The following is a 56,533-nucleotide window of genomic DNA, read 5'->3' as shown; positions in this document are numbered from 1 at the left end:
CGCCGCGGCCACCCGGTGGCCGCCTTCGGACGCGTCGCCGCGGCGGCCGAACGCGCCCTGTGGCGCGGCCACCGCGGCCTCGGCGCGCTGCACACCGCGCTGTGCGCGGGCGGCGCCGCCGCGGGGGCCGCGCTGCTCGCCCGTACGGTACGGACCGCGCCCGCGCCCCGCGTCGCCGAGGCGGCGCTGACCGCCGCCGCCACCTGGGCCGTGCTCGGCGGCACCTCCCTGGGCCGCGAGGCGCGCGCGGTCGGCGACGCGCTGGCCGCCGGGGACCTCGCGGCGGCGCGGGAACGGCTGCCGCATCTGTGCGGGCGCGACCCCCGGGAACTGGACGAGGGGCAGATCGCGCGCGCGGTGGTGGAGTCCGTCGCCGAGAACACCTCGGACGCGGTGGTCGGCGCGCTGGTGTGGGGGGCTCTGGGCGGGGTGCCGGGGCTGGTCGGCTTCCGCGCCGTCAACACGCTCGACGCCATGGTCGGCCACAAGTCGCCGCGCTACCGCCGGTTCGGCTGGGCCGCCGCCCGCCTCGACGACGTCGTGGGCTGGCCGGGCGCCCGGCTGACCGCCGTACTCGCCGCCGTCGCCGGCCCCGACCCGCGCGGCGCCCTGCGCATCGCCCGCCGCGACGCCCGCAAGCACCCGAGCCCCAACGCCGGACCGGTCGAAGCCGCCTTCGCCGGCGCCCTCGGCGTCCGCCTCGGCGGCACCCTCGCCTACCAGGGCCGCGTCGAACACCGCCCCATCCTCGGCGCGGAACTCCGCCAAGTCGCTGTCGCGGACATCGAACGAGCGGTGCGGCTCTCGCGCCGGGTGTCGCTGCTGGCGCTGTGCTGCGCGATAGCCGGACGGGCGGTAGTCACGGCGACTACGGGCCGCGGGCCCGGCGGCGGACCGGCCCGGGGAGAAAACGGCCCGACGCGGGCCGCAACGGCCGGAACGAGCAGCGTCATGGGCTCGGCGGAGAGGGCAGCGGGTGTGCTGAGCCGTACCAGGGCCACGGGCGCGGCGGCTGAGGTGGCGGGTGTACTGGGCCGTACCGGCGTGACCGACGGCCGTACCGGGATCGCGAGCACTGCGGCGGGCGCGGCAGCGGGGGTGCTGAGCCGCACGGGCTCGGCGAGCGGCGTCACGAGCGTGACCAGCCGAACGGGAGCCGGCAACCGCCGTAGCCGCGCCGCCGGCGGGCGAACCGGCGCGGCGAGCGCTGCCGGAGGCGACGGGGCCGGCGCGGCACGAGACACCACGGGCGTAAGCAGCCGTACGGGCGCGGCGGGCCGTACGAGCACGGCCCGCCGTACCCGCATCGCCGACCGGCCGACCAGCGCGGGGCGCGGGGGTGTGCTGCTTCGCGGGGTTGCGGGAGTGGTTGGAGTGGTGGCGGTGGTGGGTGTTGTGGGCAGGCTCGCAGAGGGTTGTCGGGGGCGGGCGTGATGGCGCGGAGCGAGGAGGCAGGGGTGACTGGGGACGGACGCGGGCCGGCAGGCCCGCTCGGCGGGGGGCTGCTCGTCGCCGGGACCACGTCGGACGCGGGCAAGAGCGTGGTGACGGCCGGGATCTGCCGGTGGCTGGCCCGCAAGGGCGTCAAGGTCGCGCCGTTCAAGGCGCAGAACATGTCGCTGAACTCCTTCGTGACCCGCGAGGGCGCGGAGATCGGGCGGGCGCAGGCGATGCAGGCCGCGGCGGCGCGCGTGGAGCCGAGCGCGCTGATGAACCCGGTGCTGCTCAAGCCCGGCAGCGACCGCAGCAGCCAGGTCGTGCTCATGGGAAAGCCCGTCGGCGAACTCAGCGCGCGGGGCTACTTCGGCGACGGCGCACAGGCCCGGTACACCGGGCGGGAGCAACTGCTCGGCACCGTCACCGACTGCCTGGCGGAGCTGCGGCGCACGCACGACGCGGTGATCTGCGAGGGCGCGGGCAGCCCGGCCGAGATCAATCTGCGGCGCACCGACATCGTCAACATGGGCATCGCGCGCGCCGCGCGGCTGCCCGTCGTCGTGGTCGGCGACATCGACCGCGGCGGCGTCTTCGCCTCCTTCTTCGGCACCACGGCCCTGCTCTCCGAGGCGGACCAGCGGTTCATCGCCGGCTATCTGGTCAACAAGTTCCGCGGCGACGTGTCGCTGCTCGAACCCGGCCTGGACATGCTGCGCGGCCTCACCGGACGCCCCACGGTCGGCGTCCTGCCGTACGCGCACGGGCTCGGCATCGACGAGGAGGACGGGCTGCGGGTCTCGCTGCGCGGCGCGGTGCGCGAGAGCGTCGTCGCGCCGCCGCACGGCGCGGACGTGCTGCGCGTCGCCGTCGCCGCCGTCCCGCTGATGTCGAACTTCACGGACGTGGACGCGCTCGCCGCCGAGCCCGGCGTGGTCGTGCGGTTCGTGGACCGCGCGGAGGAACTGGCCGACGCCGACCTCGTGGTGCTGCCGGGCACCCGCGGCACCGTACGGGCGCTGGCCTGGCTGCGCGAGCGCGGGCTGGCCGACGCCGTGGCGCGCCGGGCCCGCGAGGGCCGGCCGGTGCTGGGCATCTGCGGCGGCTTCCAGATGCTGGGCGAACTCATCGAGGACGACGTGGAGTCGAAGGCCGGGACGGTGGCGGGGCTGGGGCTGCTGCCGGTACGGGTCCGGTTCGCCGCCGCCAAGACCCTGGCCCGGCCGGTCGGCGAGGCGCTCGGCGAACGCGTGGAGGGGTACGAGATCCACCACGGCGTCGCCGATGTGTCGGGCGGGGACGAGGGGTTCCTGGACGGCTGCCGGGTGGGGTCCGTATGGGGCACGCACTGGCACGGGTCGCTGGAGAGCGACGGGTTCCGGCGGGCGTTCCTGCGGCGGGTCGCAAAGGCGGCGGGCCGGGCGTTCGTACCGGCCCCGGACACGAGCTTCGCGGCGCTGCGCGAGGAGCAGTTGGACCGGCTGGGCGACCTGATCGAGGAGCACGCGGACACGGACGCGCTGCTGCGGCTGATCGAGGACGGCGTGCCGGACGGGCTGCCGTTCATTCCGCCGGGGGCGCCATGACGCCACCCCTTTACCTCACCCACCCCGAACACCAACGCATCAATCGCCAAAGGCCACTCGAAGGAGTGATCACCGGATGAGCACCACCTACCCGTTCACCGCGGTCGTCGGGATGGCGGACATGCGGCTGGGACTGCTGCTGAACGCCATCTCGCCCGCTATCGGCGGTGTGCTCGTACGGGGCGACAAGGGCACCGCGAAGACCACGACCGTGCGCGGTCTCACGGCGCTGCTGCCCGGCGTCGCGGTCGTGCCCGGCTGCCGTTTCTCCTGCGACCCCGCCGCCCCCGACCCCCAGTGCCCGGACGGGCCGCACGAGAGCGGCGCCGGGGAGACGGAGGCGTCCGGGACGCGCGGCGCGAAGATGGTCGAGCTGCCCGTGGGAGCCTCCGAGGACCGGCTCGTCGGCGCGCTCGACATCGAGCGGGCGCTGTCCGAGGGCGTGAAGGCGTTCGAGCCGGGGCTGCTGGCGGCGGCGCACCGGGGCGTGCTGTACGTCGACGAGGTCAACCTGCTGGGCGACCACCTGGTGGACGCGCTGCTGGACGCGGCGGCGACGGGCGCCTCCTACGTGGAGCGCGAGGGCGTGTCCGTACGGCACGCGTCCCGTTTCCTCCTCGTCGGCACCATGAACCCCGAAGAGGGCGAACTGCGCCCGCAGTTGCTGGACCGGTTCGGCCTGACGGTGGAGGTCGCGGCCTCGCGGGACACGGACGAGCGGGTCGAGGTGGTGCGCCGCCGCCTCGCGTACGACGAGGACCCGGCGGCGTTCGCCGCGAAGTGGGCGGCCGAGGAGGGGGCGCTGCGGGAGCGGATCGCGGCAACGCGGGCGCTGCTGCCGTCCGTACGGCTCGGGGACGGCGCGCTGCGCCGGATCGCCGCCGTGTGCGCGGGGTTCGAGGTGGACGGCATGCGCGCGGACATCGTGACCGCGCGGACCGCGACGGCGCTGGCCGCGTGGGCGGGCCGGTCCGACGTGCTGACCGAGGACGTGCGGCAGGCCGCGCTGCTCGCGCTGCCGCACCGGCGGCGGCGGGCGCCCTTCGACGCGCCGGGGCTGGACGAGGACAAGCTCGACGAGATCCTGCGGCGGTTCGAGGAGGACAACCCCGAGCCCGACCCGGAGCCCGAGCCGGAGGGACCGGACGACGGCGGGCCCGACGACGGCGGCCCCGGTGACAGCGGGCCGGAGGACGACGGCCCCGGCGGCGGGGGGCCGCGGGACCAGGACCACCAGGACGGGGCGGCCGGGCCCGACAGCCCGGAGCTGCCCTCCCAGCGCGAGTCGGGCGCGGATCAGCAGGACGCGCCCCAGTCGCCGTCGCAGGGACAGGAGCCGCGCGGGGACCACGGCCCCGAAGCGGACGCCGGGGACGGCGACGAGGGCCCGTTGGCGGTGGCCGTCGCCGCCGACGAGCCGTTCAAGGCCCGTCGGCTGGATGTGCCGGGGCTCGGCGAGGGCGCGGACGGGCGGCGCTCGCGGGCCCGTACCGCGCACGGCCGTACGACCGGTTCGCGCCGCCCGCGCGGCGCGCTGTCCAAGCTGCACCTGGCGGCCACCGTCCAGGCCGCCGCGCCCCATCAGCGGGTGCGCGGGCGGTCCGGGCCGGGCCTGCTCGTACGCCGGGACGATCTGCGGGAGGCGGTGCGCGAGGGGCGCGAGGGCAACCTCGTGCTGTTCGTCGTGGACGCCTCCGGGTCGATGGCGGCGCGGAAGCGGATGAGCGCCGTCAAGGGCGCGGTGCTGTCGCTGCTGCTCGACGCCTACCAGCGCCGGGACAAGATCGGGATGGTGACGTTCCGGGGGTCGGGGGCGGCGGTCGCGCTGCCGCCGACGTCCTCGGTGGAGGCGGGCGCCGCGCGCCTGGAGCAGTTGCCGACCGGCGGCCGGACGCCGCTGGCCGCCGGGCTGCTGACCGCGCACGACGTGCTGCGCGTCGAGCGGATGCGGGACCCCTCGCGCCGCCCGCTGCTGGTCGTGGTGACCGACGGCCGGGCGACGGGCGGGCCGGAGCCGGTCGTACGGGCCGCCCGCGCGGCGCGGCTGCTGGCCGGCGACGGCACGGCGTCGGTGGTCGTGGACTGCGAGGCCGGGCCGGTGCGGCTGGGGCTGGCGGGGCGGCTCGCGCGCGAGCTGCGGGGCCCGGCGGTGACGCTCGACGAACTGCGCGCGGACAGCGTCTCCGCGCTCGTACGGAACGTACAGAACTCACGGAAGGCCGCGTAATGCCCAAGGGACAGCCGTCAGTCGTGCCCGAGGACGGGCTCACCACGCGCCAGCGCCGCAACCGGCCGCTGGTCTTCGTGCACACCGGCACGGGCAAGGGGAAGTCGACGGCCGCGTTCGGGCTCGCGCTGCGGGCCTGGAATCAGGGCTGGCCGGTGGGGGTCTTCCAGTTCGTGAAGTCGGCGAAGTGGAAGGTCGGCGAGGAGCGCGCGCTGAAGGTCCTCGGCGACAGCGGCGAGGGCGGGGCCGTGGCCTGGCACAAGATGGGCGAGGGCTGGTCCTGGGTGCAGCGCGACATGACCTCCAGCGAGGAGGCCGCGCGCGAGGGCTGGGAGCAGGTCAAGCGGGACCTGGCCGCCGAGACGTACAAGCTGTACGTGCTCGACGAGTTCGCCTACCCCATGCACTGGGGGTGGGTGGACGTGAACGAGGTGGTCTCCGTGCTGCGCGACCGGCCGGGCGCCCAGCACGTCGTCATCACCGGGCGCAACGCGCCGCGCGAACTGGTCGACTTCGCCGACCTGGTCACCGACATGACGAAGGTCAAGCACCCCATGGACACCGGCCAGAAGGGCCAGCGGGGCATCGAGTGGTGAACGCCCCCCGGAGCACCCCCCGCGCCGTCCCCCGCCTGGTCATCGCCGCCCCCGCCTCCGGGAGCGGCAAGACGACCGTCGCGACGGGCCTGATGGCGGCCTTCGCGGCGGCCGGGCTCGCGGTCTCCCCGCACAAGGTCGGGCCGGACTACATCGACCCCGGCTACCACGCGCTCGCCACGGGCCGGCCGGGCCGCAACCTGGACGCGTACCTCTGCGGCCCGGAGCGGGTGGCCCCGCTCTTCCTGCACGGCGCGCGCGGCAGCGACCTCGCGGTGGTCGAGGGCGTCATGGGGCTCTTCGACGGAGCGAGCGGTCAGGGCGAACTGGCGTCGACCGCGCACGTCGCGAAGCTGCTGCGGGCGCCGGTCGTCCTCGTCGTCGACGCCTCGTCGCAGTCCCGCTCGGTGGCGGCCCTGGTGCACGGCTTCGCCTCGTGGGACCCGCGGGTACGGCTCGCGGGCGTCATCCTCAACAAGGTCGGCACCGACCGCCACGAACACCTCCTGCGCGAGGCCCTCGACGGCGCGGGCGTCCCCGTCCTGGGGGCGCTGCGGCGCGTACGGACCGCCAGCACCCCCAGCCGCCACCTCGGCCTCATCCCGGCGGCCGAACGCCACGCCGAGGCCGTCGAAGCCGTGGCCGCCCAGGCCGCCCAGGTCCGCGACGGCTGCGACCTCGACGCCCTGATGGCCCTGGCCCGCAGCGCCCCACCCCTGACGGAAGAGGCTTGGGACCCGGATTCGGCGGCACAAGCGGCGACGCCGCCCGCCTCCGCTTCGGGCGCCTCGCGCAGGAACGGCCCGTCAGCTTCGACCGTGGCCGCCGTACACGGGCTCCCCCAGGCCGGCGGGCCGATCGTCGCCGTGGCGGGTGGGGCCGCGTTCTCCTTCTCGTACGCCGAGCACGCCGAGCTGCTCGCCGCCGCCGGGGCCGAGGTGGTGCCGTTCGACCCGCTGCGGGACGAGGAGCTGCCGCCGGGCACCGGCGGCCTGGTCATCGGCGGCGGGTTTCCCGAGATGTACGCGCCGGAGCTGTCGGCGAACGAACGGCTGCGCAAGGCGGTGGCGGAGCTGGCCGCGTCCGGGGCGCCGATCGCCGCCGAGTGCGCGGGGCTACTCTATCTGGCGCGCTCGCTGGACGAGAAGCCGATGTGCGGGGTGCTGCCCGCCGCCGCGCGGATGTCGGAGCGGCTGACGCTCGGGTACCGGGAGGCGGTGGCCGTCGCGGACAATCCGCTGGCGGCGGCCGGGCAGCGGGTGCGCGGGCACGAGTTCCACCGCACGGTGATCGAGCCGGGCGCGGGCACGGACCCGGCATGGGGGATCACCCACCCGGAGCGGCGCGTGGAGGGCTTCGTACAGGGCTCGGTGCACGCCTCGTATCTGCACGTGCACTGGGCGGGCGCGCCGGGGACGGCGGGGCGGTTCGTGTCGCGCGTGGCCGGGCCGCGCCGGTGATCATGCGGGTGACCGTACGCGCCCCGGCGGGAACGGCGCCGGTGACCGTGCGGGTGGCCGTACGCGCCCCGGCGGGAGCCGCGCCGGTGATCACGCGGACCGCCCTACGCCCCCCGGCGGGCGCCGCGCCGGTGATCACGCGGACCGCCGTACACGCCCCGGCCGCAGCCGCCCCCGTGATCATGCGGACGGCTGTACACGCCCCGGCCGTAGCCGGGCCGGCGTCAGGCGGCGATGCCGACGACCAGCCAGATGAAGCCCACCCCGGCCGCCGTGCAGGCCAGCGTGGACAGCGCCGGGTGGTCGTGGTGGGCCTCGGGGAGGATGTCCGAGGTGGCGAGGTAGAGCAGCACGCCGCCGAAGAAGCCGAGGTAGATGCCGAGCAGTTGCTCCGGAAGGGTGAACAGGAGCGTCGAGGCCGCGCCGGCGAGGGGGGCCAGCGCGTCCGCGCAGAGCATCAGGACGGCCTTGCGCCGCGCGTTCCCGTAGAGGCTGGTGATCGTGTACGTGTTGAACCCGTCGGCGAAGTCGTGGGCGATCACGGCGAGCGCCACGGCCGCCGCCACGCCGCCGCCCACCTGGAAGGCGGCGCCGATGGCGACGCCGTCCATGACGCTGTGCCCGACCATCGCGGTGGCGGCGGTCAGCCCGACCTGCGGTACGCGTTCGTCGGGGTCGAGTCCGTGGGCGGCCTTGCGGACGGCCAGCAGCCGTTCCAGGACGTGGGCGGCGAGGAACCCGAGCACGAAGCAGAGCAGGGCGGTCGGGACTCCGAAGACCTCGTTCCCGGCGGCCTCCAGCGCCTCCGGCAGCAGGTCGAGGCCGACGACGCCGAGCATCAGGCCGCCCGCGAGTCCGAGGATCAGATGGCGCCGGTCGGTGACGCGCTGGGCGGTCCACCCGCCGAGCAGCGTCATCAGGACCGCCCCCAGGGCTATGACCACGGGCACGAGCGCACCTCTTCTCCGAGCCGCCGCGGCTGCTGCGAGCCGCCGCGGCTCCATCGCCGGTTGATCGCTGCTCACTGATCCCTGCTTACTGACCTCGGCCCTTCCTCGCATGTCCGACGAGCGTGATTCCATCTCTTCCGTCCCCCTCCCCGCCCCGCTTCCACGAGAGGAGCCGCCCCTCATGCCGCCGCCGTCCGCCCACGCGGCCTCGCTCTTCGTGGGGCTCGGCGCCTCCAGCGGGGCGACCGTCGCGGAAGTGCTCGGGCTGATCGGCCGGGCCCTGGCCGAGGCGGGGGCCGGGCCCGGCGACGTCGCCGCGCTGGCGACGGCCGAGGCGAAGGCGGCCGATGCCGCCCTGACGGCCGCCGCCGCGCGCCTCGGGGTGGAGCTGCGCGGGTACGGGACCGGGGCGCTCGGCCGCGTCGCGGTGCCGCATCCGTCCGGCAGGGCGCTGGCGGCCGTGGGGACGCCGAGCGTGGCCGAGGCCGCGGCCCTCCTCGCCGCGGGGCCGGGCGGCGCCCTCGTGGTGGGCAAGCGGAAGTCCGCCCCGGCCGCCGGTCCCGCGAGGGTGACCTGCGCCGTCGCGCGCGGCGCGGACCACGAGCGGAACGGAACGGACCACGGACCTGCCCGCACGCCCCCGGCGGGGCGAAAGTAACGTCGGGGGCGGCCGTACGCCCGTACCCACGCCCGTACGGCCGCGAAAGCCCCCGCCCCGGGGACGGCCCCAGCACGCGACGTCACACCAGCACGGAGGAGATCGAGTGACCACCCCGCCAGCGCTGCTCACCGCCGGTCACGGCGCCCCGGACGACGCGGAGGCCGAGGCGGTGGGCGGCGATGCGTAGAACGGCGGCGGGGACCGGCGGCACGGCGGCCGGGACGCACGACCTGAGGCACCACGGTGACGCCGAAGTACGGGGCGACGGCGCGGAGTTGACGGACCTGGCCGTGAACGTGCGGTCCGGCACCCCGCCGGTCTGGCTCAAGGAGCGGATCGCCGCCTCGCTGGACGGGCTCGCGGCCTACCCGGACGGGCGCGCGGCGCGGGACGCGGTGGCGGCGCGGCACGGGCTCCCGGCCGAGCGGGTGCTGCTGACGGCGGGCGCGGCGGAGGCGTTCGTCCTGCTCGCGCGCGCCCTGCCGGCCCGGCGGCCGGTCGTCGTGCACCCGCAGTTCACGGAGCCGGAGGCGGCGCTGCGGGACGCCGGCCACGACGTCGTACGGGCGGTGCTCGACGAGCGCGACGGGTTCCGTCTCGCGCCGGACGCGGTACCGGACGACGCCGACCTCGTCGTCATCGGCAACCCCACCAACCCCACGTCCGTACTGCACCCGGCCGACGCCGTCGCGCGGCTCGCCCGGCCGGGGCGGACCCTGGTGGTGGACGAGGCGTTCATGGACGCGGTGCCCGGCGAGAGCGCGTCTCTGGCGGCGCGTACGGACCTGCCCGGCCTGGTCGTGCTGCGCAGCCTCACCAAGACGTGGGGGCTGGCGGGGCTGCGCATCGGCTACGTACTGGCCGCGCCCGGCACGATATCCGCGCTGGCGGGCGCGCAGCCGCTGTGGCCGGTGTCGACGCCCGCCCTGGCGGCGGCCGAGGCGTGCAGCGCTCCCCCGGCCCTCGCGGAGGCCGGGCACGCCGCGCACCGCGTCGCCTCCGACCGGGCGCACCTGGCGGCGCGGCTGGCGGAGTTCGAGGAGGTGCGCGTGTACGGGCCGGCGGCGGGGCCGTTCCTGCTGATCCGGCTGCCGGACGCCGCCCGCGTCCGCGCCCGCCTCCGCGAACTGGGCTTCGCCGCCCGCCGCGGCGACACCTTCCCGGGCCTCGGCCCGGACCACCTCCGCCTCGCCGTCCGCGACCGCGCGACGACCGACCGCTTCGTGGTGGCCCTGGCCAAGGTGCTGGGCGAGGGGTGAGGGAGGCGGCGGCCGGCGGGGTCGTGCCGGGCCGCGCCCCGCGCCCCCGAGGGGCCGCTCCCGGCCCGCCGCCGAGCGGCCGGGCCGGCGAGCCGGGTGCCAGTCTCGCCCCAAGCGCGGGCGGGCCCGGCCGGTGAGCCCGGCGCTCAGGCCGTCGGGCCTCTGCACCCTGCCGGGTGCCGCCGCCGATCACCGGCTCCTACGGCCCGGCGGGCCGCACCGCGACGGCTGGCGCCGCGCGGCGCACGGACCCCTCGGCCCGGTGGCGGCGGGCTCAGCGCTCTCCGGCCGCCGCGGGCCCCCGGGGCCCCGGGTCTCAGCCCCGTCCCCCCGCGGCGGCGGACCGGCGGCGGAGGGCGATGAGGGTGCCGGCGCCCGCGGCGACCAGCAGGGCCGCGCCGCCGGCGAGGTACGGGGTGAGGGCGCTGCCGCCGGTCTCGGCGAGGTCAGCGGGGGCGTGTCCCGAGCCTGTCTGCGGCTTGGGCGCCGGGCCCGCGGGGGTGCTGGGGGCGGGGGCTGACGGGCTCGGGGTGGCGGGCGCCTGGGGCGAACGGCAGGTGGCCTGGGCGAGGGTGACTCTGCCCTTCACGTCGGCCACGTTGAGCTTCAACGGGTTGACCGCGACGTCGAGTTCGAGCGCCGTGGCCGCCGCCGTACGCGACGTGGTCGAGGTCTTCGACAGGTCGAGCCGTACCTCGCCGACGCCCGGCACCTCCACCTTCGTCGTGCCGGCCGCCGAGAGAGTGGTCTTCTTGCCGAGCACCGTCACGTCCCCGAGCACGTTCGAGGAGGCGGTCGGCTTGCGGCCCGCCTCGCACACGGCCTTGGACGTGACCTGCCGCACCTCGACGAGCGGGAGCAGCGGCAGGCCCGGTACGTGCAGCCGGGCGTGCGCGAGGTCGGCGTAGCCGCGCGCGGCGTGCCGGTCGGCCGTGGCGCGGGCCGTGGCCGCGTCGGCGCGGAGCACGTGGACGGGCTTTCCGCCGTCGACGCCGTCCACGGTGACGCTGAGCGCCGTCTTCGCCGCCTCGGCGGGCGCGTGGACCTCGTTCAGGGACGTGGTGAGCGGTACGTCGATCGCCTTGTTCAGCAGCGAGACGTCGAGCCCCGCCCGCAGGACGACCGCGTCGGCCTTGCCTTCTCCGCCGGCAGTCGCGGGGGCGGCGTACGCCGGTGCGGCGCCGGAGAGGAGAACCGGCCCGGCGGCGAGCGCGGTGGCCATGGCGGCCGACGCGAGGCGGCGTACGGGCAGGCCGAAGGGGGTGCTGATGGTGCTGGGCATGTGCGGGGAACCTTCACATGAGACATGGAGCCGTCGGCGCGGCCAATGGGGGACATCGCGCGCCGACGGCCTCGACCCCGTCATGTTTGACGTACCGAGGGTGAACGGGCAGCTACCTGACGTCAGTTCATTCAAAAGGGTGTTTCTCGCACCCAGATTCGATTCTTCCTGCATCTACCTCCGCCCCCGGCGGACCACATGGGCCGCCGGACGAGGGCGCGGTCCACGATGCGGAACCACTTGTTCGATATACGCAGGTCATCGCTAAAGTGCCGTTCTGTGGCACATGAGCAGACGGACCAGCGCACCGAGACCCCGCCGGCAGCCGCCCCCGAGGGCGACTCCCCCGAGGGCGGCTCCCCCGCCGCCGACCGGGCCGCGCGGCTCGCGGTGACGGTCTTCCCGCTGCTCGTGGTGGCGGCCGGGGCGCTGGGGCTCGCCTTCCCCTCGCCGTTCACCGGCTGGGCGCCCGCGGTCCCGTACCTGCTGGGCATCGTGATGTTCTCGATGGGGCTCACGCTGACGCTGCCGGACTTCACGGCCGTCGCCAAGCGCCCGTGGGCCGTCGCGATCGGCCTGGTGGCGCACTACGTGATCATGCCGGGGCTGGGCTGGCTCATCGCCACCGTGCTCGACCTGCCGCCGCAGCTCGCCGCCGGGGTGATCCTGGTCGGCTGCGCGCCGAGCGGCACGGCCTCCAACGTCGTCACCTATCTGGCGCGCGGCGACGTGGCCCTGTCGGTGTCGGTCGCCACCGTCTCGACGCTCGTCGCCCCGCTGGTCACGCCGCCGCTGACGCTGCTGCTCGCGGACCAGTTCCTGCACGTGGACGCGGGGGCGATGGTCACAGACATCCTCAAGACGGTGCTGCTGCCGGTCCTGCTGGGGGTGCTGGTCCGGCTGGCGGCGAGTCGCTATGTGGACAAGGCGCTGCGCGTCCTGCCGTGGATCTCGGCGGCCACCATCGCCGTCATCGTGCTGACGGTGGTCTCCGGGAGCGCGCAGCTCATCATGGACGCGGCGGCGCTCGTCTTCGTCGCCGTCATCCTCCACAACGGCCTGGGCCTGGCCCTCGGCTACGCCTCCGGCAAGCTGGCCCGGCTCGGCCGGCCCGGCAGCAAGGCCATGGCGTTCGAGGTCGGCATGCAGAACTCCGGGCTCGCCGCCTCCCTGGCCACCGCCCACTTCAGCCCGGCGGCGGCGCTGCCGGCGGCGGTCTTCTCCGTCTGGCACAACATCTCGGGCGCGCTGGTGGCGGCCTGGATGGCCCGCTCCTCCCGCCGGACGAAGTAGCCCCTCCGCCCCCGAGGACCAGCCGCCCCGCTACGGCTCCCCCGGCGCGACCGACCCCACCCACTCGTCGACGGTGACGACGTCCGCCCACTGCGGGAACAGCCGCTCGACGAGCGCCCGGTGCAGCTCCGGGTCGGTGTCCAGGCAGCCGTCGGAGAGCACGGTGAGGCCGAAGTCCAGGTCGTTCGCCTGGCACAGGGTCGACAGCACGACGGCGCTGGTGGCGATGCCGGCGAGGACGAGGCTGTCGATGCCGCGCGCCCTCAGCACCACATCGAGGTCGCTGCCCGAGAACGCGCTCGCCCGCCGCTTGGCGACCACCACGTCGCCCGGCCGGGGCGCGACCTCGGGGTGGATCTCGGTGCCCGGGGCGCCCTCGACGAAGAGGCCGGCGCGGGCGATGGCGGCGAGCGGCTTGTTGCGCGTGCCGACTTCCGGGAAGCCGGAGCGCAGGGCGATCACCACGTAGATCACGAGGATGCCCGCCGCCCGGGCCCCGTCGATGGCCTTGCGCAGGCGCGGCAGATAGCCGGAGCCGTCGTCGGCGATGTCCACGACGGCCTGCTGGACGTCCATCACGAGAAGAGCGCTGCTCATGTCGTCCCCCACGAACGAAGTCCGCCGCGTGCCGTGACGGGTGACGGGCGATGGGATCGGGCCTTGGCGGACCGGCTCAACGGATCACCTTTCCCCGCAGCACCACCCGGTCCGGCGCCCCCAGGACCCGTACGTCCGCGCGCGGGTCCGACCCGTAGACGACCAGGTCGGCCGGGGCGCCCTCGTCCAGGCCGGGGCGGCCGAGCCACTGGCGGGCGCCCCAGGCGGTGGCGTGGAGGGCGGCGGCGGGCGGTATGCCGGCCTTGACGAGTTCGGCGACCTCCTGGCCGACGAGCCCGTGGGCCAGCGCGCCGCCCGCGTCCGTGCCGACGTAGACCGGTACGCCCGCGTCGTACGCCGCGCGCACGGTCTCGTACCGCCGCTCGTGCAGCCGGCGCATATGGGCGGCCCAGCGCGGGAACTTCCGTTCGCCGCCCTCGGCGAGCTTCGGGAAGAGGGCGATGTTGACGAGCGTGGGGACGATCGCGACGCCGCGCTCCGCGAACAGCGGGATCGTCTCCTCCGTCAGCCCGGTGGCGTGCTCGACGCAGTCGATGCCCGCCTCGACGAGCGGGGCCAGGGTCTCCTCGGCGAAGCAGTGCGCGGTGACGCGCGCGCCGAGCCGGTGCGCCTCGGCGATGGCGGCCTCGACCTCGCCGCGCGGCCAGCAGGCGGACAGGTCGCCGGTCTCGCGGTCGATCCAGTCGCCGACGAGCTTGACCCAGCCGTCGCCGTTGCGGGCCTCCCGCGCCACGTAGGCCACGAGGTCATCCGGCTCGATCTCGTGCGCGTAGTTGCGGATGTAGCGGCGGGTGCGGGCGATGTGGCGGCCGGCGCGGATGATGCGGGGCAGGTCGTCCCGGTCGTCGATCCAGCGGGTGTCGGAGGGCGAGCCGGCGTCGCGCAGCAGCAGCGCGCCCGCGTCGCGGTCGGTGACCGCCTGCTTCTCGCTGGTGGACGCGTCCACCGGGCCGTGTTCGTCGAGGCCGACGTGGCAGTGGGCGTCGACCAGGCCGGGCAGTGTCCAGCCCTCGATGACGGTGACATCGCGCGCGCCGCGCGGCCGTTCGTAGGTGACGCGCCCGTCGATCACCCATAGCTCGTCGCGCACGTCCTCCGCGCCGACCAGCACCCGCCCCTTGATGTGCAGCACCGGCCGCGCCGGTGAGACCGCGCTATCGCTCATGGCGGCACTGTACGAGCCCGGACGCGCGTGTGCGTAGGGCGCCCGGGCGGGGGCCCGCGGCGTGCGCGAGGCCGCCCCCCACGCTTCCGGGGCCGTTCCGAGATCTTTCCGGGCTCCTTCCCGCAAGCAGCCCTCCAATCCCTATTGATGAATTATTCATTCCTTTCCTAGAATCCTATTAAGCGCAGCTTCCCGGATTCTTCTGCCCGCTTTCCCCGACCTTAAACACCAAGATTCCGCTAACGCCGGATGGCGTAATTCCAGCGAATCTCAAGACCGTTACGCAGATGTGACACACTCCACAAGACGCCCGTATTGCCCAGAAAATACCGGGCAAATCGCCACATCTTGCCGACGATTCGCGCGCTCGCGGGCCCCCGCGCGTTAACACAGACACGCATCCGACGTAACCCCTACTCGCGATGCAATTTCGAATTTAGCTCGGTAAATTCAATCCGCATGACCGCCGCACAAGCAGACCTTGCACGTGGCCGCTGCGAATTTCTCGAAATGCCGGAGGGACTGCGGCTCGACACTCCATGCCTGGAGGACGGAGCCGCGATCTGGCGCATCGCCCGCGACTCCGAGGTACTGGACCTCAACTCCTCGTACAGCTACCTCCTGTGGTGCCGCGACTTCGCCGCCACCTCGGCGGTGGCGCGGTCCGCGGGCGGCGAACCGGTCGGCTTCGTCACCGGCTACATACGCCCCGAGCGCCCGCGCACCCTGGTCATCTGGCAGATCGCCGTCGACCGCGAGCAGCGCGGCCGGGGGCTGGCCGCCGCCCTGCTGGACGGACTGGTGGAGCGGACGGCCCGGGAGCCGGGCGTGGACGAGGTCGAGACCACCATCACCGCCGACAACGCCCCCTCCAACCGGCTGTTCGCCTCGTTCGCCGAGCGGCACGGCGCGCGCGTGGAGCGCGAGGACCTCTTCGCCGCCGAGATGTTCCCGGACACCGGGCACGAGACCGAGGTGCTGCACCGCATCGGCCCGATCGTGGTCTGAGGCCGCCCCCCGCGCGGCCACCCCCACCGCTTCTCACTCACCCCCGCGATTCGTCTCCCAGGAGAACGCTGTGACCATCACCCCGCCCGCCCTGAGCGTCTTCGAGACCCTGGAGTCGGAGGTGCGCAGCTACTGCCGAAGCTGGCCCGCCGTCTTCGACCGTGCCCAGGGCAGCTACATGTACGACGAGGACGGCCACACCTACCTCGACTTCTTCTCCGGCGCCGGCGCCCTCAACTACGGCCACAACAACCCCGTGCTCAAGCGCGCGCTGATCGACTACATCGCGCGGGACGGCGTCACGCACGGCCTGGACATGGGCACCACCGCGAAGCGGGCGTTCCTGGAGTCCTTCCAGAACAAGATCCTGCGCCCGCGCGACCTGCCGTACAAGGTCATGTTCCCCGGCCCGACGGGCACCAACGCCGTGGAGGCCGCGCTCAAGCTGGCCCGCAAGGTCAAGGGCCGCGAGTCGATCGTGTCGTTCACCAACGCCTTCCACGGCATGTCGCTCGGCTCGCTCGCGGTCACCGGCAACGCCTTCAAACGGGCCGGCGCGGGCATCCCGCTGGTGCACGGCACCCCGATGCCGTTCGACAACTACTTCGACGGCCGCGTCCCGGACTTCCTGTGGTTCGAGCGGCTGCTGGAGGACCAGGGCTCCGGGCTGAACCAGCCCGCCGCCGTCATCGTCGAGACGGTGCAGGGCGAGGGCGGCATCAACGTCGCCCGCCCCGAGTGGCTGCGCGCCCTCGCCGACCTGTGCAAGCGCCGCGACATGCTGCTCATCGTCGACGACATCCAGATGGGCTGCGGCCGTACGGGTGGCTTCTTCTCCTTCGAGGAGGCGGGCATCACCCCGGACATCGTGACGCTGTCGAAGTCCATCGGCGGCTACGGGATGCCGATGTCGCTGACCCTCTTCAAGCCGGAGCTGGACGTCTGGGAGCCGGGCGAGCACAACGGCACCTTCCGCGGCAACAACCCGTCCTTCGTCACCGCCGCCGCGGCCCTGGACACCTACTGGGCCGACGGCCAGACGGAGAAGCAGACCCTGGCCCGCGGCGAGCAGGTCGAGCAGGCGCTGCGCGCGATCTGCGAGGAGCATGTGCGGCTCGGCGCCGAGTACCGCGGCCGCGGCCTGGTCTGGGGCCTGGAGTTCACCGACAAGTCGCGCGCCTCGGCGGTGGCCCGGCGCGCCTTCGAACTCGGCCTGCTGATCGAGACGTCCGGCCCGGAGAGCGAGGTCATCAAGCTCCTCCCGGCCCTGACCGTCACCCCCGAAGAGCTGGACGAGGGTCTGCGGACCCTCGCCCGAGCGGTCAACGAGACCGCCTGACCGCCGTACGCGCGATGAGCGCGGCAGCCGCGGCCAGCGCAGTATGTACGTACGAGAGAAAGGCAGCACCGCACCGTGATCGTCCGATCCTTCAAGGACATCGAGGGCACCGACCGGCACGTCAAGGCGGCGACCGGCACCTGGGAGAGCAAGCGCATCGTGCTGGCCAAGGAGCGGGTGGGTTTCTCGCTGCACGAGACCATCCTCTACGCGGGTACCGAGACGTCGATGTGGTACGCCAACCACATCGAGGCCGTGCTGTGCGTGGAGGGTGAGGCCGAGCTCACCAACGACGAGACCGGCGAGAAGCACCTCATCACCCCCGGCACCATGTACCTGCTCGACGGGCACGAGAAGCACACGATGCGCCCGAAGACCGACTTCCGCTGCGTGTGCGTCTTCAACCCGCCGGTCACCGGCCGCGAGGACCACGACGAGAACGGCGTGTACCCCCTGCTCACCGAGGAGGAGCCGGCTCCGCAGACCGTGGCGAGCTGAAACCCGAGCCCCGCAGGCCCAAGAGAGGAGAGATCATGACCACCGCCCCCGAGCGCACCACTGACCTGTACCCGACCCGTGGCACGACCGAGGTGACCACCCAGCGCCAGGACCCGGTGGTGTGGTCCGACCCTGGGGCTCCGGGGCCGATAGACCCCACGGACCTGGGCAACTACGAGCGCGACGGCTTCCTCGCGATCGATCAGCTCATCACCCCGGACGAGGTCGAGACCTACCGGGCCGAGCTGGACCGGCTGATCGCCGACCCGGCCGTACGGGCCGACGAGCGCTCGATCATCGAGCCGAAGTCGCAGAAGGTCCGGTCCGTCTTCGAGGTGCACCGGCTCAGCGAGGTCTTCGCCGGCCTGGTCCGCGATCCACGGGTGGTGGACCGCGCCCGGCAGATCCTGGGCTCGGACGTGTACGTCCACCAGTCCCGGATCAATGTGAAGCCCGGCTTCGGGGCCAGCGGCTTCTACTGGCACTCGGACTTCGAGACCTGGCACGCCGAGGACGGGCTCGCGAACATGCGGACCGTCTCCGTCTCGATCGCGCTGACGGAGAACTACGACACCAACGGCGGCCTCATGATCATGCCGGGTTCGCACCGGACGTTCCTGGGGTGCGCCGGGGAGACGCCGAAGGACAACTACAAGCAGTCCCTGAAGATGCAGGACGCCGGCACGCCCTCGGACGAGGCCCTGACCGGCTTCGCCGAACGGCACGGCATCAAGCTCTTCACGGGCCCGGCCGGCTCCGCGACCTGGTTCGACTGCAACTGCATGCACGGCTCGGGCGACAACATCACGCCCTTCCCGCGCAGCAATGTCTTCATCGTCTTCAACAGCATGGAGAACCCGGCGGTGGAGCCCTTCGCGGCCCCGGTCCCCCGCCCGTCCTTCATCGGCGCGCGGGCCCCGTTCACGCCCGTGAAGTAGCGCTCGTAGCGCCGTAGCCGGTGCTTTGTGGGGCGGTCCCCGGTCGGGGCCGCCTCACAGGCGTGGCCGCCGTCAGTCCGTGCCGACCGTCTCCAGCAGGCGGTCCACGTCGGCGCCGGTGTTGTAGAGGTGGAAGGCCGCGCGCAGGTTCCCGGCCCGGTCGGAGACCTGGATGCCCTGCTCGGCGAGGCGGGCGGCGTGGTGGCCGAGGCCGGGGACGGAGACGATGGCCGAGCCCTCGGCGGGTACGGGCGTGTGGCCGAGGTCGGCCAGCCCGGTCCGGAAGCGGTCGGCGAGGGCCCGGTCGTGGGCGCCGATGGCCTCGACGCCCAGTTCCTCGACGAGGGCGAGCGAGTGCCGGGCGGCGACGTACGAGTAGAGGCTGGGGCTCTCGTCGAAGCGGCGGGCGGAGCGGGCGAGTTCCGCCACGGCCCCGTAGCAACTGTCCCAGGGGCGCTCGCCGGAGACCCAGCCGGCGAACAGGGGGGTGAGCGGTGTGCCGGCGGGGCCGGTGAGGTCGGCGGGGGTGGTGAGGAACGCGGTTCCGCGCGGGCAGAGCAGCCACTTGTAGCAGACCGCCGCCGTGTAGTCGTAGTCGTCCGCCTCCAGCGGCAGCCAGCCGGCCGCCTGGCTGACGTCGATGAACGTCCGGGCCCCGTGGGCCCTGGCCGCGGCCGCGACGGCGGCCAGGTCGGCGATCCGGCCGTCCGCGGACTGGACGGCGCTCACCGCGACGAGGGCCGTGCCGGGCCGTACGGCGTCGGGAAGCTTCTCCAGCTCCATGGTGCGCACGGTGAGATCGGGGCGCATGTGGAAGGGGTTGACGAGGGAGCTGAAGTCGCCCTCGGCCACCAGGACTTCGGAGCCCGCCGGCAGGGACTGGGCGATCAGCCCGCTGTAGACGGCGACGGAGGCACCCGCCGCGACGCGCTCCACCGGCACGCCGACGAGCCGCCCGTACGAGGCGCGCGCGGCCTCGACCGCCTCGTAGTGGACGGTGAGGGAGCGGCCGGCCGCGGTGTCCTCGATCGCCCCGGTCATGGCGGCGACGGCGGGGGCGGGCAGCAGGCCCGCGGAGGCGGTGTTGAGGTAGGTCGTCTCGGGCGCGAAGTGCGTGGCTGCGAGTTTCTCCATGGTGGCGACTATGCGCGGCGGGCCGCCGCCGCGTCCACGGTCCCCTCCCCTACGGCGTACCGGCCGGTTCACGAAGCACCAGCCGGTCCGTTACGAGCCCGCCGGTCCGTTCACGAGCCCGCCGGCCGCGGGAGGGTGAACTCGTCGCCGAGGCCGAGGCGGCGCAGCACCGCCGAGATGTGCCGGTGCAGCAGCTCGCGGGCCTCCGCGCCGTGGCCCGCGCGCATGGCCAGGGCGATGGCCTCGTGCTCCGCGATGTCCTCGGCCGCGTGGCCGGGGTCCGCGATGGAGGCGGCGGAGACGCGCCGCCCCTGCGCCCATAGGGTGGCGTGCATCGAGGCCAGGACCGTGTTGCCGCAGGCCTCGACGAGCCCGGCGTGGAAGGCGCGGCCGATGACGAGGGCCTGCGCGGAGGACGGCGACGGGCTCAGCGGCACGTCCCCCTCCAGGGCGCGCAGCCGCTCGCCCAGCCGGCGCAGCTCGTCGTGGCCGCGCGCCGCCACCGTGTCCAGCGCGAACAGCTCGATGAGCAGCCGCGCCTCCAGGACGCACCGGGCCTCGTCCAGCGATACGGGCGCCACGAGCGCGCCGCGCTCCGCGACCAACTGGAGGTACCCCTCTTCGCTGAGCCGCCGGAACGCCTCCCGGACCAGCTCCGGGTCGGCCCCGAGCCGGTCGGCCACGGCCTGCACCGAGAGCACCGCGCCGCTGAGGAAGGTGCCGTCGAGCACCCGTGCCCGCAGCTCGGCATGAACCCTGTCAACACTGTCCACACTGCCCGCACGGTCCACCGGGGCGCTCTCCTGCGACATGTGTCCAGTGTGCACCGATGTGGCCCACGCCACGCCTGGCACCGGCCCCAAGCGGGTGGCACCACGCCGCGCCGCCCGCCCCGTGCCCGTGCGGCCGGTACGCCCGCAGGCCCCACGCCCGTATGCCTGTGCGCCCGTACGCCCTGCCTCGCCGGACACCGATTCGCCCGTACGTTCGCATGGGCCCGAACGTCCCTCCGTACGCCCGTACGGGCACGGCTCGCGCCCCTCCGGACGTACTCCCCGAGCGGCGCGCTTCCCGGTAACGTCCCGGCGCATGACGCAACCCCGCGACGTACGGCGGACCGGGCGCACGCGCGCGTACTGGGAGACCACCGGGGCCGCCCACACCTTCACCCACCCGCTCGACCCGGAGCTGCTGGCCGCCCATCTGCCCGTGGAGGGGCGGATTCTCGACTACGGCTGCGGGTACGGCCGGCTGGTCCTCGAACTCACCGAACGGGGCTACCGCGACGTGCGGGGCGTCGACCCGTCGGCGGCGCTCGTCGCCCGCGGCCTCGCGGACCACCCGGAGCTGCGCCTGACGCGGCTGCGCGAGCTGCCGCTGCCGTTCGCGGACGCGTCGTTCGACGCGGCCCTCCTCTTCGCCGTCCTCACCTCGGACCCCGACCCGGTCGCGCAGGAGTCGGCGGTCGCGGAGCTGGCCCGGCTCGTGCGGCCCGGCGGCGTGGTGTACGTCAGCGACGTGCCGCTCCAGACCGACGAGCGCAGCCGGGCCCGCTACCGCGCGCAGGAGGCGAGCACCGGCACGTACGGCGTCTTCCGCATCGAGGACGGCGGGACCTTCCAGCACCAGCCCCTGGAACGGTTCCACGAACTCTTCGGCCGGCACGGCTTCGCGGTGGCCGAGGAGCGGCGGGACGTGACGCCTACCCTCGACGGCCACACCGACCTCAGAGTCCAGCTCATCGTGCGCCGCCGCACGGCCTGAGCGCATCGAAAATGCGTACGCCGTCGCTCGCGCGGCCTCTGTATCGTCAGCCGAGTGATGATCAATGCGGGCGTGGTCGAACGGATCTGGCGGTATCCGATCAAATCGACCGGGGGCGAGCTGATCCCCCGGGCGGGCGTGGAGGCGAGGGGGCTCGTCGGCGACCGGCTCTTCGCCGTGCGCGACGCCCAGGGCAAATTCGGCTCGGGGAAGAACACCCGCCGCTTCCGCAGGATGCCGGGCCTGCTGCGGCTCCGTTCCCGGTACGCGGACGGCGACGCCGGCGAGCCCGAACTGCTGGACCCGGAAGGCACGGTGGTACCGGACGCGAGCGCCTACCTCCGTCGCTACCTCGGCCGCGAGGACGTCGAGGTGGCCCGCGAGGGGGACGTCTCCCACTTCGACCAGTTGCCTCTCAGCGTGCTGACCACGGCCACCCTCGACTGGGTGCGTTCGGCGGTGCCCGGCGTCCCCGTCGACGAACGGCGCTTCCGGCCGAACCTCCTGGTACGGACACCGCCTGGCACCCCTCCCTTCGTCGAGGACCAGTGGTTCGGGAGCAAGGCGCGGATCGGCGACGCGGTGTGCGTCGAGTTCGTGCGGTCGAGTGAGCGCTGCGTGATGACCAACGAGGCGCAGCAGGACCTCCCCCACTCCTCGCTGATCCTGCGGGCCATCACCGAGGCGCACGACATGCGGCTGGACGGACTCGCCACGGTCGTGTCACCAGGAGAGATACGGGCCGGGGACCCCCTGGTCCTGCTCTAGCCCGCTTCTGACGACGGCCCGAGTCGGAGGCGCCCTAACGCTCCGGGCGGCCGTCCACGCGGCGCGGCAGGCCCAAGGGGTTGTCATCGCGCAGCTCGGGCGGGAGGAGGGCGGCCGGGGCGGACTGGTAGACGACGGGGCGCAGCCAGCGTTCGACGGCGGTGGCGCCGACGGAGGTCGAGGTGGAGGTGGTCGCCGGGTACGGGCCGCCGTGGTGCTGGGCCTCGGTGACGGAGACGCCGGTGGGCCAGCCGTCCACCAGCACGCGGCCCGCGAGCGGTACGAGCGCGGCGAGCAGTTCCGCGCCCTGCCCGGCCTTCCCGTCGGCCTCGTCCGCGCCGAGGTGGACGGTGGCGGTGAGGTTCCCGGAGAGCCGGCCGAGCACCGCGCCGATCTCCGCCTCGTCGGCGTAGCGGGCGACGACGGTGACCGGGCCGAAGCACTCCTCCAGCAGCAGGCCGTACGGGTCGCCGGAGGCGAGGAGGTCGGCGGGGACGGCGAGGAACCCGGCGCTGACGGTGTGCTCGCCCGCCGCGCCCGGCACCACGGGGGCCTGGACGCCGGGGAGTTCGGCCCGCTCCCGTACGCCCGCCGCGAAGGCGTCCCGCATCCGGGCGTCGAGCAGGACGCCCGCGCCCGTGCCGCCGACGGTGTCGGCGAGGGACTTCAGCAGCCGGTCGCCGCCCTCCCCGGCCGGGGCCAGGACGAGGCCGGGCTTGGTGCAGAACTGGCCGACGCCCATCGTCATGGCCCCGGCGAGCCCCGTCCCGATCTGCTCGCCGCGCTCCTCGGCGGCGGCGCGGGTGACGACGACGGGGTTGAGGCTGCCGAGTTCGCCGTGGAAGGGGATGGGGTGCGGCCGGGCGGCGGCCGCGTCGAACAGGGCCCGGCCGCCGCGCACCGAGCCGGTGAACCCGGCGGCCGCGACCAGCGGGTGCCGCACGAGTTCGAGGCCCGCGTCGAAGCCGTGCACGACCGTGACGACGTCCTCGGGCAGCCCGGCCTCCGCGGCGGCGCGGCGCAGCAGGGAGCCGCACAGCTCGGAGGTGGCGGGGTGGTCGGGGTGGGCCTTGACGACGACGGGGCAGCCGGCGGCCAGCGCGCTCGCGGTGTCGCCGCCGGGCACGGAGAAAGCCAGCGGGAAGTTGCTGGCGGCGTAGACGGCGACGACGCCGAGCGGCACCTTGTAGCGGCGCAGGTCGGGGCGGGGCACGGGCTTCGCGGACGGGTCGGCGTGGTCGACGATGACGTCGAGGAAGGCCCCCTCGTCCACGGTGTCCGCGAAGGCCAGGAACTGGTAGGTGGTACGGGCCAGTTCGCCGGTGAGGCGGGCCGCGCCGAGCGCGGTCTCCGCGTCGGCGGCGGCGACGAGCCGCTCGCCCGCCTCGTCGAGGAGGCCGGCGGCGGCGCGCAGCAGGGCGGCCCGCGCGGTGCGGTCGGCGAGCGCGGTACGGGCGGCGTGCGCGGCCCGTACGGCGCGGTCCACCTCGGCCGGGCCCGCTTCCTCGGCGACCTGCTCGTACTGCTTCCCGGTCCGGGGGTCGACGCTCCACACTGGTGCTGCCACCGCGGGCTCCTCCTTCTGCTGGTTCTCCTGCTGGTTCTGGTTCGCCTGCCGGTCGCGGCTCGGTCTGCCGATCGCGTTCGGTTTGCTGGTCACGGCTTGCCTGATGGTCGGGTGCTACGCGCTGGTGCGCCTGCTGGTCGCGGTTCGCACACTGGAGGTTGTTCGATATGCTGAACGCTGTCCCTGGTGGTGAATATCCTGGGGACTCTATGGCGCGTCGAACAGAGGGGTCAAGGGCGATGTCAGCAGCCGAGACGGGCGGAGCCCAGGTCAAATCCGCGGTCCGCACGGTCGAATTGCTCGAATTCTTCGCCGGACAGCCGGGCATGCACAGCCTCGCCGCCGTCCAGGAGGCCGTGGGCTACCCCAAGTCCAGCCTCTACATGCTGCTGCGCACCCTGGTCGAGCTGGGCTGGGTCGAGACGGACGCCACGGGCACCCGGTACGGCATCGGCGTCCGCGCCCTGCTGGTCGGCACGTCCTACATCGACGGCGACGAGGTCGTGGCCGCCGCCCGCCCCACCCTGGACCGGCTCGCCGACGACACCACCGAGACCATCCACCTCGCCCGCCTCGACGGCACCAACGTCGTCTACCTCGCCACCCGCCAGTCCCAGCACTACCTGCGCCCCTTCACCCGCGTCGGCCGCCGGCTGCCCGCCCACTCCACCTCGCTGGGCAAGGCGCTGCTCGCCACCTACACCGACGAGCAGGTCCGCAAGCTGCTCCCGGAGTCCCTGGCGCCGCTCACCGAGCACACCATCACCGACCGCGAACAGCTCATCGAGGAACTGCGCGCCATCCGCGAACAGGGCTACGCCGTGGACCGCGAGGAGAACACCCTCGGCCTGCGCTGCTTCGGGATCGCGATCCCGTACCGCACCCCGGCGCGCGACGCGATCAGTTGCTCCGTCCCGGTGGCCCGGCTGACCCCGGCGCACGAGCAGATGATCAAGGACGCCCTCTTCGACGCCCGCGACCGCCTGACGCTGGCCACGCGGCGGCTCTGAGGCGGTTCTGAGGCGGCTCTCCCACGGGTCCGGCGCTCAAGAGGCGTTCGGGCCGCCCGGTAGCGGGGCGACCGAACGCACGCCGTAAGGTCTGCACATCAACGCGGGCCGCCCCAAGGGGAGTTGCGGCCCGCTCGGCATGCCGATCGCGCCCTGGAGTACCCCTCATGTCCGGCTTCCCGCCGATTCGTACGCCCCGTTCACCGTCCGGCTGGACCATGGCGGTCTTCGGGGCCCTCGCCGCGCTGCTGGGCGTGGTGGGGCTCGTCGCCCCGGAGTCGCTGATCGCGGCGATGGGCCTCGAACCCCTCGGCTCCGCGCACCGCGCGCCGACCGACCACACGCGCACGTTCATCACGGCGTCTTCGATGGCGGCGCTGAACATGGGCGTGTACTACGTGCTGGCGGCCTTCGCCAACTGGCGCGCCTTTTTCATCTGGACCGTTCCCTTCCGGCTTCTGACCTGCGCCGTCTTCACCCTCGCCGTCGTCTCCGGCCGCGCCCCCACGCCCTTCGTCGGCGTCGGCGTCTGGGAGGGCGCGGGCGCCCTGGCCACGGCGATAGCCCTGCGCGCCGAACACCGCCGCCGCCTCGCGACCCTCCCGGAACCGGCGCCGACGGCACGGCGGGAGAGCTGACCGGCTCAGTTCAGCTCAGCTCGGCTTATCTCAGCCGAGCCGCGCCAGCGCCGTCCGTACCGCCGCGAGGTCGGCGTCGGAGGCCAGCCCCGCGTGGTAGAGCCGCAGTTCGTGCGCGCCGAGCGCCGCCGCGTGGGCGGCGTCGGCGGCGAGGGTGGCGGGGCTGCCGCCCATGCCCGAGACGACGGTGAGGTTGGCGGCGAGCGTGCGGTCAGGGCGATCCGGGCGATCCGTGGCGCCGGGGCCGGTGAAGGGCCGCAGGATCTCTTCACGTGCGGCGTCGGGGCCCGTACAGGGGAGTACGACGCCGTCGGCGTGGCCGAGCACGTCGGCAGGGACGACGCCCGCGTTGGCCCCGCAGCGGTGCGAGGCGGGGTCGGCGTGGAGCATGACGCGGAAGCCGGGGCGGTCGGCGCCCGCCGCGGCGCGTACGGCCGCCACGCACGCCCGCTGGAGCGCGGTCGCGGCGGACTCGCGCCAGGCTCGTACGGCCTCGGCGAGGTCCGGACCGAGGAGCCCGCGCACGGCGGCCCACTCCCCCGCCCGGCCGGCCCCCCGGCCGGGCGTGCCGGTCGTCGCCCCGCCTCCGGACCAGTACGGACGCAGGGCGCGTACGACCGTGGCGCGCAGCTCCTCGGCGTCCACGCTATGCTCGGCGTAGCCGGCGGCGCAGGCGTCGCAGAAGCACAGCGACATCAGGTACTGCCCCGCGCCGTCCAGCTCCACGCCGCCGGTCTTGTCGTGGGCGTGCAGGTGCGCCAGGCCGTACCAGCCGCAGGACTCCAGGTCGGTGCCGGTCGCGCCGGGCCGGGTCGCCGCCTCCGCCGCCAGGTCGACCAGGTACGTACGGACGTCGGGCCGGGCGATGCAGGGGGCCCAGGGGTAGCGGTCGCCGTAGGCGTTGCGCACGGAGGTGTGCGGGTGCTCGTCGCCGAGGCGCGAGTTGTGCGCGAGGACGACCCAGGTGTGCACGTCGAGCCCGGCGTCGGCCAGCGCGCTCGCGGCCTCGCCGAACGGGTCTGCCCCGGCCACCCAGGACTGCTCGTACGGGCGCAGCTCACGGCCGCGCCAGCGGTCCGCGTCCGGCGGGTAGAGGACGGCGGCGTGGCGGGCGGTGACGATGCGGCGGGCGGGGTGACGGGGCGTCAGGGCACGGGTGGAGTGGTAGGCGGAGGCGAGGGTGACGCGCTGCACGCCGAGTTCGGCGACGCGGCGGGCGGCGTCCGGGTCGCCGACGATGTCCCAGGGGTAGAGGAACGCGGAGGCGATCATCACTTCGCGCTCGCACTCGCGTTGGCGGCCGCGCCCGCCCTCGCCAGCAGCGCGTGCCCCCGCTGGATGAGTTCGGCGAGCCGTTCGACGTGGGCGGCGGTCGGTTCGGTGAGCGGGGGCCGGACCTCGCCGACGTCGAGGCCGCCGAGGCGGACGCCCGCCTTGACGAGGGAGACCGCGTAGCCGCGCCCCTGGTTGCGGAGTTCGACGAGCGGTACGTAGAAGCCGTCGAGGAGCTTGGTCACCAGCGCGTCGTCACCGGTATCGAGGGCCCGGTGGAAGGCGAGGGCGATCTCGGGCGCGAAGCAGAAGGCGGCGGAGGAGTACAGGCGCACGCCGATGGCGCGGTAGGAGAGGCCGGTGAGTTCGGCGGTGGGCAGCCCGTTGAAGTAGAGGAAGTCCTGGCCGGGGAGACCGGTGCGGACCGCGGTCACGATGCGCTGCATCAGATCGAGGTCGCCGTGGCCGTCCTTGAGCCCGATGATGCCGGGGGTGCGGGCGAGTTCGACGACGGTCTCGGGGGTGAAGATCGCGTTGTCGCGCTGGTAGACGATCACGTCGAGGGAGGTGGCCGCGGCGAGCGCGGTGTAGTGCCGCAGCAGCCCTTCCTGGCCGGGCACGACGAGGTACGGGGGCATGGCGAGCAGGCCGTCCGCGCCCGCTTCCTCGGCGTGCCGCGCGTACTGCTCGGCGAGCGCCGTCCCGTAACCGGCCCCGGCGACCACCGGCACCCGGCCGCCCGCCTCCTCCACGGCCGCCGCGACACACGCCCGGAACTCCTCCCCCGTCAGCGCGTGGAACTCCCCCGTCCCGCAGCACGCGAAGACCGCCGCCGCCCCCGCCTCCACCCCCGCGCGCACATGCGCCCGAAACGCATCGAGATCAAGCCCCCCACCGGGCCCGAACGCGGTCACCGGAAAGAACAACAGGCCGTCGAGGCGCTCGGCGAGTGCGGCAGAGGTCACGGGCTCTCCCTGGCGTATACGTGCACGTTTCTGATTGGCGTCCATATTTCTGAACGCGGCTACGCTAAGGCAGCCACCGGAGCCGGTCAAGTGCCGGGGGCCGCACCGCTTTTGCCGGCGCCGCGCCGGTGCCATCGCTGTTGCCATCGCCGTTGCCTGTGCCTGCGGGCCGTCCTAGGGTCGCCACGCATGAACGCTTCCGATGATCAGCGCTTCGGCGTTCGCATCGACGTCCGCGTGCGCCAGGCCGACCTCGGGCGGGACGGCTCGGCGAGCACGATGGGTATGGCCCGCCGGCTGGAAGACGCCCGGAGCCGGCTGCGGCTGCGCCGCTTCGAACGCCTCGTCGGTACGGGCGGGTTGGGCCCCTTCCAGGTCCTGCTCGTCGGCCAAGGGGTCGACCGGCTCGCCCCGGGCGGCTACGAGATCGGGCTCGCGGTCCGATCCGCCGACGCCGAGTCCGTGCGCTACGAACTCAGTGTCTTCCGCGACAGCACCTGTCTGGGCGTGGCCGACGCCGTCGGCCTCCGCGGAACGCTGACCGCCGAGGCCCTGGAGGCGGCACGGGTGGCGGCCTGACCGCGGGTTTTCGAGGACGGGCAGGGGCACGAGGCGTCCCGACGACACCACGGGCCGGCCTCTTTCAGCCGGACGCGGGGGCGGTCAGTTCCACCCGGTCGCTCTCCTTGTCCGAGAGGAAGGAGGCCAGGGCCTGCCCTTCGTCAGCGACGGCGTCGCTTTCGGCTCCGGAGAAGGGGCGGAGCGGGGTGATGGTGACGGTGTCCTCCTTGACGGTCCAGGTCGCGGCGACCCGGCCGTCGACCAGGACGAAGCGGGCGCCGGTGACGGAGAGGCCGCGGTGGGCGTCGTCGATGATCCGGCCGCGGTCCTGGAAGCCGAGGACGGCGTTGTCGAAGGCGGGCAGGAACCGCACCGGGGCCGGAGTCCCGGGCTCAGGACGCGGCGCGTCAGGCAGGTCCAGCAGTTCCCGGCCCCGCTCGTCGCGGAAGCTGACCAGTTCCTCGCGGAGGGCGGCGACGGCGGCCGGCAGTCCGGCGAGGCCGGACCAGGCGCGCAGGTCGGCCGAGGCGGCGGGGCCGAACGCGGCGAGGTAGCGCCGCACCAGCGCCTGCCCGACGGGGTCGGCGCCGTCCCCGGGAAGGGGCTCCGCCTCGCGCCCGAGCCACGAGGCGAACGGCAGGTTCCGCACCCTCCCCTTCTCGCGCCAGAGCCCGCGCGGCGGCAGTTGCACCACGGGGATGAGGGCGGCGACCAGCATCTCGCCCAGCGCCCTCGGGCCCGGGTCCGGCCAGCGGTCGGCCACCGCCCGCGCGAGTTCCGACATCGAACGGGCCTCCCCGTCGGCGAGCACCGCCCGGCCCGCCGCGGCGAGTTCGTCGAGGTCGACGCCTTCGAGCTCACGGCGGTACGTCCCGAGCACCCGCTGCCGCAGCATGGCATCGTGCCGCGCCCGCCAGGCCAGGGCGTCGGCGGCGGTGACCAGGTGGACGGTACGGCGCATGAGATGGGTCCGTACCACCTGCCGCCCGACCAGCAGGCCCGACAACTCCGCCGGATCGAACGCCCGCAACCGCGACCACAGCCCCACGAACGGCTCCTGCGGCTCCTGCGCCTGCATCCCGCCAAGACGCGCCACAGCGTCCAGCGCCGGTATATCGGCGCGTTCAAGCAGCAGTTGGCGCGCCAACGTGGCCCGGTTCAACGCCCGCGCACCGAGAACGGCAGCCGTCATCGAACCACCGCCCAGCACGGCGCCGACCAGTCAGGGAGTCGCTTCATGTGGCCCTGTTCCTTTCGAGTACGTACGACTGGGTTAGAGGGGTGCGGGGGTGCGGGGGTGCGGGGGTGGGCGAGCCGGTCCGAGATGGTACGTGTCCGGTTCCGGCAAGGCCGCCGACGGACGGGACGGGACACGGGCCGGGTGGCCCGTACGAGAGCTTGGACCGGCTGAGTCGGAACAGGTCGTTCTCCTTGTGGTGCGGACGCGCCCACACTGCCAGGGGTAGCGGACAGGTAGTGGCCGCTTCTCGGCGCGATAGTGGGTCAGTATGGGAACCATGCCGAAAACGTCAGCGCGACTGCTGTCTCTGCTCTCCCTGCTCCAGGCGCGCCGCGACTGGCCGGGGGCGCTCCTGGCCGAGCGGCTGAACATCAGCCCGCGCACGGTGCGCCGCGATGTCGACCGGCTGCGCGAGCTGGGCTACCCCATCGCGGCCGTGAAGGGACCGGACGGCGGGTACCGGCTGGGCGCGGGCACGGATCTGCCGCCGCTGCTGTTCGACGACGAACAGGCCGTGGCCCTCGCCGTCGCGCTCCAGATCGCCGCGACCACGGGCGCCGGCATCGAGGAGGCCGCGGCGCGCGCCTTGACCACCGTGCGGCAGGTGATGCCCGCGCGGCTGCGCCGCCGCATCGACACCCTCCAGGTCACCGCCGTCGAACGGTCGGCGACCCGGCCGTACCCGCGGGTCGGCAGCGGGGTGCTGATGACGCTCAGCGCGGCCGTGCACGCCCGTGAAGTACTCCGCTTCGATTACGCTCCGGCGGCCCCGCCGGGGGCGGCCGGCGGCGACGAACCCGCCCCGGCACCGCCGCGCCGGGCGGAACCCCACCACCTCGTGACGTGGGGCGGGCGCTGGTATCTGGTCGCCTGGGACCTCGAACGCGAGGACTGGCGGACGTTCCGCGCCGACCGGATCACTCCGCGCATCCCCAACGGGCCCCGCTTCAGCCCGCGCGAACTGCCCGGCGGCGACGTGGCCGCCTTCGTGTCCGCCAGATTCCGCGGTTCGGCGGACGCGGGAGGCGGCGGCTGGCCCTGCCGCGGCGAGGTGATCCTCGACCTGCCCGCCGCTGACGTGTACCACTACGCCGGCGACGGGGTGGTCGAAGCGCTCGGCCCGAACCGCTGCCGGCTCACCCTGGGCTCATGGTCCTGGCCCGGCCTGGCCGCCACCCTCGGCCGGTTCGACGCGGACATCGAGGTCGTGGGCCCGCCCGAACTCAAGGAGGCCTTTGGCCACTTGGCCCGCCGCTATATGCGAGCCGCGGGGGGCGCGGGCGATGCGGCCGGCCCGGGCAGTACGGGCGGCAGGGACGTCCCGGACGGTACGAACGGCCCCGGCGGGACAGACGGCCCCAGCGGTACGGACGGTCCGGGCGGTACGGGCGGCCCGCCCCACCCGGGCTCTTGACCACGGCCGCCGCCCTCCTTAGCGTGTCCATGCATATGAATGGCGTCCGCACATGCGACCGCCTGCCTGCCGCTGGCAACCGCCCTGCCCGGAGGAGAACGCCCATGCCCGCTCCCCGCACCATCCTGCTCACCGGCGCCGCCGGCGGTCTGGGCACGCTGATGCGCGAGGCGCTGCCCGCGTACGGGTACGCGCTCCGGCTCTTCGACGTGCGCCCCATCGAAGACGGAGACGGGGGCGAGGACGCGGGCGAGGGCGGAGGCGGAAGGAACATCGTCACCGCCGACCTCGCGGACAAGGAGGCGCTGCGCGAGGCCGTACGCGGCGTCGACGCGGTCGTCCACCTCGCGGGCATCTCACTGGAGGCCCCGTTCGAGAAGATCCTGCGCGCCAACATCGAGGGCACGTACAACCTTTACGAAGCGGTCCGCGAAGAGGGCGTGCGCCGCGTGGTGTTCGCCTCCAGCAACCATGCCGTGGGCTTCACCCCCCGCCCCGCGACGACCCCGGCGGAGCCCGGCGCGCTCATCCCCGTGAACACCGCGCGCCGCCCGGACACTTACTACGGCCTGTCCAAGGGGTTCGGTGAGGACCTGGCCTCCCTCTACTGGGACCTGCACGGCATCGAGACCGTGTCCATCCGCATCGGCTCCTGCTTCCCCGAGCCGACGTCGGTGCGCATGCTCTCGGTCTGGATGAGCCCCGCCGACGGGGCGCGCCTGCTGCACGCCGCCCTCACCGCCGAGGGCGTCGGGCACACCGTCGTCTACGGCAGCTCCGCCAACACCCGCCTGTGGTGGGACCTGAGCACCGCCCGCGCCCTCGGGTACGAGCCGCAGGACGACTCGGAGCCGTACGCGCCCGCCCTCATCGCCGCGCAGGGCGAACTCGACCCGGCGAATCCCGACCACGCCCACCTCGGCGGCCACTTCTGCACCAACCCGCCGATCTGGCCGTACTGAATCACATCGGCCGACCGGCACCCCGGTTCCCCACCCGCCCTTTACGCCCCTCACGTTCCTCACGCCCCTCACGCCCCGGCGCAAGGAACACGTTAGTAATGGAACTGCAAAGCGGGGCCGCTCGTTACCCGTGGCATGACCGCTATGACACCCGGCTCGAACATCCCTCTCTCCGTCGCCCGCGTGACGGTGGACGTCACCGCTCCCGTGCGGCTCGACGTGTCGGGCCTGCTGCTCACCGCCGACGGCAAGGTGCGCTCCGACGACGACTTCGTCTTCTACAACCAGCCCAGCGGGCCGGGCGTGACGCACCGCGCCGGCGCCGGCGGCGCGGGCGACTCGATCACGGTGGACACGGCGGCCGTGCCGCCCGGCATCGAGAAGGTGGTGGTGACCGCGAGCCTGGACGCGGCGGGCGCGACCTTCGCCGGTACGGAGCCCACCGCGACGATCCGCGGCGCCGACGACGGCTCGCCCATCGCCACCTTCACCCCGCCGCGGCTGGGCGCGGAGACGGCGCTGGTGGTCGTCGAGGTGTACCGGCGGGGCGACGCCTGGAAGGCCCGCGCGGTCGGCCAGGGGTACGCGAACGGGCTGGCCGGGATCGCCACGGACTTCGGCGTGAGCGTAGAGGAACCGGCGGCACCGGCGGCTCCGCCCGCCCCCGCGCCCGTACAGCCCGCCGCGCCCGTACAGGCGCCGGCGCCCACCGGACCCGCGGCGCCGCTGCCGCCGCCCCCGGCCGCCGCGGCACCGAGCCCGGCGCAGGCCCCCCAGCCCGTACAGCCGCCGCCCGCTCCCCCGGCCGCGCCCGCCGCGCCGGCGCCCGGGGCGGGAAAGGTCAGCCTCGACAAGGGCAAGGTCAGCCTGCAGAAGAACCAGACCGTGTCGCTCGTCAAGGGCGGTCAGCCGCTCATGCGCTCGGTGAAGATGGGCCTCGGCTGGGAACCGGCGTTCCGCGGCAAGGACATCGACCTCGACGCGTCCGTCATCGCCTACGGCCCGAACCGCAACATGATCGACGCCTGCTACTTCGGCAAGCTCCAGATCCTCAACGGCGCGATCCAGCACTCCGGCGACAACTTGACCGGCGCGGGCGCGGGCGACGACGAGTCCATCACCGTGCACCTGGGCGGCCTGCCGCCGGAGGTGACCGGGCTGGTCTTCACCGTCAACTCCTTCAGCGGCCAGAAGTTCAGCGAGGTCGCGAAGGCGTACTGCCGGCTGGTGGACGCCCAGTCCGGGGAGGAGCTGGTGCGCTTCGATCTGACCGGCTCGGAGCCGAAGACGGGGGTGCTGATGTGCAAGCTGATCCGTCAGTTCTCCGGTGAGTGGGACATGACCGCCATCGGCTCCTTCGTCAAGGCGCGTACGGTCCGCGGCCTGGTCAAGCCCGCCGCCGAGGCGCTGTAGCCGCTGCCGCCGCCTACGCGCGAGGGCCGCGCCCGGCCACCGGGCGCGGCCCTCGCGCGTCCCCGCGGGACCCGCCAAGGATGAGGGATCACGGCCTCGGCTTCCGGTGCTGGGCGCGATGGCGGCGTACGGCGTCGTTGTTGGAGCACCTGAGGGAGCAGTAGGCGCGGCGGCCGTTGCGGGAGACGTCGACGAACACGCGGCCGCACCCCTCGCGGGCGCAGCGCCCCAGCCGGTCCGGGGAGGCGTGGCAGGCGACGTAGGAGAGCCCGGCGGCGGTGACGGCCCGGATGTGCGCGGCCGGGTCGGCGCCTTCGGAGCTGTAGTGCAGGTGCGGGGTGCCGTCGTGCAGGGAGATGTACGGGCGGCTGGCCGAGTCCGCCAGCAGCGCGTTGATCCGCGCGCAGCGCCGGTCGAGCGGCTGCGCGCCGAAGCAGTCGCCGAGCCGTCGGCTCCACTCCCAGAGCTGCCGGGTCTGGGGGCGGGTGAGGCGGCGGTCCGCTATGCCGTGTGCGTCCAGAACGGGTTCCAGTTCGTGCGGTTCCCATGGGGCGCCGCTGTTCGCCAGGGCGGCGGCCAGCCGGGCGGCCTCGCCGCCGTAATGGTTGAAGTGCACTGAACGATTACAGCATGGTGGTGGCCGGGCCGCCCGTGGCCTCCCCGACCGAGGAGGCCCCATGCCCGAGCACCGCCATGCCCGCCGCGGCGGCTCTACCCGTTACGGCCGTAACAGCGGTTACGACGGTTACGGCCGTTACAGCGGTTACGGCCGTGACAGCAGTGACAACCGTTACAGCGGTTGCGGCCGCAACACCCGTTCCAGCCGCTACGCCGCCCGGCTGCCGCTCGTGCTCGTACTGGCGCAGATATGCAGCCTCCAGATGGGCGCGGCCGTGGCCAAGGGCGCGTACGACCAGGTCGGGGCCACGGCCCTGGCGGGGATGCGGCTGTTCTTCGCGGCCGTGATCATGTGGGTGGCCGTCCGGCCGCGCCTCCGGCGGGTCGACGGCCCGCGGTGGCGCGCCGCCGTCGCCCTCGGCCTGGCCCTCGCCGCGATGAACGTCGCCTATTTCCAGGCCATCAGGTTCCTGCCGATCGGGGTGGCCTCGACGGTGGAGTTGCTGGGCCCGCTGGCGCTGGCGGTCGCCCTGTCCCGGCGCGTACGGGACCTCGCCGCGGCGCTGCTGGCGCTGTGCGGCGTGCTCCTGCTGACGGCCCCCGGCCAGGCCCTCCCGGTGGCGGGCCTGCTGCTCGGCGCCGCGGCCGCGGTGTGCCGGGCCGGTTACGTGGTCCTCAGCCGGCGGGTGGGGCAGCGGTTCCCGGACGCGAGCGGGCTGGCGCTCGCCCTGGCCGTCGGCGCCTGCGCGCTGACCCCGGTGGCCGCCGCGACCGCGTGGCGTCAAGTGGCCGCGCACCCGGGCGTGCTGGGCATCGGGTTCGTGGTCGCGGTCCTGTCCTCCCTCGTTCCGTATTCCCTGGACATGACCGTCCTGCGCCGCGTCGGCGTCCGCGCCTTCGGGCTCCTGCTGTCGCTGAGCCCCGCGGTCGGGGCGGGGGTCGGCGCTCTGCTGCTGCACGAAAGCCTTACGGGCCGTCAGGTCGCCGCGATCGCCCTGGTCGTGGCCGCCACGGCCTGGTCGGTCGCGGGCCCGAACGACGACGCCTCGTCCACCAGGGGCCACACCGGCCGCCGCCCGTCGCCTCGCCGGTCGACGAACTCCCCCGCCAACGGGCCCCGCGAGAACACCCGCGCCGGTGGAGACTGAACTTCCGCCCACACCGCGGCGATGTGGCGTTGGTCGCACCCACGACTGTGCGCGCGTCGTACCGCGAGGCACCGCCAAGCGGGCCCGGCCGCGTTCTCGGCCCTGCGGGGCGGTGGTTGGGGCAGGCCGCCTCCGGGGCCACTACACGGCATGTGACCAGGGCTTTCGTGACGACGGGACGCTTCCGGCCCAACGGGCTCGCGAACTGCCGCAAGCGGGGCGCGAGGTGCCGTACGGACCGTAGGAGAACGCCGCGAACGAGCCGCCGGAGGGCGGTCGGAGCCCCTTGTGGCCATCATCGCCCCGCATAACGGGGTGCGTTGTCAGTGGCTGCCCCTAGCCTGTACTTATGCCCACCCACCGTTCCCACCCCGCCGCCGCACGCCCTGACGCCGCCGAACTCAACGCCGCGATCCACGCCCTCTGGGCGTCCTCCGCGCGCCGAGGAGGCGGCCTGACGTCCGTGGAGCGCCGCGAGTACGAGCGGCTCCGCCGGGAATGGCTGGCGACAATGGGCCGGGAACGCTGCACGGCCATGGCATGACCGCAAGGAATCGACGCGGCGCTGACCGTAAGGGAATCGACGGGGCGATGACCGTAAGGGAATCGACGGGGCCTGACGAGGGCCATGACGGGCGCCCCGCACGGCGGGCCACCGCCCCGACGCGAGGGCACCGGTTTCGACGGCGCACCACCGCCCCGGCGCGAGGGCGCGCCGGGGCCGAGTTTCCGGTGAACGCTCCGGGCACCCCGGGCCGGAGGGCCCCCGGAGGGTCAGTCGACCCGGACGGTGAACCGCTCTGCCGGGGCTGCGGCGGAGCCGAATCCGAACGGCCGGAGGGCCGGCGCCGGCGGTGGGCCGCCCCAGCGCGATCGCGCCAAGGCAGGTGCCGGCGACGGGGAAACCGGCCCCAGGGCCACGCCGCCCTGTCGTGGAGCGCCGGTGCCGAGCCCCTGTAGCCGGAGGCCGACCCCCGCGGGGCACCGCCCCCGGGAGGCCGGCAGCCGGAGCCGCATCCTCCGCCGCGCGCCGTCGCGCCCGGCACAACCCCCGCCGGAGGCGAGGTGTCAGGCCGTCGTCAGGCGGGCGAGGCGGCGGTAGGAGTCGTAAAGGGCCTCGCGGTCGTATGTGCTGGTGGTGACGAGGACCTCGTCGGCACCGCTGCGTTCGATCGCGGCGCTCAGCGCGGTCGCGACCTCTGCCTCCGTGCCGTGGATCTGGCCGCGCAGGGCCGAGGTGTAGTACTCGCGCTCCTTGTCCGTCATGCGCGGTTCCAGCGCCTCGATCTCCTCGGCCGGCATCAGCGGCGGGAAGGCGCCGCGCGTACGGGAGCGGGCGAGCGAGAACGCCTCGGGGAGCAGCAGCCGGCGGGCGGCCTCGGTGGTCTCCGCGACGGCCACGGTGCCCGCGATGATGACGTACGGGGCCGCCAGCCACGGGGACGGCCGGAACTCCGCCCGGTACCGCTCGATCGCCTCGGTCATCCGGTCCGGACCCCGGAGGTCGCCGATGACCAGGGCCAGCCCGGCGGCGGCCGCGAGCCGGGCACCGGCCGCGTTGGCCAGCACGAAGACCGGCACCCGCAGCCCCTCGGCCGGCTGCGCCCGTACCTCTGGGTGTACGCGCTGGTCACCGGTGAAATAGCCGGTCAGCTCGGCGAGCTGGGCGGCGAAGTCGCGGGTGGCGTCCTTGTCGGCGCCGAGCGCCCGCCGGATGCCGTCGGTGAAGCCGACCGACCGGCCGAGCCCCATGTCGATCCGGCCGGGGAAGAGCGATTCGAGGACGCCGAACTGTTCGGCGACGACCAGCGGCCGGTGGTTCGGCAGCATCACGCCGCCCGTGCCCACCCGGATGCGCGAGGTCGCGGCGGCCACTGCGGCGGCGAGGACCGTGGGCGCCGAACCGGCCACACCCGGCACGCTGTGGTGCTCGGACACCCAGAACCGGCGGTACCCCAGTCCCTCGGCCAGCCCGGCGAGGGCCACGGTGTCCCGCAGCGCCTCCCCCGGCTCCCGCCCCTCGCGGGTGCGGGAGCGGTCGAGGATGGAGAGCGGGGTGGTCCGTAGGACCGAGAGTGCCGAGTTCACTTCTGTGACAACAGCGGCGAGCGCTCAAGATTCCCGGACGGACACTGCCGCCGGACTGCTGGCCCAGGAGCCGCACCATCACTGGCGGTGACGGCCCTGGCGCCGCCACGGGCCGGTGATCGCCAGCATGATGCCGGGTTCCTGAATGTTGGCGAACAGCGTTCGCCCGTCCGGCGAGAAGGCCACCCCGGTGAACTCGCTGTACGCGGGCTTCTCCGCGGTGCCGACATTGAGCTCGTTGCGCGCGATGGGGTACGTACGGCCGTCGTCCAGCGCCCCGAACAGGTGCTGCACGCCCTCGCCGTCCTCGGCGACGACGAGCCCTCCGTACGGCGAGACGGTGATGTTGTCCGGGCCGTCGAAGGCCCCTTCCCGCTCCGGGTGCGCGTTGACGCCGAACCGCACCTTGAGCGTCAGGGTGCGGCGCTTCGGCGCGTAGAACCAGACCTGTCCGTCGTGGGGCGCGGGGCTCTCCTGGCGGGCGTACGAGCAGACGACGTAGACGCCCCCGTCGCCCCACCACATGCCCTCCAGCTTGCGGGCCCGCGTGACCTGGCCGTCCGCGAACTGCTTGCGCACCGGGACGGCCCGCGCGTCGCGGTCCGGCACGTCGGCCCAGTCCACGCCGTAGACCGTGCCCGGCTTGGTGGCGCGCGCGAGGTCGTCGACGAACCGGCCGCCGGAGTCGAAGCACTTGAACGCCTGGAGCACGCCCGCCTCGTCGGCCAGCCGGCGCAGCCCCCCGCGCCCGTGCCGGAAGCCGTGCGGCGGCGTCCAGCGGTAGAGCAGCCCGTTCGGGCCCGCGGCGTCCTCGGTCAGGAAGACGTGGCCGCTCCGCGGGTCGACGACGACTGCCTCGTGCGCGTACCGCCCGAACGCCTTGACCGGCCGGGGACCGCGCCCCGCCCGCCGGTCGTACGGGTCGACCTCGAAGACGTAGCCATGATCCTTGGTCATACCGTTCTGGCCGGCCTTGTCCTCGGTCTCCTCGCAGGTCAGCCAGGTGCCCCAGGGGGTGAGGCCGCCCGCGCAGTTCGTGGACGTCCCCGCGATGCCGACCCACTCGGCGACATGGCCGCGACCCCGGCGCCCGCTGCCGGGAGCCCCGACCTCCACGACCGTGCAGCCGCCCGCGGCCGCCGGGTCGTAGACGAGCCCGTCGGCGAGCGGCACCGGGTACGGCCATTTGGCGCGCGGGCCGCTCAGCTCGTGATTGTTGACCAGCAGCGTCACCCCGCGTCGCCCCTCGAAGGCGGCGGTCCCGTCGTGATGGGACGGGGTGAACTCGCCGGACTCCAGCTTGGTGACCCCGGCGCGGGTGAGGACGCGGTACGAGAACCCGGCGGGCAGCGCGAGCAGCCCGGCCGGGTCCGGGAGGAGCGGCCCGTAGCCGGGGGCCCCGCCGTAACGATCGGGGTGTCGCTCCCCGGCAGCCGCGGCGAGAGCGCCGGGCGCGGTGGCGAGCACACCGGCGCTGCCGGCCAGCACGACCCCGGTACCGGCGCACGCGGATCGCTTCGCGAACTCCCGGCGGCTGAGGGGTTGGACGGGACCGGCGGGAGGGGCGGGCGAGACGGGAGGGGCGGTGGCAGTGGAGCCGACGGGATCGACGGGATCGATTGGGCTGACGGGCCCTTCGGGTCCGGTGGGCCCGGCGGTGCTGGTGCGGCTGATCGTCATCTTCGTCTCCAGGGATGGCCGGATCTGTCGCTCGGTGGTGCGGTGTCTCGGCAACGCGGTGACGCGATGGCTCGGGTGAGCCGGTGGTGCGGCGGCTCAGGCGAGCCGGTGGTGCGATGGCTCGGACGAGCCGGTAGTGCGGCGGCCGTGGCGAACCGGCAGAGCGGCGGCAGTCGCCGTGGCAGACGGGCAGCGGGCCGCCGACAGGCCCCGGACAAGCCGGCGGCAAGCCACCGGCAGGCCACCGGATGCGGCCGGTCGGCCGGCGACGGCGCTCACTCTCCCGCCCCGTGCCGAACGCCGGTTGAACGGGGCGCGACGTCCACGTCGACATTCCGCGCTGACGTTCGACGGTCCGTAACCTTCTCTCGGCCCCGGCAGCCGCCGGAAAACCATGACAAAGAAGGTCATCAAAGGCATCTGCCCAGCAATGACTTGATTGCCCGCAGAACCCCTTGACCGCCGACCGCCCCGGCCATAAACAGTCCCTTACCTGCATCACCCGTCAGGAGCACGCGCCAGGCGCGGCTCCCACCGAGTCCGGCCCCCGCCCTCGTCAGGGCTGGGCTCCACGCACACACGGTCCCGCGCACGGCGCTTCCGCATGCCCGCGCGGGCCCTGGACCGGGGAAGAGGTGGTTCGGCGTGAGCCGGCCCGAGATGATGCGAGGACCCACCGGCGGGCAGGTCAGTGACTCCTCCCGCCAGCAGGCGATGTCCGACTTCATGCGGCCCCAGGCACCGGTCGCCAACGTCGTCGGCTTCGGCCACGGCGTGAAGTGGACCGACGGGGAGCCGACCGGCCAGGAAGCGGTCCTGGTCTTCGTGACCCAGAAGGTCCCGGAGTCGATGCTGACCGAGCGGGACCTGATCCCGCACATGATGGACGACGGCACCCCGACCGATGTCGTGGCCGTCGGCCACGTCGCCGCCCAGCGCCAGCGCCAGAGCGGCCGCCCGATGGCGGGCGGCGGACGGCAGGAGAGTCCGTACGCCCCGGACGGCGGCGTCTCCGAGTCGCTGACGCGCCTCTCCCAGCCGCTGCTGGAGGAGATCGGCCGCGAACTCGGCTCCTTCGAGCCGCAGACCCTCAAGCGCAGGATGCGCCCCTGCCCGTCCGGCTTCTCGGTCGGGAACGTGTCGGTGACGGCCGGCACGCTGGGCTCGGTCGTGTACGACTTCCTGCCGGGCGCGACCACCGACCCGCCGGGGCCCGGCCTCGGCATCCCGAACAAGTTCTACATCCTCAGCAACAACCACGTGCTGGCCGACTCCAACCGCGCGCAGCGGGGCAGCTCCATCGTGCAGCCCGGCGTGTTCGACGGCGGCCAGGACCCGGCGGACCGGATCGCGACGCTGGACCGGTTCATCACCATCCAGTTCGCGCCGCAGACGCCGCTGGAGCAGCAGAACAACGTGGTGGACTGCGCGCTCGGCGAGGTGGAGTTCCAGGACGCCACGCGCCAGCAGTACTTCGGCGGCGCGCCGCGCGCCTGGCGCCGCAAGGCCAATGTGGCCGTCGGCGACCTGGTCAAGAAGACGGGCCGGACCACCAATCTGACCATGGGCCGGATCATGGCGGTCGACGCGACCATCGACGTCAACTACGGCACGGCGGGCACCGCGCGGTTCAAGGACCAGATCCTCACCACCAACATCTCGGCGGGTGGCGACTCCGGTTCCCTGGTGACCTCGCTGGACGATGTCGCGCTCGGACTGCTCTTCGCGGGGTCGTCCGTCGTGACGGTCATCAACCACATCGAGAACGTCCGCGCGCTGCTGCGCGTCGAGATCTCCGAGCAGCTCGCCTGAGGGGCGGAGGAGCCATGACAACGTCGTCCCAGAAGAAGAAGGGCCAAGTCCGCTCCGAGCACCGCTTCATCAACCCGCAGGGCGCCGAGGTCAAGACGCGGGACGAGGCGTTCGCCGCACCGGTCATGGACGTCTCGGCCGAGGCCATGATGACGACGGCGAAACTGACGCTGCACAACGGCGCGGTGACCTTCGCCATGGAGGTGCAGTACAACCCCAACACCTACCCGCACGTGGTGAGCGGCGGCCGGATCACCTCCGGCATCTGCGGCGCGCCGTGGGACATCACGGGCGGCTACGTCGGCCAGCAGATCAGGCTCGACGCCAAGCGCACCGGCCAGGGCTCGTGCGCCAACACCATCACCATCGTCGGCGAGTTCCAGAACCCGCCGGCCTACCGCGGCACGTACGGCTTCGACGGCGCGTCCTCGTCCTTCAAGCACACGACGCGCTACGAATGCTGACACCAGCCCCTCACCCGCCGGGCGGGCTCCAGGCCCAATCAAGCCCGTCCGGCGTTCGAGGGCACGCCCCCAGGCCGCGCCTCACCGAACAACCGCACCCAATCAAGCCCGTCCGGCGCTTGAGGACACGCCCCCAAGGCGCGCCTTGCCAACCCGCCCGCACCACATCCAGCCCGTCCGGCGCTTGAGGACGCCCGGGCCGCCGGCCCAATCAAGCCCGTCCGGCGCTTGAGGACGCCCGGGCCGCCGGCCCAATCAAGCCCGTCCGGCGCTTGAGGACATGGCCCGCCCGGCGCCGGAGGGCGACCGGCGCGGGGGCGAGCCCCCGCACCGCCAAAACCCCTACGCCTGAGACCTGGCCTTGAACGCGGCCTTACGCGCCTCCTTGGCCACCTTCTTGTCCGGGTGCAGCCTCCCCATCGCCTCCAGCACATCCGCCGTCGCCGGGTGCTCCACCCGCCACGCGGCGTCGAAGAAACCGTTGTGCTGGCCGACCAGCCCCTCCACCAGCCCGCGCAGCTCGTCCGTGTCCCCCTCCGCCGCCAACTGCGCGGCGATCGTGTCCACGGTCAGCCAGAAGATCATCGACTCGGTCGGTTCGGGGATCTCCGCGGCGCCGTGCTCGGCGAGCCAGACCCGGGCGAGCCCGCCGAGCTGCGGATCGTCGAGCACCTCGCGCAGCGCGGGCTCGGCCTCGGCGCCGACGAGCGTGAGCGTCTGCTGGCAGGCGAGCCGGCGCCGCGGCGCGAACGCGTCGTCCCCGCGCGCGGCGGCGAGCAGCTCGCGCGCCGCGTCGAGCGGCGCGCGCCCGGCCAGCCACGCCTCCGCCTCGGCGCGGGCGGCGCCCTCGGGGTGGTCGGGGAGCGCGCCGAGGAGCACGTCGGCGCCCTTGTCGGCGAGGTCGCCGACGGCCGGCGCGTCGACCCCGGCGTCGAGCATGCGGGCCCGTACGGCGAAGACGCCGAGCGGGGTGAGCGCGACCATGCCGTAGCGGGTGACGTCCTCCTCGCCGAGCGGCTCCGCGAGACCGTCGCCGTCGCCGTCGCCGTCCTGGGCGATGCGGCCCTCGCCGTCGACCTCCTCGATGAGCGCCTCGTCGACGGGCTGGTACTGGATGATGCCCGTCGGCTCCAGCATCCGGAACTGGTCGTCGAGGCGCATCATCGCCTCGGAGACCTCTTCGAGGATGTCGTCGGTCGGTTCGTCCATGTCATCCGGGACGATCATGGAAGCGGCCAGCGCCGGCAGCGGTACGGGCCGGTCGGCCGCGCCCTCGTCCAGGGCGGTCAGCAGGTAGAGGTTGGCGAGCACGCCGTCGAGGAAGTCGGCCTCCTCCTCGGGGTTCCAGTCGAGCGAGTCGAGGTCGAGGTCGCCCCCCTCGCCGAGCTGGTCGACGATGTCCGCGAGGTCGGGCGCGGCGGCGTCGGCCAGTACGGTCTCCAGCCCGCCGAGCCACACGTCGAGGATGTCCTGGGGGCTGCCCGAGGTGAGCGTGGCCAGTTCCTCGCCCGCGGCGGCGGCCCCGGACGGCTGGTCGGGGTCGTCCGACTCCTCCGCCTCCGGGTCCTCGGCGAACTCGATCAGCCCGGTGTCCAGGGCGAGCTGCCAGGCCTCGGCCGCGTACCCGGGCCCGTCCTCGTCCGCGAGGAGTCCGAGGTGCTCGGCGGCGCCGCGAAGCTGCTCGGCCAGCAGCTCGCCGCCGGCTCCGACGGGGGTGCCGTCCCCGGCCCAGCGGGCGAGCTTCGCGGCGCGCGCGAAGAGGGGCGCGGACAGCGCGTCCCGCGCGAGCTCCGCGTCGGAGTGCAGCCGCACCGGCGGCATGGTGGGACGGTCTCCGGACATCAGGGGGTTCATCTCCTCGGGGGTACGGCCGCGCCCGCTCGCCCGGACGCGCTGCTCAAGCGTAGACGGAACGGCGGGGCGCTTTCCTCCGGATGCGGCGGGAGCGGTCACGGGCCGCCGCGCCCGGTCCGTACGCGCCGGAGGCCGCACCCGCGGTTCACGAGGCCGTCGGGGCGGGTACATCCGGAATCCCTTGACAACTTCCTTACGCGCCCACGAGATTGACGCGCGTAGAAGCCGCTGTACGCCGCGGAGGCACCGCGTTGCCGCACCTCGCGGCCGCCCATCGCAGCGCCCCTGCCGGACACCACACCGAGCCGGCCCCCGAACACCCCGCACGCCCCGCACGTCCCCCGCACACCCCGCACGCCCCGCACGCCGCTCCTGCCCCGCCCGCCACCTCTCACTCCGCCCCGGAGGCTCCCGTGCCCACGCGCCACCACATCTCCCGTCGGTCCCCGCTGCGCGGCCCCACGGCCGTCGCCGCGCTGGCCGCCGCCGCGCTCGCGGCCGGACTGCTCGCCGCGCCCCCGGCCGCGAGCGCCCCCGCTCCCTCGGCGGGCACCGCCCCCGCGACCGCCGGCCCCGCCACCCCGTCCCCCGGCCACCGGTCCGAAGCCCCGCCCCCGGCTCGTACCCGCATCCACGACATCCAGGGCCGCACCCGGATATCCCCGCTGGCCGGGCAGCGGGTGACCGGTGTGCCGGGCACCGTGACGGCCGTACGGGCCTTCGGCTCGGCGCGCGGCTTCTGGGTGCAGGACCCGCGTCCGGACCGGGATCCGGCGACCAGCGAGGCGATCTTCGTGTTCACGGGGTCCGCCACCCCCGCGGTCGCGTCCGGCGACTCCGTGCTGGTCTCCGGTACGGTCACCGAGTACTACCCCGGCGGCGCCGCGGCCGGGCTCCAGTCCGTGACGGAGCTGACCCGGGCGGAGTGGACGGTCGAGTCGTCGGGCAACCCGCTGCCCGCCGCCGTACCGCTACGGCCGTCCACCATCCCGGACCGGTACGCGCCGGACGCGAAGGGCGGCTCCATCGAAGGGCTCCGGCTGCGGCCGAACCGTTACGCGCTCGACCGCTACGAGTCGCTGGAGGGGATGCGGGTCGGCGTCCGCGACGCGCCCGTCGTCGGCGCGACCAGCACCCACCACGAGCTGTGGGTCACCGCCGAGCCGGGCCACGCCCGTACGGCGCGCGGGGGCGCGCTGTACTCCTCCTACCGGGACCCGAACAGCGGCCGGGTGAAGATCGGCTCGCTGCTCCCCCTCGCCCAGCACCCCTCCTCAGCCTTCCCCGCCTTCCCCGCCTTCCCCGCCTTTCCCGCCGCGAACGTCGGCGACGAGCTGACCGGCACCACCGCGGGCCCGCTGGACTACGACAACTTCGGCGGCTACACCATCGCGGCCACCGAACTCGGCGCCCGTACCGACCGCCGCTTGGCGCGCGAGAAGACGCGCCCGCAGGCGGCGGACGAGCTGGCGGTGGCCACGTACAACGTGGAGAACCTCTCGCCCAAGACCCCGCCCGCGAAGTTCGAGCGACTGGCGGAGGCGCTGGTGGACCGGCTCGCCGCGCCCGACATCGTGGCGCTGGAGGAGGTCCAGGACGACGACGGGCCCGCCGACAGCGGGCACGTCGGCGCCGGCCGCACGCTGGAACAGCTCACGGACGCCATCGCGGCGGCCGGCGGTCCGCGGTACGAGTGGCGGCAGATCGACCCCGTGGACGGCCAGGACGGGGGGCAGCCGGGCGGCAACATCCGTAACGCCTTCCTCTTCAACCCCGAGCGGGTCTCCTTCACCGACATCCCCGGCGGCGACTCCACCACCCCCGTGAAGGTCGTGGGGCGCGGCGGCGCCACGGCCCTGTCCGCCTCGCCGGGCCGCGTCGCCCCCGCCGACCCGGCGTGGCGCGACAGCCGCAAGCCGCTCGCCGGGCAGTTCTCCTTCCGCGGCCGGCCGGTGTTCGTCGTCGCCAATCACTTCAACTCCAAGGGCGGCGACCAGGGCGTCGACAGCCGCTTCCAGCCGCCGGCCCGTACGTCGGAGACGCAGCGGCTGGGCCAGGCCAAGGCCGTGAACGCCTTCGTCAAGGAGCTGGTGACGGCCGACCCGCGCGCCGATGTGATCGTCGCGGGTGACCTGAACGACTACCAGTTCTCGCCCGCGCTGAAGGCGCTCACCGCGGGCGGCGTCCTGACGGACCAGGTCGGGCGGCTGCCGAAGCAGGAACGGTACGGCTATGTGTACCAGGGCAACTCCCAGGTCCTCGACCACATGCTGACCAGCCGTCACCTGCGCCGGGTGGACTACGACATCGTGCACATCAACGCCGAGTTCGCCGACCAGGCGAGCGACCACGACCCGCAGGTCCTGCGACTGCGGGTACGGGACCGCTAGCCACCCGCGTCCTGAACCGCGAGCTTCAGGTTCTGAGCGTTCTCAATGTTCTGAGCGTTCTCAGTGTTCTGAGCCGCGAGAGTTCCAAGCTCCGGACCGCGAAAGCCCCAGGTTCCGAACCGTCAGATCTTCAGATACTGGGCCGCCTGCAAGGAGTGCAGATCGGCGAAGCAGCCGCCTGAATGCAGCAGTTCGGCGGGCGGCCCCTGTTCGACGAGCCGGCCTTCGCGCAGCACGTGGACGACGTCCGCGTGGCGCACGGAGGCCAGCCGGTGGGTGATGAGCACGATCGTGTGCCCGGCGTCGGCCAGCGCGCGGATCTGCTCGAACGCCTCGATCTCGGCCCGCGCGTCGAGCGCGGCGGTCGGTTCGTCGCAGATGAGCAGGGGCGCGTCGCGGAAGTGGGCGCGGGCGATGGCCAGTCGCTGCCACTGCCCGCCGGACAGCTCGACGCCGCCGCTGAACTCCCGCGCCACCAGGGTGTCGAAGCCCTGCGGGAGCCCGTCCACGAGCCGCCGCGCCCCGGCGTGCGCGGTGGACCGCTCGACGCCCTCCCGGTCCGCGGCGCGCCACGGCTGGCCGATGCCGATGTTGGTGTGCACGGTGAACGGCCAGCGCATGAAGTCCTGGTCGACCAGGGCGACCTGCTGGAAGATCTGTTCCCGGTCGGCTTCGGAGACCTCCACGCCGTCCCAGTGGATGGTCCCGGCCGTGGGCAGGCACAGGCCGCTGAGGAGCTTGGCGAGGGTCGTCTTGCCGGAGCCGTTCTCGCCGACGAGGGCTACGATCTGGCCGCGCCGGATCGTGAGGTTCACTTTTTCGAGCGCGGGCCGCTCCGCGCCGGGGTAGGTGTAGCCGACGTCCGTGAAGACGATCCGTTCGGCCGGGTACGGCGGGGGCGCGCCGCCCGGGGGGATGGCGTGGCGCTCGGCCTCCTTGACGGCGCGGCGCAGGTCGAGGAAGAACAGCGACTGCTCGTAGAGGTGGTTGACCTGGCCGATCATGAGCCGGAGGTTGGCGGTGCCGTTGCGGATGGCGAGGACGGCGGTGCCGGCGGCCGCCAGCGGCACCGCCTCGCGGACGAGCAGCATGGCGAGCGCGGCATAGGTGAGGGCGGTCGCGATGCCGGCCAGGGCGCTCGCCGCGAGGGAGGTCGCCGCCTGGGCGTGCGCGAGCCGGGTCTGCTCGCGGCCGGAGCTCTCCGTCATGCGCTCGAAGTGGTCGAGGAGGTACTGGCCGGCGGCGTGCACCCGCACCTCGCGGGCCGATTCCCGCTGGGACAGGAGTGTGGCCAGCAGGTTCTGCTGGCGAGTGTGGTCGAGCCACGCCTGGAGGGAGAGGTACGAGCGGCGCGCCGACCGTACGGTGCCCCATCCCTTGGGCACCGCGATGAGGCCGAGGAGCGGCAGGAGCGCCGGGTGCAGCAGGGCCAGCACGACGGCCGAGGAGCCGAGCGAGATCACGGCGTTGATCACGCCGACGCTGTGGGAGACCATCCGGCGCGCCGCCATCGCCCCCAGCTCGGCGGAGTCGACGAGCCGCCGGAAGGCCGGATCCTCGACGGCGGTGAGTTCGACGCGGATCACGCGGCGCAGGAGCTGGGCGGTGGCGGTGCGCTCGACCTTCGGTTCGAGGCGGCCGGTGGCGGCGAGGGAGACGGCGGCGAGTACGGCCGTGAAGGCGCTCGCGGCGGCGACGAGGGCCAGCGAGGGCAGGGCGTGGTAGACGCGGTCGGGGGCGGGGACGGCGGCGAACAGGCGCAGCAGCACCTGGTTGGTGGCGAGCAGTCCGGCCGCGTTGGCGACGCCCTGCCCGGCCTCGGCCAGGGCGACGGCGATCAGGGCCGTACGGTCGGCGGCCCAGCCGAGCCGCGTGGTGTCGGCGACGAGGGTGGGCAGTCGGCGGGCCATCGCGAGGAACGACACGCGTAGCCGGGCCATCTCGTGGCCGGCGGCGGCGTACTTCAACCGCCCGCCGAAGAGTACGTCCTCACTCGACGGCGGACCCGAATCCTTTGACATGCGGCACATTCCTTAAAACGGAAATGGTTACCTGTAGAGTCCGGTTGTTCCGGTTGAGTCGCCCAATTATCCCCGTCCCGGGATATCCCAACCCTCGGCGGGCGGCGTTTTTCGCCGGATTCTTTTGACGAGGCATCAGTGAATCGATTCAGCGGTCGGCTTGACCCGCCAGGGTCCGCCACCCTTGTCACCTGCGTTTTTTCGCCAACTCTTTTCAGCCAGTCGTATTAATCACTCACATGAGTAATTACCGTCGGATCACCCTTGCGCGAATACACATCGCGGCTCCACCGTGGAAATCAAGCGGAAGCTTCAAACGTTCCGCTATCGGGATCGAAAAACTCACCGGAAGGCAGGTATTTCCATGCCCATCGCAACCGCCACGCTCGAAGCCGCCGAGGACATCTTCGACCTCGATGTCCGCGAGATCGACGGCGTCGCGCCCGATGGCGGCGTCATGATCTCGCCCACCTCCAACTGCACCCGCTGCGGCTGCACCTTCATCACCTGTCCTGAGACGGGCTGCCACTGATCCATGTGGCCGCGGGCGCCCCTTCCAGGCCGGCGGGAGGGGCGCCCGCGCTCGGACGTTCAGCGTCGGCACGCGTGACTGGGCAGATCGGAGAAGAACGGGCATGAACGCCAAACCATTTTTCGCCTGTGCGGACTTCGCGATGCTGCGCGCGCCGGTCCACCCCGCGCACCGGGCGCTGGACACCTGCCCGGACGTGGCGGAGGGCGCCCCCGACGAGGCCGACCGCCTCATCGACTACCTGCGCCGCGCCGCCGCGGAACCCCTCCTCCGGGAGGCCGTCAGCGTCTCCAGCTCGTCCCTGGGCCGCGTACTCGACCGCATCGCGGCCCTCGACCGGCCCGACGGCAGCCGGTCCGACGCCCCGACGCCGGCATCGAGGCCGGCACCGGGGCCGCCGTCGCCACCGCCGCCGAGCATCGCGGAGCTGCGGCGCGCCGCACGGGCGCTGACCGGCTACCGGCTGCGGATGGCCGCCCGCTGTACGCCCTTCGGGCTGATGGCCGGGGTCGCCACGGCGACGTTCGCCGAGGGGGGCGGCGAGGCGGCGAAGGTCCGGTTCGGCACGGAGCACCGCCGGGCGGTGCGCCCGGACCGGCAGTGGCTCACGGCGCTGCTGACCGACTGGGAGCGGCGGCCGGAGCTGCTGCGCCAGTTGCGCGTCACCCTCAACAACCTCTGCTTCGTGCGCGGCCGGCGGCTCGTACTGCCCTACCTGCCGCACGCCGCCGGCCAGCCGCAGTCGCACCGCACCGTGCACGAGGTCAGCGTGCGCCACACGCCGGCGCTGCGCCTGGTGACGGAGCGGGCCCGCGGGCCGGTCCGCTTCAGCGAGCTGGAGCGGCAGCTCCTCGCCTCCTTCCCCGGCGCGTCGGCGGAAGCCGTCCGGCGGATGCTGACGCAGTTGGTGGAGAAGGACATCCTGCTCACCGAGGCGCGGCCGCCGCTGGAGGCCACCGATCCGCTCGGCCACGTACTGGACGTCCTCGGGGCGCTGCCGGACGCCTCGGCCGTGCCGGAGCTGGCCGAACTGCTCTCCGTGCGCGACGCGTTGGGGGACTACGCCCGCCAGGAGCCCGGCCGGGGGCTCGCGGCCTGGCGGGCCGTCACCGGCCGGATGGCGCGGCTGCGTCCGGCCGAGCGCCTCGTCCAGGTGGACCTGGCGCTGGACGCCGATGTGACGCTGCCCCGCGAGGTGGCCGCCGAGGCGGAGCGGGCCGCGCGGCTGCTGTGGCGGCTGGCGCCCGAGGAGCGCGGCCCCGCGCATCTGCGCCGCTACCACGAGGAGTTCCTGGAGCGGTACAGCACGGACCGGCTGGTGCCCGTGAAGGAGCTGCTCGACCCCGACATCGGGCTGGGCGCGCCCGCGGGGTACAACATGCCGCCGAGCCACCGGTTCCCGCGGCCGGAGGGCGTCACCGAGACCGGGCGGGACCGGCTGCTCACCGAGCTGGCCCAGGGGTCGCTGCTGGCGGGGGCGGCCGAGGTGGTGCTGGCGGACGACGGCGCCGATCCCGTGATCCGCGCGCTGTCGCGGTCCGAGGGCACCCCGCCCGCGTCGCTGGAGCTGTGGACCAAGCTCCTCGCCGACTCCCCCGCCGCCCTGCAGGCCGGTGACTTCCGGCTGGTGGTGACGGCGGGCTCGCAGACCGCCGGGGGCATGTTCGGCAGGTTCGCGTATCTGCTGCCCGACGAGACCCGGGCTGCCCTCGCCGCGCTCGCCCGCTCCGTGGGCCATCCGAACCCGGAGGCCCTGCCCGCCCAGCTCACGTACCAGACCTCGCACTCCCGCAGCGGCAATGTCTCGCAGGTCCCGCAGTGGCTGGAGCGCAAGGTGCCGGTCGCGGTGTACGCGGACCCGGCCGCCCCCGGCCATCTGGACCTGGCGGATCTCGCCGTGGGTGCGGACATCGGCCGGCTGTTCGTCGTGGACCGGCGCAGCGGCCGGGAGGTGGTTCCCACCGCGTTCCACATGCTCGACTCCCAGTGGCAGGCCCCGAACGCCGCGCGGTTCCTGCGCGAGATCTCGCTCAGCGGGGTGCGCCGCTGGCGGCCGTGGGACTGGGGCCTGGCCTCGCACCTGCCGTTCCTGCCGAGGGTCCGCTGCGGGCGTACGGTCCTCTCGCAGGCCCGCTGGCGCGCCACGGAGGCGGTGCGCGACGCGGAGAGCCCCTTCGAGCGGTGGGCGGAGGCCGTCGCCGAGTGGCGGTCGCGGTGGCGGGTCCCCGAGAGGGTCTGCCTCTCGTTCTCCGACCAACGCCTCGAACTGGACCTCACCCGGCCCCAGCACCTGCGGCTGCTCCGCCGCGAGCTCGGCCGCCGGCCGGGCGCCGAGCTGTACGAGGTGGAGGCCGGAGCGGAGCAGGACGCCGGCTGGCTGACCGGCCCGCTGGGCACGCACCGCAACGAGGTCGTCTTCCCCATGGTCACGCGGTACGGGCCCCGCCCCGCCCGGCCCGCCGCGACCACGCGGCCCCGCGACCGGCTCTCGCCGCCGCGCCCCGCCCCCGCCGAGCACCTGCCGGGCGGCGAGTGGCTGTACGCGTCCGTGTACTGCGCCGCCGAGCGCCAGGACGAGCTGATCGCCACGGAGCTGCCGTCGCTGCTGCACTCCCTGCCGCCCGAGGGCATCGACCGCTGGTTCTTCCTGCGCTACCGCGACCAGGAACAGCCGCAGTTGCGCCTGCGGCTCCATGGAGACCCCGGCGTCCTGACGGCGCAGGGGCTGCCGCGGCTCAATGAGTGGGTCGCCGGGCTGCGCGCCTCGGGGCTGGCCAGAAGGCTGATCCTGGACACGTACGATCCGGAGGCCGAGCGGTACGGCGGCGCGGAGGCGATCGACGCCGCCGAGCGCGCCTTCCACGCGGACAGCCTCGCCGTCCTGGAGCAGCTCAGGCTGCTGGACACCGGCCGCCTCACCGTCGATCCGCTGCTGCTCGCCGCGGCCAACTATGTCGATCTGATCAGGGCGTTCTGGCCGGACGACGCCGGCTCCCCCACGCCGGACGGCGAGCCCCAGTGGGTGCGCTGGCTGCTCGGCAGCTACGCGAAGCACGGCGCCAGTGCCGCGTACCGCGTCTTTCGCAAGCGCCGCCGGGACGCGGTCGCGCTCATCGATCCGTACGGCGACTGGGCCTCGCTGCGCGAACGCCCGGGCGGCGAGGCGGTGCTGGCGGCCTTCGCCCGGCGGGCCCCGGCCGTCGCGGAGTACGGGCGCGTCCTGCGCCGCCTGTCGCCGCCGTGGGCGCCGCCGCCGCAGATCCTGAACTCGCTGTTCCATATGCATCACAACCGGCTGATCGGCATCGACCGCGAAGGCGAGCAGGCCACGTACGCCATCGCGCGCGGCGCCGTCCAGGCCCACCGAGACCGCCGGAGGCACAACGGATGAACCCCGTGAGCACACAGCGCCCGGCCGATGAGGCGGCGGAGGCGGACGGGCCGCGTGGGTCGGCCGAGGCGAGCAAGGCAGGTAGGGCGGCCGAGGCAGCGGATCGAGGGGCGAGCGGCGGACCGCAGGCCGACGACCCGCCCCGAGCCGATCGCGCGACGGCCGCCCGCGCGGCCTCGGTCGTGGCCGAGCTGGCCGGGCGGCTCGCGGACCCGGACGCGGTCGTGGCCGTCGCGACCGCGGAGGGGAACGTGGACCGGCCGCCGGGCCGCGACCCGGTGCACCCCTGGGGCGGGGTGACCCTGGCCGAGGGCCACCCCGGCGTGGCCCTGCTCTTCGCCGAGCTCGCCCAGGACGACCCCCGGCACCGCGCCCACGCGCACGCGCATCTGGCCCTCGCCGCCCGTGCGCTGTCGGCGAACCACGGCGCGGGGCTCTATGTCGGCGCCCCTTCGCTGGCGCTCGCCGCCTGCGCGGCCCGTCGCGGCCCCGGGGACTACGCCACCCTGCTGGACCGGCTCGACTCCCGAATCGAGGCTCGGGTACGGCAGTTGCTCGCGGCGGAGGACGAGCGGTTGGCCGCGCGCCGCGCCGGCGCGAGCATGGACGTCTACGACCTGATCCTCGGCCTCGCGGGGATCGGCCGGTATCTGCTGCTGCGCGCGGACCGGCATCGGGACGCGCTCACGGACACGCTGGCGTATCTGGTCCGGCTCACGGAGCCGGTGCGGCACCTCGGGCACACGGTGCCCGGCTGGTGGGTGCCCGGCGCCCCCGGCCTCGGTCAGGAGGCGCATTTCCCGCGCGGCCACTTCAACCTGGGCCTGGCGCACGGCATTTGCGGGCCCTTGGCGCTGTTCGCGCTCGCCGAGGAGGCGGGCGTCTCCGTGCCCGGCCAGCGGGAGGCGGCGACCCGGATCGTCGACTGGCTGCTCGGCAAGCAGTCGGCCGACCTGAGCTGGTCCGCCGCCGTGAGCTGGGACGACGAGATCGCCGGGGTCCGGCCCGGCCCGGCGTGCGGCCGTTCCGCCTGGTGCTACGGCACACCGGGCGTGGCCCACACCGTGCATCTGGCGGGGCGCGCCTGGGGCCGCGACGACTGGCGCCGGACCGCGGTCGACGCGCTGACCTCTTGCCTGGACGGCCCGCAGGCCGTGGTGGACTGCGGGCTGTGCCACGGCTGGTCGGGGCTGCTGCAGATCGCCTGCCGGATGGCGCGGGACAGCCGGGACGAGCGGCTGCTGGCACGGTTGCCGCACCTCGCGGAGCGGGTGCTCGCGGCCTACAACCCGGCCCTGCCGCTCGGCTACCGCTACGCGGACACCCCGCCCGGCCTCTGGGCGCCCCACCGGGCGGGCTTCCTCGAAGGCACGGCGGGGATCGCCCTCAGCCTGCACACCTACGCATCGGGCGGCGCCCCCCGCACACCGTGGGACGCCGCGCTGCTGCTGGCATAAGGGCCACCGCCGGGCCGCTTCGGGGCCTCGCCGGCCCGGCTCGGGAAGCGTCGCCGAACCGGCGCCGGGCCGATCCCGGGCCTCGCCGGCCCAGCTCGGGAAGCGCCGCGGGCCGCCGCCGGGCCGATCCTGGGCCGCGCCGGCCCGGCTCGGGAAGCGCCGCCGAGCCGGCGCACGGAGCGGCGTCGAGTCAGCGCGGACGCCGCACCACCGGAGCGCCTCGCAGAGCCTCGCCGAACCGGCCCACCGAGCAGCGCCCAGTCAGCGCGGACGCCGCACCACCGAGGCGACTCGCGGAGCCTCGCCGAACCGGCCCACCGAGCAGCGCCGAGCCAGCGCGGACGCCACACCACCGGAGCGCCTCGTAGAGGCTCGCCGAACCGGCCCACTGAACAGCGCCGAGTCAGCTCGAACACCGCGCCACCGGGGCGCCTCGCAGAGCCTCGCCGAACCGGCCCACCGAGCAGCGCCGAGCCAGCACGGACGCCACGCCACCGAGGCGACTCGCGGAGCCTCGCCGAACCGGCCCGGGTCACCCGCCGGACCGGCCCAGGTCACCCGCCGGACCGGCACAGGTCACCCGCCGGACCGGCACAGGTCACCCGCCGGACCGGCACAGGTCACCCGCCGGGCCGGCTCGTGGGTGTCGACAAGTCGGCCCGCAGGCCGTCGCCGGGGCGACCGGCTCAGGGCTCGTCGCGGTCGATGACCTTGGCCAGCTCGCTCTGGAACCAGTCGAGCCGGGCCTGCAACAGCGCGGCCTCGGCGACGAGTTCGGGGACCGTGCCGCCCGCTTCGGGCCGCGGGGGCGCGGCCGCGGCGGTTCCGGGCGCCGCGGAGACGGTCAGCCGCTCCCCCGCCAGCCGCGCGAAGCCGGGAAAGGAGATGCTCATCCGGTCCGCGGCGCAGCCCGCGCAACTGCCCGTCACGGTCCGCCAGCCGGCCCGCCCCCAGCCGGCGTCGGCGAACCGGTCGGAGGCGCGGCCGCAGGAGCAGGGGCCGACGCGGGCGATACGGACGCGCTGACGGGCGTAGCGCATCCCACGCTCGTAGCGGATGTACGAGCCGAGCACGGTGATCTCCAGGACGACGGCCCGGCGGTGCTCGGTGAGGCAGGTCAGGCCGAGGGCCTCGTCGCGGGAGTGCAGGCAGTGGAAGCCGCAGTCGCAGCGGCGGGAGGGGCAGCGGTGGCGGCGCCCGTAGACGCAGCGCGCGTCGTCCAGTACGCCGTACGGCAGGCCGCCGCCGAGGGAGACGCCGGTGAAGCCCGCCCGGCGGCCGTTATGGGACAGCACCGGGTAGGCGATCTTGTAGCCGGTCGGCGGCTCCGTCGGGTGTTCCTCCGGGAGCCGCAGCCTCATCGCGGCGCCGTCGCCTCGGCCCCGGCGGCCACCGCACCCCGGTCGCCGGCCTCGACCGCGGCCTCGACCGCGGTCTCGGCTGCGGGGTCGACCGCGGTCTCGGCCCCGGCATCCGCGGCGGCGGCCCCCGACGCGGTCGTCGGCTCGTGCTCCGGCTGCTCGCGCTCCTCGGCGAAGCCGACGGCGAGCGGTTTGCCCAGCCTCATGGCGTCCTCCCCTGACCACTGCGATGGACAGCGAACCTCCCCATGGTGGCTCAAGGGGGCGGGAATTGACACCAGTGCATCCCGGACACCCGAACCCCCGGGCCGGACACGACACACGGCAGCGCGGCCGTACGACGGGCGTTTCCGTCGTACGGCCGCGCGGCGCGCTCCCCGACCGGGCCAGGGCCCGTACCAGGGCCCGGCTGATCAGTCGTTGCTGTGCAGCGCCTCGTTGAGGCCGCCCCAGGAGCCGGAGCGCGGCAGGGCCTCCACCCGACCGGAGGTCGAGTTGCGGCGGAAGAGGAGGTTGTTCACGCCGGAGAGGTCCAGCGCCTTGCTGACCTCGCCGTCCGGCAGCGTGACGCGGGTGCCCGCGGTCACGTACAGCCCGGCCTCGACGATGCAGTCGTCGCCCAGGGCGATGCCGATGCCGGCCTCGGCGCCCAGCAGGCAGCGCTCGCCGATCGAGATGATCTGCTTTCCGCCGCCGGACAGGGTGCCCATGATCGACGCGCCGCCGCCGATGTCGGAGCCGTCGCCGACGACGACGCCCGCGCTGATCCGGCCCTCGACCATGGAGGCGCCGAGTGTGCCGGCGTTGAAGTTGACGAAGCCCTCGTGCATCACGGTGGTGCCGGAGGCGAGGTGCGCGCCGAGGCGGACGCGGTCGGCGTCGGCGATGCGCACGCCGGCCGGGGCCACGTAGTCGGTCATGCGCGGGAACTTGTCGACGCTGGTGACCGCGAGGTGCAGCCCCTCGGCGCGGGCGTTCAGGCGCACCGTCTCCAGCCGGTCCACGGCGACGGGGCCCAGCGAGGTCCAGGCGACGTTGGCGAGCAGGCCGAAGATGCCGTCGAGGCTCTGGCCGTGCGGGCGCACCAGCCGGTGCGAGAGGAGGTGCAGGCGCAGATAGACGTCGTGCGTGTCGATCGGCTTCTCGTCGAGGGAGGCGATGACCGTACGGACGGCCACGACCTCCACGCCGCGGCGGGGGTCGGGGCCCAGGGCCTTGGGGGCGGCGTCGCCCAGCAGTTCGGCGGCGCGCTCGGCGGTCAGCCGCTCGGTGCCGGACGGGCCGGGGTCGGCGGTCAGCTCGGGCGCCGGGAACCAGGTGTCGAGGACGGTGCCGTCCTCGGTGATGGTGGCGAGGCCGGCGGCGACGGCGCCGGTGGTACGGGGGGCAGCAGCATCGGTCATGACCGAAAAATAACCGGACACGGCCCGTCGAAGCGAACCGCTCCCGGCGCCCGGCTCCAGTACCGGCCGCACCACCAGCCCCCAGGGGCCCGACGTGCACGGAGGCGTGCGTTCCGTCTCAGCCTCAGCCTCAGCCGATGACGCGCGACAGGGTCGCCCGCACCTGCTCCCGGTCGAAGGGGCGGCCGGTGAGGAGGAGCTGGAGCAGCAGCCCGTCGATCAGCGCGACGAGCGTCCGCGCGGTGGCCTCGTCCTTGGTGTAGCGGGTGAACATCTCGACCATCTCGTCCAGCCAGGCCGCCGCGATGGGCTGCAGCCGCTCGCGGCGCAGCGCGGCGAGGTAGAGGTCGTACTCCAGCCGCACGCGGCTGCGGTCGCCCGTGGTGGCCACGCAGTGCTCCAGCAGCCGGACCAGCCCGTCCACAAGCGGCTCCGCCGGGTCGAGGTGGCGTTCCCAGCTCGCGACGGAGGTCGTCGGCCCGCTGTTGACCTGCTGCAGCGCGGCGATCAGCAGATCGTCGAGGGTCGCGAAGTGGTACGTGGTGGAGCCGAGCGGCACGTCCGCGGCGGCGGCGACGCTGCGGTGGCTGAGCCCGTCGATCCCCCGCTCGGAGACCACGCTGATCGCGGCGTCCACGATGCGCTGCCGCCGGTCCGGATCGTAGCGGCGAGCCATCAGTGGGAGGCCCCGCCGAGGTTGAGCACGACGACCCCGGCGATGATCAGGCCGATGCCCAGCATCTTGGCGGCGGTGGCGGCCTCGCCGAGGAAGACCATCCCGATCGCCGCGATGACGGCGGTCCCGGCCGCCGACCAGATGGCGTAGACGGTCCCGACCTCCATGCTCTTCAGCGTCTGCGCGAGCAGCACGAACGCGAGCAGGTAGCCCCCCGCGGTGCCGAGCGACGGCCACAGCTTGCTGAACCCGTGGCTGTACTTCATGGCCGTCGTCGCCAGAACCTCGGAGAGGATCGCGCCGGCCAGCATCACATATGGCATGCGTACGAGCGTACACACCGTTACGTACGACCGTACACACCGGTCCCGGCGACGGCGGACGACGGCTACGGCACCGCATCTCCCCACACAGCGGCAGCCCGCCTTCTGACCGGGGTCAGGGGCGGGCTGCGCGCGGTGGTGACGTGCGGCTGTGATCAGCCGGGCCGGCGTCGGGTCAGACGTTGAAGCCCAGTGCGCGGAGTTGTTCGCGGCCGTCGTCGGTGATTTTGTCGGGGCCCCACGGGGGCATCCAGACCCAGTTGATGCGCAGCTCGCTCACGATGCCTTCGGTG

Annotated in this window: 47 protein-coding genes and 2 pseudogenes (1 of these 49 cut by a window edge); 28 read left to right on the top strand and 21 right to left on the bottom strand. The window is 74.1% G+C overall.

From position 1 onward, the window contains the following. The 5 genes and pseudogenes from IF55_RS24645 to IF55_RS24625 all read left to right on the top strand — a co-directional run. A pseudogene (locus IF55_RS24645) lies at positions 1 to 882 on the top strand (cobalamin biosynthesis protein) (its annotated part extends 75 nt beyond the left edge of the window); the annotation flags it as partial. A 575-nt stretch (positions 883 to 1,457) separates the two neighbouring features. Then, positions 1,458 to 3,020, top strand: coding sequence for a cobyric acid synthase (locus IF55_RS24640; RefSeq protein ID WP_030889315.1), 1,563 nt, complete (start codon positions 1,458 to 1,460; stop codon positions 3,018 to 3,020). A 76-nt stretch (positions 3,021 to 3,096) separates the two neighbouring features. Continuing rightward, complete coding sequence (locus IF55_RS24635) at positions 3,097 to 5,247, top strand: putative cobaltochelatase (protein WP_030889318.1); 2,151 nt, start codon at positions 3,097 to 3,099, stop codon at positions 5,245 to 5,247. Further along, a complete protein-coding gene (gene cobO / locus IF55_RS24630) occupies positions 5,247 to 5,843 on the top strand; it encodes a cob(I)yrinic acid a,c-diamide adenosyltransferase (protein WP_030889321.1) in 597 nt (198 codons plus the stop codon). Before IF55_RS24635 ends, cobO begins: the two co-directional genes overlap by 1 nt. Beyond that, positions 5,840 to 7,303, top strand: coding sequence for a cobyrinic acid a,c-diamide synthase CobB (locus IF55_RS24625; RefSeq protein ID WP_030889324.1), 1,464 nt, complete (start codon positions 5,840 to 5,842; stop codon positions 7,301 to 7,303). The genes cobO and IF55_RS24625 overlap by 4 nt, the downstream gene beginning before the upstream one ends. A gap of 224 nt (positions 7,304 to 7,527) precedes the next feature. Here the strand turns inward: IF55_RS24625 and IF55_RS24620 are convergent, their stop codons facing one another. Further along, positions 7,528 to 8,253 carry a ZIP family metal transporter gene (locus IF55_RS24620; RefSeq protein WP_030889327.1) on the bottom strand — a complete coding sequence of 242 codons (726 nt, stop codon included), beginning with the start codon at positions 8,251 to 8,253 and terminating at the stop codon, positions 7,528 to 7,530. A gap of 181 nt (positions 8,254 to 8,434) precedes the next feature. On the opposite strand from IF55_RS24620, the gene IF55_RS24615 reads away from it, so the two are divergent. Further along, positions 8,435 to 8,911 carry a cobalamin biosynthesis protein gene (locus tag IF55_RS24615; RefSeq protein WP_037966683.1) on the top strand — a complete coding sequence of 159 codons (477 nt, stop codon included), beginning with the start codon at positions 8,435 to 8,437 and terminating at the stop codon, positions 8,909 to 8,911. Positions 8,912 to 9,093: 182 nt separating this feature from the next. Further along, on the top strand, positions 9,094 to 10,173 hold the full coding sequence (gene cobC / locus IF55_RS24610; protein ID WP_037966686.1) for an Rv2231c family histidinol phosphate aminotransferase CobC: 1,080 nt from the start codon (positions 9,094 to 9,096) through the stop codon (positions 10,171 to 10,173). Positions 10,174 to 10,489: 316 nt separating this feature from the next. On the opposite strand, the gene IF55_RS24605 is transcribed toward cobC, so the two are convergent. Beyond that, positions 10,490 to 11,455, bottom strand: a complete 966-nt coding sequence (locus tag IF55_RS24605) for an SCO1860 family LAETG-anchored protein (protein ID WP_048832405.1) — start codon at positions 11,453 to 11,455, stop codon at positions 10,490 to 10,492. Positions 11,456 to 11,734: 279 nt separating this feature from the next. Between IF55_RS24605 and IF55_RS24600 the strand changes: the two genes are divergently transcribed. Beyond that, positions 11,735 to 12,748, top strand: a complete 1,014-nt coding sequence (locus tag IF55_RS24600) for a bile acid:sodium symporter family protein (protein WP_030889339.1) — start codon at positions 11,735 to 11,737, stop codon at positions 12,746 to 12,748. 30 nt (positions 12,749 to 12,778) lie between these two features. Here IF55_RS24600 and IF55_RS24595 read toward each other — a convergent pair whose 3' ends face one another. Continuing rightward, on the bottom strand, positions 12,779 to 13,345 hold the full coding sequence (locus IF55_RS24595; protein WP_030889342.1) for a cysteine hydrolase family protein: 567 nt from the start codon (positions 13,343 to 13,345) through the stop codon (positions 12,779 to 12,781). A 76-nt stretch (positions 13,346 to 13,421) separates the two neighbouring features. Beyond that, positions 13,422 to 14,531 (bottom strand): amidohydrolase family protein, encoded by a 1,110-nt coding sequence (locus tag IF55_RS24590; RefSeq protein WP_030889348.1) that lies wholly within the window; start codon positions 14,529 to 14,531, stop codon positions 13,422 to 13,424. Between the two features lie 459 nt (positions 14,532 to 14,990). Between IF55_RS24590 and ectA the strand changes: the two genes are divergently transcribed. The 4 genes from ectA (at position 14,991) to thpD (ending at position 18,314) form a co-directional block, all read left to right on the top strand. Further along, complete coding sequence (gene ectA, locus IF55_RS24585; RefSeq protein WP_211270031.1) at positions 14,991 to 15,539, top strand: diaminobutyrate acetyltransferase; 549 nt, start codon at positions 14,991 to 14,993, stop codon at positions 15,537 to 15,539. A 70-nt stretch (positions 15,540 to 15,609) separates the two neighbouring features. Further along, the gene (gene ectB / locus IF55_RS24580) at positions 15,610 to 16,878 is read left to right on the top strand and encodes a diaminobutyrate--2-oxoglutarate transaminase (RefSeq protein ID WP_030889353.1); all 1,269 of its coding nucleotides are present in this window, start codon (positions 15,610 to 15,612) and stop codon (positions 16,876 to 16,878) included. A gap of 75 nt (positions 16,879 to 16,953) precedes the next feature. Beyond that, on the top strand, positions 16,954 to 17,376 hold the full coding sequence (locus IF55_RS24575) for an ectoine synthase (protein ID WP_030889356.1): 423 nt from the start codon (positions 16,954 to 16,956) through the stop codon (positions 17,374 to 17,376). Between the two features lie 35 nt (positions 17,377 to 17,411). Then, positions 17,412 to 18,314, top strand: coding sequence for an ectoine hydroxylase (thpD, locus tag IF55_RS24570; protein WP_030889359.1), 903 nt, complete (start codon positions 17,412 to 17,414; stop codon positions 18,312 to 18,314). 72 nt (positions 18,315 to 18,386) lie between these two features. On the opposite strand, the gene IF55_RS24565 is transcribed toward thpD, so the two are convergent. Together IF55_RS24565 and IF55_RS24560 are read right to left on the bottom strand one after the other, a co-directional pair. Beyond that, positions 18,387 to 19,448: an aminotransferase class V-fold PLP-dependent enzyme gene (locus IF55_RS24565; RefSeq protein ID WP_030889362.1), complete on the bottom strand. Its 1,062-nt coding sequence runs from the start codon at positions 19,446 to 19,448 to the stop codon at positions 18,387 to 18,389. A gap of 110 nt (positions 19,449 to 19,558) precedes the next feature. Further along, positions 19,559 to 20,260 carry a GntR family transcriptional regulator gene (locus tag IF55_RS24560; protein WP_030889365.1) on the bottom strand — a complete coding sequence of 234 codons (702 nt, stop codon included), beginning with the start codon at positions 20,258 to 20,260 and terminating at the stop codon, positions 19,559 to 19,561. A 277-nt stretch (positions 20,261 to 20,537) separates the two neighbouring features. Between IF55_RS24560 and IF55_RS24555 the strand changes: the two genes are divergently transcribed. Further along, on the top strand, positions 20,538 to 21,212 hold the full coding sequence (locus IF55_RS24555) for a class I SAM-dependent methyltransferase (protein WP_030889368.1): 675 nt from the start codon (positions 20,538 to 20,540) through the stop codon (positions 21,210 to 21,212). Positions 21,213 to 21,269: 57 nt separating this feature from the next. Continuing rightward, positions 21,270 to 21,980, top strand: a complete 711-nt coding sequence (locus IF55_RS24550; RefSeq protein ID WP_030889371.1) for an MOSC domain-containing protein — start codon at positions 21,270 to 21,272, stop codon at positions 21,978 to 21,980. Between the two features lie 34 nt (positions 21,981 to 22,014). Here IF55_RS24550 and IF55_RS24545 read toward each other — a convergent pair whose 3' ends face one another. Next, complete coding sequence (locus tag IF55_RS24545) at positions 22,015 to 23,547, bottom strand: aldehyde dehydrogenase (NADP(+)) (protein ID WP_030889374.1); 1,533 nt, start codon at positions 23,545 to 23,547, stop codon at positions 22,015 to 22,017. Between the two features lie 239 nt (positions 23,548 to 23,786). Here IF55_RS24545 and IF55_RS24540 point away from each other — a divergent pair, with 239 nt between their 5' ends. After that, positions 23,787 to 24,557 (top strand): IclR family transcriptional regulator, encoded by a 771-nt coding sequence (locus tag IF55_RS24540; protein ID WP_030889377.1) that lies wholly within the window; start codon positions 23,787 to 23,789, stop codon positions 24,555 to 24,557. 167 nt (positions 24,558 to 24,724) lie between these two features. Beyond that, complete coding sequence (locus tag IF55_RS24535; protein WP_037966692.1) at positions 24,725 to 25,195, top strand: hypothetical protein; 471 nt, start codon at positions 24,725 to 24,727, stop codon at positions 25,193 to 25,195. 30 nt (positions 25,196 to 25,225) lie between these two features. On the opposite strand, the gene IF55_RS24530 is transcribed toward IF55_RS24535, so the two are convergent. Beyond that, complete coding sequence (locus IF55_RS24530; protein ID WP_030889383.1) at positions 25,226 to 26,467, bottom strand: hypothetical protein; 1,242 nt, start codon at positions 26,465 to 26,467, stop codon at positions 25,226 to 25,228. Then, positions 26,467 to 27,432, bottom strand: coding sequence for a 5-dehydro-4-deoxyglucarate dehydratase (locus IF55_RS24525; protein WP_030889386.1), 966 nt, complete (start codon positions 27,430 to 27,432; stop codon positions 26,467 to 26,469). The genes IF55_RS24530 and IF55_RS24525 overlap by 1 nt, the downstream gene beginning before the upstream one ends. Before the next feature lie 189 nt (positions 27,433 to 27,621). Between IF55_RS24525 and IF55_RS24520 the strand changes: the two genes are divergently transcribed. Next, the gene (locus tag IF55_RS24520; RefSeq protein WP_030889388.1) at positions 27,622 to 28,011 is read left to right on the top strand and encodes a hypothetical protein; all 390 of its coding nucleotides are present in this window, start codon (positions 27,622 to 27,624) and stop codon (positions 28,009 to 28,011) included. A gap of 64 nt (positions 28,012 to 28,075) precedes the next feature. On the opposite strand, the gene IF55_RS24515 is transcribed toward IF55_RS24520, so the two are convergent. Further along, positions 28,076 to 29,185: a winged helix DNA-binding domain-containing protein gene (locus IF55_RS24515; protein ID WP_030889391.1), complete on the bottom strand. Its 1,110-nt coding sequence runs from the start codon at positions 29,183 to 29,185 to the stop codon at positions 28,076 to 28,078. Between the two features lie 325 nt (positions 29,186 to 29,510). Between IF55_RS24515 and IF55_RS24510 the strand changes: the two genes are divergently transcribed. From IF55_RS24510 to IF55_RS24500, 3 genes are all read left to right on the top strand, one after another. After that, positions 29,511 to 30,647 (top strand): helix-turn-helix transcriptional regulator, encoded by a 1,137-nt coding sequence (locus IF55_RS24510; protein WP_078645160.1) that lies wholly within the window; start codon positions 29,511 to 29,513, stop codon positions 30,645 to 30,647. 104 nt (positions 30,648 to 30,751) lie between these two features. Next, a complete protein-coding gene (locus IF55_RS24505) occupies positions 30,752 to 31,609 on the top strand; it encodes an NAD-dependent epimerase/dehydratase family protein (protein ID WP_030892629.1) in 858 nt (285 codons plus the stop codon). Positions 31,610 to 31,744: 135 nt separating this feature from the next. After that, positions 31,745 to 33,022: a TerD family protein gene (locus IF55_RS24500; protein WP_078645137.1), complete on the top strand. Its 1,278-nt coding sequence runs from the start codon at positions 31,745 to 31,747 to the stop codon at positions 33,020 to 33,022. Between the two features lie 88 nt (positions 33,023 to 33,110). On the opposite strand, the gene IF55_RS24495 is transcribed toward IF55_RS24500, so the two are convergent. Next, positions 33,111 to 33,638: a CGNR zinc finger domain-containing protein gene (locus IF55_RS24495; protein WP_030892623.1), complete on the bottom strand. Its 528-nt coding sequence runs from the start codon at positions 33,636 to 33,638 to the stop codon at positions 33,111 to 33,113. Positions 33,639 to 33,699: 61 nt separating this feature from the next. On the opposite strand from IF55_RS24495, the gene IF55_RS24490 reads away from it, so the two are divergent. Both IF55_RS24490 and IF55_RS24485 read left to right on the top strand, forming a co-directional pair. Next, positions 33,700 to 34,788 (top strand): EamA family transporter, encoded by a 1,089-nt coding sequence (locus IF55_RS24490; RefSeq protein WP_051776256.1) that lies wholly within the window; start codon positions 33,700 to 33,702, stop codon positions 34,786 to 34,788. Between the two features lie 349 nt (positions 34,789 to 35,137). Continuing rightward, positions 35,138 to 35,332 (top strand): hypothetical protein, encoded by a 195-nt coding sequence (locus tag IF55_RS24485; RefSeq protein ID WP_030892618.1) that lies wholly within the window; start codon positions 35,138 to 35,140, stop codon positions 35,330 to 35,332. 524 nt (positions 35,333 to 35,856) lie between these two features. Here the strand turns inward: IF55_RS24485 and IF55_RS24480 are convergent. Beyond that, positions 35,857 to 36,876 carry an MsnO8 family LLM class oxidoreductase gene (locus IF55_RS24480; protein ID WP_030892615.1) on the bottom strand — a complete coding sequence of 340 codons (1,020 nt, stop codon included), beginning with the start codon at positions 36,874 to 36,876 and terminating at the stop codon, positions 35,857 to 35,859. Between the two features lie 78 nt (positions 36,877 to 36,954). Then, the gene (locus tag IF55_RS24475; protein WP_106980473.1) at positions 36,955 to 38,556 is read right to left on the bottom strand and encodes an alkaline phosphatase PhoX; all 1,602 of its coding nucleotides are present in this window, start codon (positions 38,554 to 38,556) and stop codon (positions 36,955 to 36,957) included. Positions 38,557 to 39,201: 645 nt separating this feature from the next. Here IF55_RS24475 and IF55_RS24470 point away from each other — a divergent pair. Together IF55_RS24470 and IF55_RS24465 are read left to right on the top strand one after the other, a co-directional pair. Beyond that, positions 39,202 to 40,368 carry a S1 family peptidase gene (locus IF55_RS24470; protein WP_245661388.1) on the top strand — a complete coding sequence of 389 codons (1,167 nt, stop codon included), beginning with the start codon at positions 39,202 to 39,204 and terminating at the stop codon, positions 40,366 to 40,368. A gap of 14 nt (positions 40,369 to 40,382) precedes the next feature. Then, a complete protein-coding gene (locus IF55_RS24465; protein WP_030892609.1) occupies positions 40,383 to 40,832 on the top strand; it encodes a hypothetical protein in 450 nt (149 codons plus the stop codon). Positions 40,833 to 41,174: 342 nt separating this feature from the next. Here IF55_RS24465 and IF55_RS24460 read toward each other — a convergent pair whose 3' ends face one another. After that, the gene (locus IF55_RS24460; protein ID WP_030892606.1) at positions 41,175 to 42,674 is read right to left on the bottom strand and encodes a hypothetical protein; all 1,500 of its coding nucleotides are present in this window, start codon (positions 42,672 to 42,674) and stop codon (positions 41,175 to 41,177) included. Between the two features lie 443 nt (positions 42,675 to 43,117). Between IF55_RS24460 and IF55_RS24455 the strand changes: the two genes are divergently transcribed. After that, on the top strand, positions 43,118 to 45,076 hold the full coding sequence (locus IF55_RS24455) for an endonuclease/exonuclease/phosphatase family protein (RefSeq protein WP_030892605.1): 1,959 nt from the start codon (positions 43,118 to 43,120) through the stop codon (positions 45,074 to 45,076). A 122-nt stretch (positions 45,077 to 45,198) separates the two neighbouring features. Here IF55_RS24455 and IF55_RS24450 read toward each other — a convergent pair whose 3' ends face one another. Next, positions 45,199 to 47,097: an ATP-binding cassette domain-containing protein gene (locus IF55_RS24450; RefSeq protein WP_030892602.1), complete on the bottom strand. Its 1,899-nt coding sequence runs from the start codon at positions 47,095 to 47,097 to the stop codon at positions 45,199 to 45,201. Positions 47,098 to 47,461: 364 nt separating this feature from the next. Between IF55_RS24450 and IF55_RS39520 the strand changes: the two genes are divergently transcribed. From IF55_RS39520 to IF55_RS24440, 3 genes are all read left to right on the top strand, one after another. Beyond that, a complete protein-coding gene (locus IF55_RS39520) occupies positions 47,462 to 47,629 on the top strand; it encodes a hypothetical protein (protein ID WP_157854614.1) in 168 nt (55 codons plus the stop codon). A 103-nt stretch (positions 47,630 to 47,732) separates the two neighbouring features. Continuing rightward, a complete protein-coding gene (locus tag IF55_RS24445) occupies positions 47,733 to 51,020 on the top strand; it encodes a lantibiotic dehydratase (protein ID WP_078645135.1) in 3,288 nt (1,095 codons plus the stop codon). A 5-nt stretch (positions 51,021 to 51,025) separates the two neighbouring features. Next, a complete protein-coding gene (locus IF55_RS24440; RefSeq protein WP_157854611.1) occupies positions 51,026 to 52,477 on the top strand; it encodes a lanthionine synthetase C family protein in 1,452 nt (483 codons plus the stop codon). Positions 52,478 to 53,163: 686 nt separating this feature from the next. Here IF55_RS24440 and IF55_RS24435 read toward each other — a convergent pair. The 6 genes and pseudogenes from IF55_RS24435 to IF55_RS24410 all read right to left on the bottom strand — a co-directional run. Then, positions 53,164 to 53,838: a hypothetical protein gene (locus tag IF55_RS24435; RefSeq protein ID WP_030892596.1), complete on the bottom strand. Its 675-nt coding sequence runs from the start codon at positions 53,836 to 53,838 to the stop codon at positions 53,164 to 53,166. Then, positions 53,835 to 54,044, bottom strand: coding sequence for a hypothetical protein (locus IF55_RS24430; protein ID WP_030892593.1), 210 nt, complete (start codon positions 54,042 to 54,044; stop codon positions 53,835 to 53,837). The genes IF55_RS24435 and IF55_RS24430 overlap by 4 nt, the downstream gene beginning before the upstream one ends. A 207-nt stretch (positions 54,045 to 54,251) precedes the next feature. Next, complete coding sequence (gene dapD, locus IF55_RS24425; RefSeq protein ID WP_030892590.1) at positions 54,252 to 55,241, bottom strand: 2,3,4,5-tetrahydropyridine-2,6-dicarboxylate N-succinyltransferase; 990 nt, start codon at positions 55,239 to 55,241, stop codon at positions 54,252 to 54,254. 130 nt (positions 55,242 to 55,371) lie between these two features. Next, positions 55,372 to 55,917 (bottom strand): TetR/AcrR family transcriptional regulator, encoded by a 546-nt coding sequence (locus tag IF55_RS24420; protein ID WP_030892588.1) that lies wholly within the window; start codon positions 55,915 to 55,917, stop codon positions 55,372 to 55,374. Further along, a complete protein-coding gene (locus IF55_RS24415; RefSeq protein WP_030892585.1) occupies positions 55,917 to 56,240 on the bottom strand; it encodes a DMT family transporter in 324 nt (107 codons plus the stop codon). The genes IF55_RS24420 and IF55_RS24415 overlap by 1 nt, the downstream gene beginning before the upstream one ends. A 175-nt stretch (positions 56,241 to 56,415) precedes the next feature. Beyond that, positions 56,416 to 56,533: pseudogene (locus IF55_RS24410) on the bottom strand (metal-sulfur cluster biosynthetic enzyme); the annotation flags it as partial.

The sequence above is a fragment of the Streptomyces varsoviensis genome, from assembly GCF_000718635.1.
Lineage (GTDB): Bacteria > Actinomycetota > Actinomycetes > Streptomycetales > Streptomycetaceae > Streptomyces > Streptomyces varsoviensis.
The sequence above is the reverse complement of the archived record's forward strand: the minus strand, read 5'-3'. Positions and strand labels throughout refer to the sequence as shown.

Bases quoted from the DNA above. Each gene is read 5' to 3' on its own strand.
- IF55_RS24635 (WP_030889318.1), top strand. From the start codon at position 3,097: ATGAGCACCACCTACCCGTTCACCGCGGTCGTCGGGATGGCGGACATG.
- cobO (WP_030889321.1), top strand. From the start codon at position 5,247: ATGCCCAAGGGACAGCCGTCAGTCGTGCCCGAGGACGGGCTCACCACG.
- IF55_RS24615 (WP_037966683.1), top strand. From the start codon at position 8,435: ATGCCGCCGCCGTCCGCCCACGCGGCCTCGCTCTTCGTGGGGCTCGGC.
- cobC (WP_037966686.1), top strand. From the start codon at position 9,094: ATGCGTAGAACGGCGGCGGGGACCGGCGGCACGGCGGCCGGGACGCAC.
- IF55_RS24605 (WP_048832405.1), bottom strand. From the start codon at position 11,455: ATGCCCAGCACCATCAGCACCCCCTTCGGCCTGCCCGTACGCCGCCTC.
- IF55_RS24595 (WP_030889342.1), bottom strand. From the start codon at position 13,345: ATGAGCAGCGCTCTTCTCGTGATGGACGTCCAGCAGGCCGTCGTGGAC.
- IF55_RS24590 (WP_030889348.1), bottom strand. From the start codon at position 14,531: ATGAGCGATAGCGCGGTCTCACCGGCGCGGCCGGTGCTGCACATCAAG.
- ectA (WP_211270031.1), top strand. From the start codon at position 14,991: ATGACCGCCGCACAAGCAGACCTTGCACGTGGCCGCTGCGAATTTCTC.
- thpD (WP_030889359.1), top strand. From the start codon at position 17,412: ATGACCACCGCCCCCGAGCGCACCACTGACCTGTACCCGACCCGTGGC.
- IF55_RS24565 (WP_030889362.1), bottom strand. From the start codon at position 19,448: ATGGAGAAACTCGCAGCCACGCACTTCGCGCCCGAGACGACCTACCTC.
- IF55_RS24560 (WP_030889365.1), bottom strand. From the start codon at position 20,260: ATGTCGCAGGAGAGCGCCCCGGTGGACCGTGCGGGCAGTGTGGACAGT.
- IF55_RS24555 (WP_030889368.1), top strand. From the start codon at position 20,538: ATGACGCAACCCCGCGACGTACGGCGGACCGGGCGCACGCGCGCGTAC.
- IF55_RS24550 (WP_030889371.1), top strand. From the start codon at position 21,270: ATGATCAATGCGGGCGTGGTCGAACGGATCTGGCGGTATCCGATCAAA.
- IF55_RS24540 (WP_030889377.1), top strand. From the start codon at position 23,787: ATGTCAGCAGCCGAGACGGGCGGAGCCCAGGTCAAATCCGCGGTCCGC.
- IF55_RS24535 (WP_037966692.1), top strand. From the start codon at position 24,725: ATGTCCGGCTTCCCGCCGATTCGTACGCCCCGTTCACCGTCCGGCTGG.
- IF55_RS24530 (WP_030889383.1), bottom strand. From the start codon at position 26,467: ATGATCGCCTCCGCGTTCCTCTACCCCTGGGACATCGTCGGCGACCCG.
- IF55_RS24520 (WP_030889388.1), top strand. From the start codon at position 27,622: ATGAACGCTTCCGATGATCAGCGCTTCGGCGTTCGCATCGACGTCCGC.
- IF55_RS24515 (WP_030889391.1), bottom strand. From the start codon at position 29,185: ATGACGGCTGCCGTTCTCGGTGCGCGGGCGTTGAACCGGGCCACGTTG.
- IF55_RS24510 (WP_078645160.1), top strand. From the start codon at position 29,511: ATGCCGAAAACGTCAGCGCGACTGCTGTCTCTGCTCTCCCTGCTCCAG.
- IF55_RS24505 (WP_030892629.1), top strand. From the start codon at position 30,752: ATGCCCGCTCCCCGCACCATCCTGCTCACCGGCGCCGCCGGCGGTCTG.
- IF55_RS24500 (WP_078645137.1), top strand. From the start codon at position 31,745: ATGACCGCTATGACACCCGGCTCGAACATCCCTCTCTCCGTCGCCCGC.
- IF55_RS24490 (WP_051776256.1), top strand. From the start codon at position 33,700: ATGCCCGAGCACCGCCATGCCCGCCGCGGCGGCTCTACCCGTTACGGC.
- IF55_RS24485 (WP_030892618.1), top strand. From the start codon at position 35,138: ATGCCCACCCACCGTTCCCACCCCGCCGCCGCACGCCCTGACGCCGCC.
- IF55_RS24475 (WP_106980473.1), bottom strand. From the start codon at position 38,556: ATGACGATCAGCCGCACCAGCACCGCCGGGCCCACCGGACCCGAAGGG.
- IF55_RS24465 (WP_030892609.1), top strand. From the start codon at position 40,383: ATGACAACGTCGTCCCAGAAGAAGAAGGGCCAAGTCCGCTCCGAGCAC.
- IF55_RS24460 (WP_030892606.1), bottom strand. From the start codon at position 42,674: ATGTCCGGAGACCGTCCCACCATGCCGCCGGTGCGGCTGCACTCCGAC.
- IF55_RS24450 (WP_030892602.1), bottom strand. From the start codon at position 47,097: ATGTCAAAGGATTCGGGTCCGCCGTCGAGTGAGGACGTACTCTTCGGC.
- IF55_RS39520 (WP_157854614.1), top strand. From the start codon at position 47,462: ATGCCCATCGCAACCGCCACGCTCGAAGCCGCCGAGGACATCTTCGAC.
- IF55_RS24445 (WP_078645135.1), top strand. From the start codon at position 47,733: ATGAACGCCAAACCATTTTTCGCCTGTGCGGACTTCGCGATGCTGCGC.
- IF55_RS24435 (WP_030892596.1), bottom strand. From the start codon at position 53,838: ATGAGGCTGCGGCTCCCGGAGGAACACCCGACGGAGCCGCCGACCGGC.
- IF55_RS24430 (WP_030892593.1), bottom strand. From the start codon at position 54,044: ATGAGGCTGGGCAAACCGCTCGCCGTCGGCTTCGCCGAGGAGCGCGAG.
- dapD (WP_030892590.1), bottom strand. From the start codon at position 55,241: ATGACCGATGCTGCTGCCCCCCGTACCACCGGCGCCGTCGCCGCCGGC.
- IF55_RS24420 (WP_030892588.1), bottom strand. From the start codon at position 55,917: ATGGCTCGCCGCTACGATCCGGACCGGCGGCAGCGCATCGTGGACGCC.
- IF55_RS24415 (WP_030892585.1), bottom strand. From the start codon at position 56,240: ATGCCATATGTGATGCTGGCCGGCGCGATCCTCTCCGAGGTTCTGGCG.